Annotated in this window: 58 protein-coding genes and 1 riboswitch (1 of these 59 running past the window's edge); of the genes, 38 read left to right on the forward strand and 20 right to left on the reverse strand. The window is 41.6% G+C overall.

Features of this window, described 5'->3' with window-relative positions; translation table 11 throughout:
• Positions 1 to 63: 63 nt before the first annotated feature.
• On the reverse strand, positions 64 to 696 hold the full coding sequence (locus J7I93_RS09735; RefSeq protein WP_214725676.1) for a hypothetical protein: 633 nt from the start codon (positions 694 to 696) through the stop codon (positions 64 to 66).
• Positions 697 to 901: 205 nt separating this feature from the next.
• Here J7I93_RS09735 and J7I93_RS09740 point away from each other — a divergent pair, with 205 nt between their 5' ends.
• The 3 genes from J7I93_RS09740 to J7I93_RS09750 all read left to right on the forward strand — a co-directional run bounded on the left by J7I93_RS09740 (position 902) and on the right by J7I93_RS09750 (position 4,577).
• On the forward strand, positions 902 to 2,287 hold the full coding sequence (locus J7I93_RS09740; protein WP_214725677.1) for an alanine/glycine:cation symporter family protein: 1,386 nt from the start codon (positions 902 to 904) through the stop codon (positions 2,285 to 2,287).
• A 262-nt stretch (positions 2,288 to 2,549) separates the two neighbouring features.
• Entirely contained in the window at positions 2,550 to 3,647 is a 1,098-nt protein-coding gene (locus tag J7I93_RS09745) for a carbohydrate kinase (RefSeq protein ID WP_214725678.1), read from the forward strand.
• 15 nt (positions 3,648 to 3,662) lie between these two features.
• Positions 3,663 to 4,577, forward strand: a complete 915-nt coding sequence (locus J7I93_RS09750; RefSeq protein WP_214725679.1) for a pseudouridine-5'-phosphate glycosidase — start codon at positions 3,663 to 3,665, stop codon at positions 4,575 to 4,577.
• A gap of 133 nt (positions 4,578 to 4,710) precedes the next feature.
• Here J7I93_RS09750 and J7I93_RS09755 read toward each other — a convergent pair whose 3' ends face one another.
• Positions 4,711 to 5,052, reverse strand: coding sequence for a helix-turn-helix domain-containing protein (locus J7I93_RS09755; RefSeq protein WP_214725680.1), 342 nt, complete (start codon positions 5,050 to 5,052; stop codon positions 4,711 to 4,713).
• Positions 5,053 to 5,351: 299 nt separating this feature from the next.
• Here J7I93_RS09755 and J7I93_RS09760 point away from each other — a divergent pair, with 299 nt between their 5' ends.
• Both J7I93_RS09760 and J7I93_RS09765 read left to right on the forward strand, forming a co-directional pair.
• Complete coding sequence (locus tag J7I93_RS09760) at positions 5,352 to 5,606, forward strand: hypothetical protein (RefSeq protein WP_214725681.1); 255 nt, start codon at positions 5,352 to 5,354, stop codon at positions 5,604 to 5,606.
• Positions 5,607 to 5,807: 201 nt separating this feature from the next.
• A riboswitch (cyclic di-GMP riboswitch) is annotated at positions 5,808 to 5,898 on the forward strand.
• Between the two features lie 30 nt (positions 5,899 to 5,928).
• Positions 5,929 to 6,078: an anti-repressor SinI family protein gene (locus tag J7I93_RS09765; RefSeq protein ID WP_214988177.1), complete on the forward strand. Its 150-nt coding sequence runs from the start codon at positions 5,929 to 5,931 to the stop codon at positions 6,076 to 6,078.
• Positions 6,079 to 6,151: 73 nt separating this feature from the next.
• Here J7I93_RS09765 and J7I93_RS09770 read toward each other — a convergent pair whose 3' ends face one another.
• Positions 6,152 to 6,472 (reverse strand): helix-turn-helix domain-containing protein, encoded by a 321-nt coding sequence (locus J7I93_RS09770; RefSeq protein ID WP_214725682.1) that lies wholly within the window; start codon positions 6,470 to 6,472, stop codon positions 6,152 to 6,154.
• Positions 6,473 to 6,620: 148 nt separating this feature from the next.
• Complete coding sequence (gene mnmH / locus J7I93_RS09775) at positions 6,621 to 7,679, reverse strand: tRNA 2-selenouridine(34) synthase MnmH (protein WP_214725683.1); 1,059 nt, start codon at positions 7,677 to 7,679, stop codon at positions 6,621 to 6,623.
• 238 nt (positions 7,680 to 7,917) lie between these two features.
• Between mnmH and J7I93_RS09780 the strand changes: the two genes are divergently transcribed.
• From J7I93_RS09780 to J7I93_RS09795, 4 genes are all read left to right on the forward strand, one after another.
• A complete protein-coding gene (locus J7I93_RS09780) occupies positions 7,918 to 9,207 on the forward strand; it encodes an FAD-dependent oxidoreductase (RefSeq protein WP_214725684.1) in 1,290 nt (429 codons plus the stop codon).
• Positions 9,208 to 9,224: 17 nt separating this feature from the next.
• Positions 9,225 to 10,214: a class I SAM-dependent methyltransferase gene (locus J7I93_RS09785; RefSeq protein WP_214725685.1), complete on the forward strand. Its 990-nt coding sequence runs from the start codon at positions 9,225 to 9,227 to the stop codon at positions 10,212 to 10,214.
• Between the two features lie 73 nt (positions 10,215 to 10,287).
• On the forward strand, positions 10,288 to 11,013 hold the full coding sequence (gene treR / locus J7I93_RS09790; RefSeq protein WP_214725728.1) for a trehalose operon repressor: 726 nt from the start codon (positions 10,288 to 10,290) through the stop codon (positions 11,011 to 11,013).
• Between the two features lie 100 nt (positions 11,014 to 11,113).
• Positions 11,114 to 11,626 (forward strand): type 1 glutamine amidotransferase domain-containing protein, encoded by a 513-nt coding sequence (locus tag J7I93_RS09795; protein ID WP_214725686.1) that lies wholly within the window; start codon positions 11,114 to 11,116, stop codon positions 11,624 to 11,626.
• A gap of 78 nt (positions 11,627 to 11,704) precedes the next feature.
• On the opposite strand, the gene J7I93_RS09800 is transcribed toward J7I93_RS09795, so the two are convergent.
• On the reverse strand, positions 11,705 to 11,935 hold the full coding sequence (locus tag J7I93_RS09800; RefSeq protein ID WP_035326433.1) for a DUF1128 domain-containing protein: 231 nt from the start codon (positions 11,933 to 11,935) through the stop codon (positions 11,705 to 11,707).
• A 400-nt stretch (positions 11,936 to 12,335) separates the two neighbouring features.
• Between J7I93_RS09800 and J7I93_RS09805 the strand changes: the two genes are divergently transcribed.
• Positions 12,336 to 12,719, forward strand: coding sequence for a YtxH domain-containing protein (locus tag J7I93_RS09805; protein WP_214725687.1), 384 nt, complete (start codon positions 12,336 to 12,338; stop codon positions 12,717 to 12,719).
• A gap of 19 nt (positions 12,720 to 12,738) precedes the next feature.
• Positions 12,739 to 13,563, forward strand: a complete 825-nt coding sequence (locus tag J7I93_RS09810) for a YihY/virulence factor BrkB family protein (protein ID WP_214725688.1) — start codon at positions 12,739 to 12,741, stop codon at positions 13,561 to 13,563.
• 246 nt (positions 13,564 to 13,809) lie between these two features.
• On the opposite strand, the gene J7I93_RS09815 is transcribed toward J7I93_RS09810, so the two are convergent.
• The 3 genes from J7I93_RS09815 to J7I93_RS09825 form a co-directional block, all read right to left on the reverse strand.
• Positions 13,810 to 15,729: a heavy metal translocating P-type ATPase gene (locus J7I93_RS09815; RefSeq protein WP_214725689.1), complete on the reverse strand. Its 1,920-nt coding sequence runs from the start codon at positions 15,727 to 15,729 to the stop codon at positions 13,810 to 13,812.
• Positions 15,730 to 16,025: 296 nt separating this feature from the next.
• A complete protein-coding gene (locus tag J7I93_RS09820; RefSeq protein WP_214725690.1) occupies positions 16,026 to 16,853 on the reverse strand; it encodes a DUF4362 domain-containing protein in 828 nt (275 codons plus the stop codon).
• 162 nt (positions 16,854 to 17,015) lie between these two features.
• Positions 17,016 to 18,194 (reverse strand): MFS transporter, encoded by a 1,179-nt coding sequence (locus J7I93_RS09825; RefSeq protein WP_214725691.1) that lies wholly within the window; start codon positions 18,192 to 18,194, stop codon positions 17,016 to 17,018.
• 190 nt (positions 18,195 to 18,384) lie between these two features.
• Here J7I93_RS09825 and J7I93_RS09830 point away from each other — a divergent pair, with 190 nt between their 5' ends.
• Positions 18,385 to 18,768, forward strand: coding sequence for an OsmC family protein (locus J7I93_RS09830; RefSeq protein ID WP_214725692.1), 384 nt, complete (start codon positions 18,385 to 18,387; stop codon positions 18,766 to 18,768).
• An 81-nt stretch (positions 18,769 to 18,849) separates the two neighbouring features.
• Here J7I93_RS09830 and J7I93_RS09835 read toward each other — a convergent pair whose 3' ends face one another.
• Positions 18,850 to 19,269, reverse strand: coding sequence for a pyridoxamine 5'-phosphate oxidase family protein (locus J7I93_RS09835; protein WP_214725693.1), 420 nt, complete (start codon positions 19,267 to 19,269; stop codon positions 18,850 to 18,852).
• A 163-nt stretch (positions 19,270 to 19,432) separates the two neighbouring features.
• On the opposite strand from J7I93_RS09835, the gene J7I93_RS09840 reads away from it, so the two are divergent.
• The 3 genes from J7I93_RS09840 to J7I93_RS09850 all read left to right on the forward strand — a co-directional run bounded on the left by J7I93_RS09840 (position 19,433) and on the right by J7I93_RS09850 (position 23,184).
• The gene (locus J7I93_RS09840) at positions 19,433 to 20,581 is read left to right on the forward strand and encodes an acyl-CoA dehydrogenase family protein (RefSeq protein ID WP_214725694.1); all 1,149 of its coding nucleotides are present in this window, start codon (positions 19,433 to 19,435) and stop codon (positions 20,579 to 20,581) included.
• A 236-nt stretch (positions 20,582 to 20,817) separates the two neighbouring features.
• Positions 20,818 to 21,879, forward strand: coding sequence for a calcium/proton exchanger (gene cax / locus J7I93_RS09845; protein ID WP_214725695.1), 1,062 nt, complete (start codon positions 20,818 to 20,820; stop codon positions 21,877 to 21,879).
• Between the two features lie 483 nt (positions 21,880 to 22,362).
• Complete coding sequence (locus J7I93_RS09850) at positions 22,363 to 23,184, forward strand: YfkD famly protein (RefSeq protein WP_214725696.1); 822 nt, start codon at positions 22,363 to 22,365, stop codon at positions 23,182 to 23,184.
• A 35-nt stretch (positions 23,185 to 23,219) separates the two neighbouring features.
• Here the strand turns inward: J7I93_RS09850 and yfkAB are convergent, their stop codons facing one another.
• Positions 23,220 to 24,341 (reverse strand): radical SAM/CxCxxxxC motif protein YfkAB, encoded by a 1,122-nt coding sequence (yfkAB, locus tag J7I93_RS09855; protein ID WP_214725729.1) that lies wholly within the window; start codon positions 24,339 to 24,341, stop codon positions 23,220 to 23,222.
• Between the two features lie 163 nt (positions 24,342 to 24,504).
• Here yfkAB and J7I93_RS09860 point away from each other — a divergent pair, with 163 nt between their 5' ends.
• Entirely contained in the window at positions 24,505 to 25,197 is a 693-nt protein-coding gene (locus J7I93_RS09860; protein ID WP_214725697.1) for a hypothetical protein, read from the forward strand.
• Positions 25,198 to 25,361: 164 nt separating this feature from the next.
• Complete coding sequence (gene ggt / locus J7I93_RS09865; RefSeq protein WP_214725698.1) at positions 25,362 to 27,068, forward strand: gamma-glutamyltransferase; 1,707 nt, start codon at positions 25,362 to 25,364, stop codon at positions 27,066 to 27,068.
• 13 nt (positions 27,069 to 27,081) lie between these two features.
• On the opposite strand, the gene J7I93_RS09870 is transcribed toward ggt, so the two are convergent.
• Positions 27,082 to 27,597, reverse strand: coding sequence for a DUF421 domain-containing protein (locus tag J7I93_RS09870; protein WP_214725699.1), 516 nt, complete (start codon positions 27,595 to 27,597; stop codon positions 27,082 to 27,084).
• A gap of 175 nt (positions 27,598 to 27,772) precedes the next feature.
• Here J7I93_RS09870 and J7I93_RS09875 point away from each other — a divergent pair, with 175 nt between their 5' ends.
• The 5 genes from J7I93_RS09875 (at position 27,773) to rlmD (ending at position 33,409) form a co-directional block, all read left to right on the forward strand.
• Positions 27,773 to 27,958, forward strand: coding sequence for an SE1561 family protein (locus J7I93_RS09875; RefSeq protein ID WP_214725700.1), 186 nt, complete (start codon positions 27,773 to 27,775; stop codon positions 27,956 to 27,958).
• A gap of 355 nt (positions 27,959 to 28,313) precedes the next feature.
• Complete coding sequence (locus tag J7I93_RS09880; protein ID WP_251025793.1) at positions 28,314 to 29,867, forward strand: fumarate hydratase; 1,554 nt, start codon at positions 28,314 to 28,316, stop codon at positions 29,865 to 29,867.
• 124 nt (positions 29,868 to 29,991) lie between these two features.
• Positions 29,992 to 30,783: a delta-lactam-biosynthetic de-N-acetylase gene (pdaA, locus tag J7I93_RS09885; protein ID WP_214725701.1), complete on the forward strand. Its 792-nt coding sequence runs from the start codon at positions 29,992 to 29,994 to the stop codon at positions 30,781 to 30,783.
• A 339-nt stretch (positions 30,784 to 31,122) separates the two neighbouring features.
• Positions 31,123 to 32,004 carry a DNA-3-methyladenine glycosylase family protein gene (locus tag J7I93_RS09890; protein ID WP_214725702.1) on the forward strand — a complete coding sequence of 294 codons (882 nt, stop codon included), beginning with the start codon at positions 31,123 to 31,125 and terminating at the stop codon, positions 32,002 to 32,004.
• A 19-nt stretch (positions 32,005 to 32,023) separates the two neighbouring features.
• Entirely contained in the window at positions 32,024 to 33,409 is a 1,386-nt protein-coding gene (rlmD, locus tag J7I93_RS09895) for a 23S rRNA (uracil(1939)-C(5))-methyltransferase RlmD (protein ID WP_214725703.1), read from the forward strand.
• A 78-nt stretch (positions 33,410 to 33,487) separates the two neighbouring features.
• Here rlmD and J7I93_RS09900 read toward each other — a convergent pair whose 3' ends face one another.
• On the reverse strand, positions 33,488 to 34,054 hold the full coding sequence (locus tag J7I93_RS09900) for a TetR/AcrR family transcriptional regulator (RefSeq protein WP_214725704.1): 567 nt from the start codon (positions 34,052 to 34,054) through the stop codon (positions 33,488 to 33,490).
• 165 nt (positions 34,055 to 34,219) lie between these two features.
• On the opposite strand from J7I93_RS09900, the gene J7I93_RS09905 reads away from it, so the two are divergent.
• From J7I93_RS09905 to J7I93_RS09925, 5 genes are all read left to right on the forward strand, one after another.
• The gene (locus tag J7I93_RS09905) at positions 34,220 to 36,277 is read left to right on the forward strand and encodes an efflux RND transporter permease subunit (RefSeq protein ID WP_214725705.1); all 2,058 of its coding nucleotides are present in this window, start codon (positions 34,220 to 34,222) and stop codon (positions 36,275 to 36,277) included.
• 2 nt (positions 36,278 to 36,279) lie between these two features.
• On the forward strand, positions 36,280 to 38,079 hold the full coding sequence (locus tag J7I93_RS09910; protein WP_214988166.1) for a hypothetical protein: 1,800 nt from the start codon (positions 36,280 to 36,282) through the stop codon (positions 38,077 to 38,079).
• A gap of 283 nt (positions 38,080 to 38,362) precedes the next feature.
• Positions 38,363 to 38,518, forward strand: a complete 156-nt coding sequence (locus J7I93_RS09915; RefSeq protein ID WP_110066699.1) for a DUF1540 domain-containing protein — start codon at positions 38,363 to 38,365, stop codon at positions 38,516 to 38,518.
• Positions 38,519 to 38,730: 212 nt separating this feature from the next.
• Positions 38,731 to 40,194: a protein adenylyltransferase SelO gene (locus J7I93_RS09920; RefSeq protein WP_214725707.1), complete on the forward strand. Its 1,464-nt coding sequence runs from the start codon at positions 38,731 to 38,733 to the stop codon at positions 40,192 to 40,194.
• 344 nt (positions 40,195 to 40,538) lie between these two features.
• The gene (locus J7I93_RS09925; protein WP_214725708.1) at positions 40,539 to 40,901 is read left to right on the forward strand and encodes a VOC family protein; all 363 of its coding nucleotides are present in this window, start codon (positions 40,539 to 40,541) and stop codon (positions 40,899 to 40,901) included.
• Between the two features lie 105 nt (positions 40,902 to 41,006).
• On the opposite strand, the gene J7I93_RS09930 is transcribed toward J7I93_RS09925, so the two are convergent.
• A complete protein-coding gene (locus tag J7I93_RS09930) occupies positions 41,007 to 41,528 on the reverse strand; it encodes a LysM peptidoglycan-binding domain-containing protein (RefSeq protein ID WP_214725709.1) in 522 nt (173 codons plus the stop codon).
• Between the two features lie 193 nt (positions 41,529 to 41,721).
• Here J7I93_RS09930 and J7I93_RS09935 point away from each other — a divergent pair, with 193 nt between their 5' ends.
• Positions 41,722 to 42,474, forward strand: coding sequence for an AAA family ATPase (locus J7I93_RS09935; RefSeq protein ID WP_214725710.1), 753 nt, complete (start codon positions 41,722 to 41,724; stop codon positions 42,472 to 42,474).
• A gap of 52 nt (positions 42,475 to 42,526) precedes the next feature.
• Here J7I93_RS09935 and J7I93_RS09940 read toward each other — a convergent pair whose 3' ends face one another.
• The 4 genes from J7I93_RS09940 to J7I93_RS09955 form a co-directional block, all read right to left on the reverse strand.
• Positions 42,527 to 42,943 (reverse strand): VOC family protein, encoded by a 417-nt coding sequence (locus J7I93_RS09940; RefSeq protein WP_214725711.1) that lies wholly within the window; start codon positions 42,941 to 42,943, stop codon positions 42,527 to 42,529.
• A 97-nt stretch (positions 42,944 to 43,040) separates the two neighbouring features.
• Complete coding sequence (locus J7I93_RS09945; RefSeq protein WP_214725712.1) at positions 43,041 to 43,343, reverse strand: DUF5634 family protein; 303 nt, start codon at positions 43,341 to 43,343, stop codon at positions 43,041 to 43,043.
• A 110-nt stretch (positions 43,344 to 43,453) separates the two neighbouring features.
• The gene (locus J7I93_RS09950; RefSeq protein WP_214725713.1) at positions 43,454 to 43,888 is read right to left on the reverse strand and encodes a MarR family winged helix-turn-helix transcriptional regulator; all 435 of its coding nucleotides are present in this window, start codon (positions 43,886 to 43,888) and stop codon (positions 43,454 to 43,456) included.
• Between the two features lie 15 nt (positions 43,889 to 43,903).
• The gene (locus J7I93_RS09955) at positions 43,904 to 44,380 is read right to left on the reverse strand and encodes a glutathione peroxidase (protein WP_214725714.1); all 477 of its coding nucleotides are present in this window, start codon (positions 44,378 to 44,380) and stop codon (positions 43,904 to 43,906) included.
• 469 nt (positions 44,381 to 44,849) lie between these two features.
• Here J7I93_RS09955 and J7I93_RS09960 point away from each other — a divergent pair, with 469 nt between their 5' ends.
• The 6 genes from J7I93_RS09960 to J7I93_RS09985 all read left to right on the forward strand — a co-directional run bounded on the left by J7I93_RS09960 (position 44,850) and on the right by J7I93_RS09985 (position 51,754).
• Positions 44,850 to 45,569, forward strand: coding sequence for a FadR/GntR family transcriptional regulator (locus J7I93_RS09960; protein ID WP_214725715.1), 720 nt, complete (start codon positions 44,850 to 44,852; stop codon positions 45,567 to 45,569).
• Positions 45,570 to 45,746: 177 nt separating this feature from the next.
• A complete protein-coding gene (locus tag J7I93_RS09965; RefSeq protein WP_214725716.1) occupies positions 45,747 to 47,531 on the forward strand; it encodes an L-lactate permease in 1,785 nt (594 codons plus the stop codon).
• A 157-nt stretch (positions 47,532 to 47,688) separates the two neighbouring features.
• Positions 47,689 to 48,405 carry a (Fe-S)-binding protein gene (locus J7I93_RS09970; protein WP_214725717.1) on the forward strand — a complete coding sequence of 239 codons (717 nt, stop codon included), beginning with the start codon at positions 47,689 to 47,691 and terminating at the stop codon, positions 48,403 to 48,405.
• Between the two features lie 17 nt (positions 48,406 to 48,422).
• A complete protein-coding gene (locus tag J7I93_RS09975; RefSeq protein WP_214725718.1) occupies positions 48,423 to 49,850 on the forward strand; it encodes a LutB/LldF family L-lactate oxidation iron-sulfur protein in 1,428 nt (475 codons plus the stop codon).
• Entirely contained in the window at positions 49,850 to 50,566 is a 717-nt protein-coding gene (locus J7I93_RS09980; RefSeq protein ID WP_214725731.1) for a LutC/YkgG family protein, read from the forward strand. Before J7I93_RS09975 ends, J7I93_RS09980 begins: the two co-directional genes overlap by 1 nt.
• A gap of 123 nt (positions 50,567 to 50,689) precedes the next feature.
• The gene (locus J7I93_RS09985; protein ID WP_214725719.1) at positions 50,690 to 51,754 is read left to right on the forward strand and encodes a C45 family autoproteolytic acyltransferase/hydrolase; all 1,065 of its coding nucleotides are present in this window, start codon (positions 50,690 to 50,692) and stop codon (positions 51,752 to 51,754) included.
• Between the two features lie 159 nt (positions 51,755 to 51,913).
• Here J7I93_RS09985 and J7I93_RS09990 read toward each other — a convergent pair whose 3' ends face one another.
• A complete protein-coding gene (locus J7I93_RS09990) occupies positions 51,914 to 52,276 on the reverse strand; it encodes a DoxX family protein (protein ID WP_214725720.1) in 363 nt (120 codons plus the stop codon).
• A gap of 119 nt (positions 52,277 to 52,395) precedes the next feature.
• Between J7I93_RS09990 and hemG the strand changes: the two genes are divergently transcribed.
• A complete protein-coding gene (gene hemG, locus J7I93_RS09995) occupies positions 52,396 to 53,781 on the forward strand; it encodes a protoporphyrinogen oxidase (protein ID WP_214725721.1) in 1,386 nt (461 codons plus the stop codon).
• Between the two features lie 219 nt (positions 53,782 to 54,000).
• Here the strand turns inward: hemG and J7I93_RS10000 are convergent, their stop codons facing one another.
• Complete coding sequence (locus J7I93_RS10000; RefSeq protein ID WP_214725722.1) at positions 54,001 to 54,225, reverse strand: hypothetical protein; 225 nt, start codon at positions 54,223 to 54,225, stop codon at positions 54,001 to 54,003.
• Between the two features lie 131 nt (positions 54,226 to 54,356).
• On the opposite strand from J7I93_RS10000, the gene J7I93_RS10005 reads away from it, so the two are divergent.
• On the forward strand, positions 54,357 to 54,719 hold the full coding sequence (locus J7I93_RS10005; RefSeq protein ID WP_214725723.1) for a DUF488 domain-containing protein: 363 nt from the start codon (positions 54,357 to 54,359) through the stop codon (positions 54,717 to 54,719).
• A 14-nt stretch (positions 54,720 to 54,733) separates the two neighbouring features.
• Here J7I93_RS10005 and J7I93_RS10010 read toward each other — a convergent pair whose 3' ends face one another.
• On the reverse strand, positions 54,734 to 55,948 hold the full coding sequence (locus J7I93_RS10010) for a CynX/NimT family MFS transporter (protein WP_214988163.1): 1,215 nt from the start codon (positions 55,946 to 55,948) through the stop codon (positions 54,734 to 54,736).
• A 261-nt stretch (positions 55,949 to 56,209) separates the two neighbouring features.
• Between J7I93_RS10010 and J7I93_RS10015 the strand changes: the two genes are divergently transcribed.
• On the forward strand, positions 56,210 to 56,491 hold the full coding sequence (locus tag J7I93_RS10015) for a GNAT family N-acetyltransferase (protein WP_214725724.1): 282 nt from the start codon (positions 56,210 to 56,212) through the stop codon (positions 56,489 to 56,491).
• Positions 56,492 to 56,505: 14 nt separating this feature from the next.
• On the forward strand, positions 56,506 to 57,158 hold the 5' portion of the coding sequence (locus J7I93_RS10020; protein WP_214725725.1) for an alpha/beta fold hydrolase. 130 nt of this gene lie beyond the right edge of the window; the window shows 653 of its 783 coding nt (coding positions 1-653); its start codon is at positions 56,506 to 56,508; the stop codon falls past the right edge of the window.

Raw genomic sequence — 57,158 nt, forward strand, 5'->3', positions numbered from 1 at the left:
CACAATAATCAGGACTTGACTCAGGTATCTCAACCCGTTACCTAAAAAGCGGGTTTTTTCAAATTAATGACTGCTATTTCCTTCGTTATCTTCATTTTTCTCCATATTTTTGCTATTTTTGTTCATTTTCATCTGCATTTTCTTCAAATATCTTTCATTTGAAACTTTATCGATTTCATCCCAAGACGTCTGTAAGGCGTTTTTATCCGTATTTTCATCTGCAAACTTCATAGCCTCCTCGTCACCTTCAAAAAAGGCATATCCATACTTCATTGGCGTTTGGATATTGGCTTTCACAGGTACTGATTGTTCTGTTTCAATCCACTCTTTTGTTACGTAATCGCGTACCCATGCAGTTTCAAGTGTTTCACCTGTACTTCTCTGGTAGTTAAGGAGGCAGCCTGAATCGTCGAAATAAAGGGTTTCCCCGTTTGAGTCAATTGCTTGCGCGGTGAAAACGCCCATTTTTTCATCCCTCGTATACACTTCCATATTGCAGAACGCGCAAAGATCGTTATCATGGGGTTCGGCAGGATGATGGTTATGATCATGTACTTCCACAGCTTGTGTTTCATCTGTTTGAGTTGAATCACCATTCTTATCTAGAACAGGCTGATCTTCAGCTGTTTCATTACCGCAAGCAGCTAGCATAATGGCAAAAATAGCCGTAAGCATAAATAGCGTTATTTTCTTCATTTCTGTTTCCTCCTAAAGAATTAGTCAAAAACATTGTAAAAAAAAACTGTGAGCAAAGAATGAAAAGAATGAGTAAAAAGAGTGAGATTTCCTATGATTTTGTTACATTCTCGTAAACTAAATGCTCACTAAATGTTTAACTGGCAATTAAAAGGGAATAGAATAGCAGGGACAGCTGTGTATTTAAAACAAGGGGGAAAATTTTTTGGACAAGTTATTAGAGATCGTTGCAAATATTTCAGGATGGCTGTGGGGCTACCCCATCATCCTATTATTAGCGGGAACGGGTTTATATTTAACCTTTATGTTAGGTTTCTTTCAGTTCCGTTACCCGGTATATATTTTTAAGCAAACCTTCGGAAGCATTTTTAAAAAGCCGAAAGGAAAGGGTACCGTTACACCTCTGCAGGCGTTGACTTCTGCACTTTCATCGACTATAGGAGCAGCGAATATCGTTGGTGTTCCGGCTGCGATTATGTTTGGCGGACCTGGTGCTGTATTCTGGATGTGGGTCATAGCCTTGATTGGTATGGCGATTAAATTCTCTGAAAGTGTACTGGCTGTAAAGTACCGGGAGAAAAATGAAGAAGGCGAATATGTCGGCGGGCCGATGTACTATATGACAAAAGGGCTTAATATGAAGTGGCTTGGAGTCATTTTTGCTTTTGCGCTCATGATAGAGCTGATTCCCAGCATTATGGTTCAGGGGAATGCTGTAGCCGCGGCAGTTGGCGAAACTTTCAGCATCAACGGGTTATATACTGGAATTGCTGTTGCTGTTCTGGTGTCATTAGTCGTTTTTGGCGGTATTAAAAGAATCGGAAAAGTCACAGAGATTGTTGTTCCATTCATGGCTCTTATCTATGTAGGCAGTGCTCTGATCATATTATTTATGAATCTTGGCAAGCTTCCTGAAGTGTTGGAATTAATCTTCACTTATGCGTTTCAGCCAATGTCTGCAATCGGCGGATTTGCCGGGGCTGCAATTGGTGAAATCATTCGCTGGGGATTTGCTCGAGGATTATATTCCAATGAGGCAGGACTTGGAACCGCACCGATTGCCCACGCTGCAGCTACAACGGACCATCCGGTAAGGCAGGGCTTTTGGGCAATTGTGGGAATCGTCGTTGATACACTGATTGTGTGTACAGCTACTGCCTTTGTCGTGTTATCGTCAGGGGTTTGGACAAGGGAAGGAGCAATGGAAGATCCTTCAGCCTTGACTGCAGCAGCTTTCACACAGTATTTCGGTACCTTTGGTGGTGTATTGGTTGCAATTTCATTGATATTCTTTGTCATATCAACCATCATTGTAGTTGTCTTTTATGGCTCGAAAATGGCTGAGTTCCTTTTTGGCTCTTTTGCCGGAAAAGCTATAAAAGTAGTTTACATTGGTGCCATTGTTCTCGGTTCAGTGGGAGCGGCGAAAACCATCTGGCAATTCCTTGATCTGGCTCTCGCTATGATTTTGATACCAAACATCGTAGCTGTCCTGCTTCTAAGCAAAGAAGTCAAGCAGCTAAAAAATGAATTCTTCACATCTGAACAATATTATTTAAAAGATATTAAAAATGATGATCATGTTGCTTGATTAGAAGTCTCCCGTCTTATGGCGGGAGTTTTTTATTGGATTTGAGCATGTGTCGCAGCTAATTGTGAACTAAGCGAAGAAATTCGAAAACTAGCAAATAAATAATTATTCTAGCGAATAGGTCATCTAAACTAGCGAATGAAAAGGAGACTATTAAAATTTTTTGAAAAATAACACTTGTGGAACTAATAGACAAAAGTTTATAATATAAACAAAAGTTTATAATATAAACAAAAGTTTATAAAGACAGGGCTGGTCAATTATGAATGATAAAGAGTTATTGATTTTGCAGCTGATTAAAGAGAATCCGTTTATTGTACAGAATGAGCTGGCTGAAAAGACAGGACTTTCACGATCTGCAGTAGCTGGGTATATTTCTTCGCTTACAAAGCAGGGGAAGATTTTAGGAAGAGCTTATGTCCTTCCTGAGAGAAAAGAAGTGCTCTGCATAGGCGGCGCCAATGTAGACAGGAAAATTCAAACTACAGGACAGCTTCAGTATGAAACCTCAAATCCCGCTGAGAGCTCACAATCAAGCGGCGGAGTTGCCCGCAATATAGCTGAAAACCTTGGAAGGCTCGGCTGTGATGTCGGCTTGATGACGGTAGTTGGGGATGATCCAGAAGGGGGATGGCTGCTGGAGTATACAAAAGCCTTTGCTGATATCACACCATCGCAGTCCTTGCCGGGATTTACAACCGGTACCTATACGGCGGTGCTTGGCCATGATGGGGAAATGGCAGTGGCGCTAGCTGATATGACCATTTATGAAAACGTTACCAAGGATTTTGTTGAGAAGAAGTGGGGCTATCTTGCCTCATCCGAAATGGTTATTTTGGATACCAACTACCCTCCTGAGGTGTTAAAGCAGATCATAGCCAGATGTTATGAAGAGAATATCCCCCTCTGTATCACACCAGTATCAGCTCCAAAAATTAAAAATCTGCCGAAAAACCTGAATGGTGTTACCTGGCTGATTGCCAATAAAGATGAAGCAGAAGCATTAACAGGTATGAAAATCAGCAGTGAAGGCGATTTTTTCAAGGCAGCTGAAAAGATCATGAAAAAAGGTGTGGAAAAGGTCGTGATCAGCAGGGGCGATAAAGGGCTGATTTACTATACAAACGAGGGAGAAGCGGGAGTTCTGCTCGCTCCAAAAGTAAACGTTGCAGAAGTTACGGGTGCTGGCGACTCGCTTGTTTCCGGAGTCATATTTGGCCACTTAAAAGGCTTGGGCACTGAAGATGCCTGCAAAATCGGCATGACCTGCTCCATGCTGGCCCTGCAGTCCCTTGAAACCGTGAATCCAAATTTAAACAACACACGCTTGCAGGAAACCTTTAAAAAATACTTTAACTAAGGAGAATGAGACATCATGTTGGAAAACTTGCTCGAGTACTCAGAAGAAGTTTTAAAAGCGAAGAAAGATAATAAACCGGTTGTTGCATTGGAATCAACAATTATTTCACATGGTATGCCATACCCGCAGAACGTACAGACGGCAAAAGAGGTCGAAGAAATTATTCGTAAAAATGGAGCAGTGCCTGCAACCATTGCTATTTTAAATGGGAAAATCAAAATTGGCTTATCTGATGAGGAGCTGGAGTTTCTGGCCCAAAGCACCGATGTAGAAAAGGCAAGCAGACGTGACCTGCCGTTTTTGGTGGCGAAAAAGAGAAACGGTGCAACAACTGTAGCAGCTACGATGATCTGTGCCCAGCTGGCAGGGATCGAAGTGTTCGTGACAGGCGGAATTGGCGGGGTACACCGCGAGGCAGAAACCACCATGGACATTTCAGCAGATCTTCAGGAACTTGCCCAAACGAATGTTGCTGTTGTCTGTGCAGGGGCAAAATCCATCCTGGATATTGGGTTAACCCTTGAATACTTGGAAACACATGGCGTCCCGGTTGTTGGATTTGAAACAGATGTTTTACCGGCCTTCTATACACGCACTAGTCCTTTTAATGTAAATTACAGAGTGGATACTGCGGAAGAAGCTGCCGAAATGATCCGTACCAAATGGGAACTGGGCCTAAAAGGCGGCCTTGTCATTGCCAATCCAATACCTGAGCAAGATGCAATGGAAGAATCATTTATCACAGGGGTTATCGAAACGGCACTAAAAGAAGCAATGGAAAAAAATATCTCAGGTAAAAGAGTAACACCGTTTTTGCTTGGAAAAGTAAAGGAACTTACGAATGGCACAAGCCTGACAGCTAATATTGCATTGGTTAAGCATAATGCTGAAGTGGGCTCTAAAATTGCCGTCAGCCTGAATAATAAATAAGAAAAAAAGAGAAGCCAGGCTTTATCTGCTAATGATGGGCTTGGCTTTTTCTTTAAGCAACATAAGCCGCCCTTACTGTTTACAAGATAGCATAGAAGGAGGACGCTACAGGTACGTCAATAAATTAAAGCCATCATCCTTTCCCTTCATTCATTTTCTTGAACTTAATAAACTCTAAATAATAGGTAAAGTCTTCCTTTGTAATCCCCTGCCGTATAGCCTCCCTTACTAGATTGACCCATTCCTCATCCAGGGATGTTAGGTCTGCTATCATATCTTTATTTTCTTCCAATAAATCCTCAAGGTTGGCATCAAGCGTTTTAGCTATTCTTGATAGTACCTGCAAAGAGGGATTCTTTTGGATGCCTCTTTCAATGTAGCTTAAATAAGACTTGGATACCTCGGCTTTTTCGGAGAGTTCATTAATAGAATACCCTTTTTTGATCCTCAAATTTTTAATGCGTCTACCTACCATAGGCATAATGCTCCTTATAAGAAAATATATATTCATTATAACGAACATTCCGTTCAATAAAAAGTATAGAATAGTGAGATAAACGAAGGTATTTAGAGTAATAGAACAAAAAGTGTTCTTTTTAGAGAAAAAACAGCCATTTTTAGAATTTTTCAAAATAGATAATATGAACTATACTCAGATTACCTGTTCGTTATAAAGCACTAAGATTCATCTCTGTTTATTTTTTGCTTACAAACTTGAACGGGAGAGGAGAAATCAGAACCTCATTAAATCAATAGGTTTAAAGGTGGTGCTCTATGTATCAAAAGAACTGTGATAAATGCGGTAGCCCAACCTTCAGCAGCAGTGAAATTGGGCATTGGCACTGTCCTTGCTGCGGAAATGATTTAACGGAAAATGATTTTTTGGATGCCATGACGATGGAGCCGATCCATGTCATTTACAGAAAGAATAAAAAGCCATTAAAGTATTCATTTAAGCAAATTAATGAAAATTATAAAAAAAGGGTTGGACTTTCTTACTATACAAGAAAAGAATTCGACTATATGTAACATCGTTTTATTAGAAATGGCAAAGTCTTGAAGAACTCATATCATATTTAGGCCAGAGCACCTAGTATTTAAAAAGAATATGTCGAATTGTAAGTTAATTAAATATTTAAAAAACAGCGGGAAGCTGACATATTATGACAACATAATCAATATCATGATAGTAGAATACATTTATTAGGAAAAAGATAATGAGTAAAAAGGTACAGAAAAAGGCAAACTCATTGAAAGATGAGGACGCAAAGTCACAGGTCTAAGGTATTAGGGGAAATACTAGGATGGCTGGATTGCCTGGAATACGATATGTATTTTGGGGGGAATAGTTGTGGCGGCAATAGGTTTAAAAATGGATGGAATTGATATGGAATGGATGGAGCTGATCTTGGAAGCAAAAAACTTAGGCCTTGAAAAAGAGGAAATCCGTGAATTTCTACATAAAAATGAAGCGAAGGAAGTCTTAACTAAGGCCAGGTAAACGAAATTTTATTGGTAATGGTAAAGGTTTTTTTATAAAAAAGAGCCTGAAAAAAATTCAGGCTCAAAAAATTTTATTTCTGTTCGCTTCTCCACTTATTAAAATCCAAAAACTCGCGGAATTGCTCTTTGGAAACACCGGATTCCATCGCTTCCTTTACGATTTTCATCCATTCCGTGTCGAGCTCGTCCTTGTTGATTTGCTCATGGATTAAATGGTCTACTGGGACATTCAATACACCTGCAATTTTTTCAAGGAATTGTATGGATGGGTTTGTCTGCAGGTTGCGTTCTAAAGAGCTTAGGTAAGACTTGGCCACACCAGCCTGTTCAGCAAGCTCGGATAAGGACATTCTTTTTTCTTGGCGAAGTTTTTTAACACGATCACCGATCATTGTACCTCACACACCTTATTATTGTATGTAATATGATTATAGCAGAATTCACAGAAAGGTTCCATATTAAGAACGATTTGTTCAATATTATTATCATACCACAGCAATAACCAAATTATATAGATATTTTTATAATAAATGCTCCGCGTCACAGGACGGGAGCATTTTGTGTTTCAATGATTTTGATGACTTGTTCGGCTGCTGCTTTAACATCATCAGCGTTAACATGATGGAACTGACCTTCGTAGTCATGCTGCTTAAAGGCATAGCGAGGGTCATAATAGTGTTCCAATAATAGCTTAATGAACAGTGGATAATTTTCCTTTTCAACAGCTTCATCAAGCAGGGCACGTATATCATAGTCCTTGAGTCTTTTTTTGATAAATAAAAGGCTTTCGCTTACTTTAGGTTTGAACCATTCTTCCTTTTGATAGGGCTCAACATAATCTCTGAGAATACGCTGAACACGGGACTCCATACCTGCATACATATCGATGTGGATACCTGTTTTCTTCGTATCCAGCAGTTCATCTGGCTGAACGACCTTGCCGATTCGCTTGCTCTCTGCTTCCATAATGATATATGGAGAACCCTTAACCTCTGAAAGTGCTTGATACAGCAGCGCATCAAAGGTTTTTTGGCTGCTGCCGTCACCCATTCCAAAGGAGCCGAAGATCGAGCCGCGGTGTCCTGCCATTTCTTCAAGGTCTAGGACAGGATAACCCCTCTCACTTAAAACCTTTAGTACATCCGTTTTTCCCACGCCAGTCATGCCATGAAGAACGACTGATTGATCAGGAATTAACCCAGTTGTATTTTCAAGAATATATTGCCTGTAGGCTCTGTATCCCCCAACTAAACGAGGGAAAGACACGCCTGCATAGGCCAAAAAGGTGGCTACAGATTTACTGCGCATGCCGCCGCGCCAGCAGTAGATAACAGGCTGATAGCCTTTATTTTTCAGGTCCCGAATCTTACCGAGCATGGATGGGATTTTGGGTGAAACCATCTCCATCGCTCTCCATTTAGCAGCATCAGAGCCCTCTTTTTTATAAAGAGTACCAATTTCCACACGTTCTTCATTGGTGAAAAGCGGTACATTCACAGCTCCTGGAATGCTGCACTCCTCAAATTCAATTGGAGACCTTACATCAACCGGAACTGCCTTATCCATTTGAATATATTGTTCTACAGTAATTTCTCTCATAGAAATGCCTCCAAATAAAATGCTATATAGATTGTCCATGATGGATCAAAGAATTATTTCGTATGTCTTTATTTTATCGATTAAATAGGAATTTGAAAATAAAGGTGCCTTCCCTAATCATACTCCTTTTTTCGTTAGAACGGTTTATAAAAATCTTCCAAACACTGTAATATCAGCATATCCATTGGTTTTGCTTTTTAAAAAGGAGGATAAATAAAGGGCAAAGGTGGTGGGAAGTATGTCCTTGAATACCGAGGTAGCTGTTGTTGGAGGAGGGATTGGGGGATTGACGCTCGGGCTGAAACTTGCCAGGTCGAAGATCGATGTGATGGTAATTGAAAAGCTTGAAGAGCCATCTTCCATTTATAAAGGAGAGCTCCTGCAGCCGAAGAGCCTGCAAATTTTCGAGAAGCTTGATGTTCTGAAAGATATTCAATGTAATGGTTTTTCTTTTTCCAGGATTGCCTTTGAGGAAGGAAAAAATGAGTTTTTTATGGACTATAGAATACTGCCGGGAGACTATGATTATGCCGTTATGATCGAACATGAAAAGCTGAAGAGAATTCTCCTCAGCCAGGCACTGCAGTATCCGAACTTTCAGTACTTATCCGGTGCTTTCGGAAAAGGCTATTGTGATGGGCGTTTAATAGTAGAGAGGAAGAATAGGAAGGAAAGGCTCTTTGTAAAGGCTGATTTCTATGTCGGTGCAGAAGGCAGGAACTCTATTACCAGAAAAGAAATGAATAGCAAAATTAAAAAAATAGATTATAACCATCATTTTTTGACTGTCACTTTTCCAAGGCCTCAATCGCTGGATGAAGGAAAAATCATTTCAAAAGATGAACGGTTCCTTGGTTTATTTCCGCTGCCCAAAGCTAAGGTCAGGTCTGTCTACCTGATTCCAAAGGGGAGTTATAAGGAGTTTCACGCAAAGGGGATCGACCATTTTCATCAAAACTATCTGGAGCTTTTTCCGGAATTGAAGGGGTACGTAACAAGGCTGAAGGATTGGAGTGATATTCAGCTAATGATTCCGACAGCTTTTTATGCTGATAAATATGTGAATGGCAGGTACGCCATATTGGGTGATGCCGCCCATACGGTCCATCCAATGGCCGGCGAGGGGATGAATATGGCCATCCAGGATGCTGATATCCTTGGGGAATTGTATGAAAGTATGTATTCAACCGGGAGAATTTCACCCGGCAGGCTGAAGTGGTATGAAAAAGTCCGAAAGCCGCGGGCTGAAAAAATGATCAGTCTCAGCCACCTATCCGCTTTGGTTTACTCCTATTCCAACCGATTCATTACTGGAATTCGCCGGAAAGGGTTGAAGCAAATGGAAAGGGACAAGACACTTCAATTTAAACAAATGCTGAATGTCTCCGGGCTTGGGTACTGGTCCGAATCGGCTTTGGACCGCTTTGTACAGGCGGGGATGCTGCCTGCAAGAAATAGAGGCCTTTCCTCGAAGGCAAAAAGGAATTACTTTTACACAGAAAAAGATGACTATCCTTGGAAAAGCTGAAAGAAGGTTGGACAAAGATGATAAAGGAATATGTACGTTTACTTAAGGCAAGGAATTGGATGAAAAAAAACCAGCCGTTTCTGTATAGCTGGCATGCTTATGTAGGCTTCGAGCTTGATCTTTTTTCACAGTTCAGGAAATGGAGCACAGTTAAAGAAGTGGCATCAAGCAGGAATCTGCAGGAAGAGCTGCTTTTAAGATGGGTGGAGGTGGGACTGGCCATCCGCCATTTAAAAAAGAAAGGGAAGGATAAAATTAAAACTGCGTCCAAATTCAGTTTGCCCTCGACACCGGATAATCCCCGGTCTACAGGGATCATTTTGAAAGAAATGATGGAGCTTCATATCCCAACACTGCTTTCATATCCGGAACTGCTTCGTTCTAATAAGAGAAACATTTTTAACCATGAAGAACATGGGCAAACAGTTGCGAGAACCTCCTCACTTCTTGAACAGCTCGCCCTGCCGCGGCTTTTAAAAACAATCCGTAAAAACAAGATAAGGCGGATTATTGACATTGGCTGTGGAGAAGGAGGCTATTTGACCAGGATCAGCCAAAAGTTTCCCGCTGCTGACCTGACAGGAATAGAGATGAATGAAGAAGTGGCTGAATCAGCCCAAAATAATTGCCGAGACTACCAAAATATTCACATCATCGCTTCCGATGTCTATGATTATACACCTGAATATGAGGCAGATTTGATTATGATTAACAATTTGCTTCACTATATCGAGCCTCAGGATCGCAAACAGCTTTTATCCCGTTTGAAAAGCTGGCTCAGCCGAAGTGGTTCAATCACCATCATTACTCCCATACTCCACCCAAAAAAAGGAGAAGCCTTTTCAAGTGTTTTTAATAGCTTCTTCTCCGCTTTTGAAAATCTATATCCGACCCCGACAGAGGAGGATATCGGCCATATGGCGAAAGAATTAAATTTAAAAGTAAAAACCTTCAAGCCTGTTGTAACAGAAGGCGGCTGGTATTTTATACAGCTGTCTAACAAGTAAATACCGGTCTTGAGGATACAGCCCTTAAAAAAATGGTAGAATGGGGATAAAACAGGACTAAACGGTGATGAAAATGAGAAATAAATACTTATTAATATATGAGGAGCTTGCCCAGCATATTCAAGATGGCAAGTATCCTGCCAGATCCATTCTGCCATCAGAAAATGAATTGACTGAGATGTATTCAACTTCAAGGGAAACGATTCGAAAGGCCTTGAATTTGCTTGCTCAAAACGGATTTATCCAAAAAATCCGCGGCAAGGGCTCGATAGTCCTTGATTTGAAAAAACTGCAATTTCCCATTTCAGGCTTGGTAAGCTTTAAAGAGCTGGCTGGGAAAATGGGCCAGCGGGCAGATACGATTGTAGATAGGTTTTCCTTAACTCAGCCAGATTCTGAGACGATGAAGCATCTTCATATTGAAAAAAGTGAAAAAGTATGGAAAGTCTTCCGTGTCAGAAAAATTGAAGATGAAAGAATCATATTGGACAAAGATTTTTTAATCGAGAAATATGTGCCCGGCTTAACGGAGGAAATATGCCAAAGCTCTATTTTTTCCTATATTGAAGGAGAGTTAGGGAAAAAAATCAGTTTTGCGAAAAAGGAATTTACAGTGGAGGAACCAACTGCAGAGGATCGGAAACTCCTGGATATGGAAGGCTTCCATGCGATTGTCGTTGTGAAAAATTATATTTACTTTGATGACGCAACACTCTTCCAATACACGGAATCCAGGCATAGGCCGGACAAATTCAGGTTTGTTGATTTTGCCAGAAGGATGGACAGCCAGGTGTTTTAAAACTTCTCCTGAAATGTGAAATTTGAAATCTAACGTTTTAAGCACGTCCAATAAGGGAAATCTCCATATGTGAAGATTTTTTCAAAGGAGAGGATTACCTATGAGTAAAAAAATTGCGTGCTTAATCACGAATATGTTTGAGGATGTAGAATATACAGATCCTGCGCAATCATTTAAAGAAGCAGGTCATAAAGTGGTAACGATTGAGAAGGAAAAAGGAAAAACGGTAAAAGGAAAGCAGGGAGAAGCTGCTGTCGAAATCGATGAGAGCATTGATAACGTAAGCCCACAGGACTTTGATGCATTATTTCTGCCAGGCGGGTTCTCTCCGGACCAGCTTCGTGCAGATGAACGTTTCGTACAGTTTGCTAAATCGTTTATGGACGAAAAGAAGCCGGTTTTTGCTATCTGCCACGGGCCTCAGCTCTTACTCACAGCGAAAACGCTGGAAGGCCGCGATGCTACAGGTTACAAGTCCATTAAAGTCGATATGGAATACGCTGGCGCAAACTATCAGGACACAGAAGTAGTCGTGTGCCAGAATCAGCTGGTCACAAGCCGCCAGCCGGATGATATTCCAGCCTTTACCCGCGAAGCGCTTAAATTATTATAAATTGAAGGGAAAAAGCCCTCTGCCGGAAGTGACAGAGGGCTTTTTTGTTGGTTCAGCAACATATTTTCTTTATTCACATTATTTATTTTTTCTAAGATTGCCGAGCTCTTCTACCAATGCCTGCATTTCATTTGGGCTGAAGGAATCTTTTTTCATAACAAGATCGTAGATGTCTTTTAACTCTTCATACATTTCTTCATCAAAATGAGATGGCTTAATTGCCCCAAGGTTTAAAACCTTTAACTTTTCTTTTATTGCTTCGATCATGAACTCAACATTTTCAACCGATTTTTCCGATAAATTATTCATGCCGGACATCCTCTCATGGTTATGTATTTGAAGAAGCAGTAACGGTTAGGTCACGGGTCTCCGCTTTTAAATTGTCTAGCTACAGGCGCCATCGGCTCGAGGTCATAAGGCAATCCGTCCAAAAGGTTAAAGAACAACCTTTCAGCCGGCTCGTCTTATGCTTGTCGCCGATAGGCGGGCGCCTTCCGCTTTTCTTTTCATCTTTCCACGTTCTTAAATAAATGTCAACTGAATTAAGGGTTGCATCTGCAATGGAAATTAGTAGAAAATATAGGAGAGACAGATTGCACATAATACAGACGATACTAATTTCACGGACTGAAAGGTTTCGTTATTTTGAAAAATGGGAAAAATTGAATCAAATTTTAATATAATATTTTTGCAAAAGGAGAAATAAAATATGGGGAAATCATTGTTTTGGAAAGGTATTTTATATGGAGCGCTTGCAGGAGGAGCCTTGAGCATGCTGGACAAGACAACACGAGAAACCGTTGTTTCAAACTGCAAAAAAACGTCTGGTGATGTAGGTTATTATTTAAAGCATCCTGGCGAAGCTGTTAACCAGGTTAAGGAAGTATCAACTAAGGTTAAGACGGCAATTGAGCAAGTAAGTGAGGATGTGGCTTTTATTACTGGGACTGTTGAGGAGTTAAAGGAGATGGCTCCAGAAGTAACAGAAATTGTCCAAAATACAAAACAGGCATTTTCCGATATTAAGCCGAAGGGATCAAGCGGAACGCCACAGGAATCTGCAGCAGGCGAGAGGGTTAGGGCTCCGCATTAAACTCAAGTGAGGTGTTGGAATGGGACGAGCTTTTTCGACTCTGATTCCAAACTTATGGAGAAGAATAGAGGAAGATGATGTACTGGGCCTTGCTGCCCAATTGGCATATTTTTTCCTTCTCTCTCTTTTCCCTTTATTAATTTTTTTAGTGACTTTGCTTCCGTATCTGCCGATTACCCAGGAGGATATTCTGAGTGTGATTCGTGATTTCGCCCCTGGTGAAACGATGAAGCTGATTGAAACAAATATTTACGAAATCACACAGAAAAATGGAAAACTGCTTTCTTTTGGGATAATCGCCACCATTTGGTCCGCTTCTAACGGCATAAATGCCGTTGTAAGGGCTTTTAATAAGGCATATGACGTAAAAGAAAGCCGCCCGTTCCTTATTGCAAGAGGAATGGCCATATTGTTGACCTTTGCCATGATTTTTGTGTTTGTACTGGCTTTGCTTCTGCCTGTATTCGGAAAGCAAATCGGACTGTTTTTATTTTCCGAGTTTGGGTTGTCCGGCCAATTTTTGGCAGTATGGAATATGCTGCGCTGGCTTGTCAGTCCTATTATCCTGTTTATTGTGTTTACCGGATTGTATTGGATTGCTCCAAATAAGAAGCTGACCTGTATAAGTGCGGTGCCTGGTGCGCTTTTTGCCACGGTCGGCTGGGTGCTGTCCTCGCTCGCTTTCTCTTACTATGTCAGCAGCTTTGGTAATTTTTCAGCTACTTATGGAAGCATCGGAGCCATTATCGTACTGATGATCTGGTTTTACATATCGGGAATCATCATCATTCTCGGCGGGGAAATCAATGCCATCAATACCAAATTCAAAAAAGAAGATTGCTGAAAAAATTCCTGCAGTTTCCTTCTTAAAATAGCGTCCATAGTTACACAATAATAGAAGGGGGAATTCATCTTTTAAGGAGGGTTTATCATGACAAAGCATACGAAAAAAGACGGCGGCACAAAACAAAAAGGCAAAAATAAACCAAAACAAAAAACATCCGGTTCTGCTAACGGTCAAAACGGATATCATTAAGGTAGCGGAAACCAATAAAAGGAAAAGCCTGGGGGAGTACCCAGGCTTTTCTTATTACCTTAAAAGTCTTAAGCTGTTTAAAATAACCAAAATAGTGGATCCTTCGTGTCCGATAACACCATAAGGCAAATCAAGAATCTGCAGGAAATTGGATGCGATTAGAAACATAATAACCGTAATGGAAAAGACAACATTTTGTTTAATAATCCGATTCATTTTTCTTGATAGGTCAATGGCTTCAGCAATTTTAGGAAGATCATTTTTCATTAGAACAACATCAGCAGTTTCCAATGCAACGTCGGTTCCTTCACCCATGGCAATCCCTACATTTGCAGTCGCCAGGGCAGGGGCATCGTTAATTCCGTCGCCTACCATTGCGACATTGCCATACGTTTCTTTCAGTTTCTTTAGATGCTCGACCTTATTTTCAGGAAGGCATTCTGCAATATGGTCATTTACATGGCTTTCGCTTGCAATGGCGGTAGCAGTTGTTTGGCTGTCTCCAGTCAGCATTATGGTGTAAATACCCTGTTTTTTTAGCTGATCAATGGCCTGCTTTGTTTCTTCACGGACCACATCCTTTAATGTGATAAGGCCAACAACTTCATCATTTTTTTGAATAAAAACGACTGTTTTCCCCTCGCTAGCCATTCGGTCTGCAGCACCATCTGCAAATGCCTTTGCATGCTCTTTTCCGACAAAGGCTGCCTTGCCGATTTTCCATTCATCATGGCCGACGGCGGCCTTGACGCCGAAGCCGGTTACATCTTCAATACTTTCCGGGTGGACAAGCGGTTCCGAAATATTTTCCTTGGCATATTTGACAATTGCATTTGCCAGAGGGTGGTTGGAATGGCTCTCAATCGAAGCTGCCTTCAGCAGCACATCCTCTTTCGTAAGGCCTTGTTTCACAAGGAAGTCTGTTACTTCAGGCTTGCCTTTTGTTAAAGTTCCTGTTTTATCAAAAGCAATCGCTCTTAGGTGGCTTAAGTTTTCGAGATGCACGCCGCCCTTAAAAAGGATTCCGTGCCTGGCACCATTTGAAATCGCAGATAAAGTTGCCGGCATTATGGATGCTACAAGGGCACATGGTGAAGCTACTACGAGCAGGATCATCGCCCTGTAAAAGGTCTCTGTCCAGCTCCATCCCAAAAGGAAATGAGGTACGAACATCATTAGGACAACAACGGCCAAAACGATTTTTACGTATGTGCCTTCAAATTTTTCAATAAAAAGCTGGGATGGAGACTTCTCACTCTGGGCAGATTGCACAAGTTCTATGATTTTTTGAAAAAGCGTTTCATTATTTGGCTTTGTTATTTCAACTGTAATGGAGCCGTTTAAGTTAACTGTGCCCGCAAAAACCGGATCATCTGCAGTCTTGGAAACAGGGAGCGATTCTCCGGTTATCGCAGCCTCGTCCAAGGAAGAATATCCTTTTACAATTGTTCCATCTGACGGAACCCTTTCACCGGGCTTTACCAAAATAAGATCCCCAATTGCCAGCTCTGAAACATGGACGCGTTCCTCGGTTCCTTCAAAAACTCTCAATGCCTCTTCCGGCTGCAATTCCATTAAAGAAGAAATTTCCTTATGGCTTTTATTCATTGTGTATGTTTCCAAAGCGCCACTGACCGCAAAGATGAAGATTAAAATGGCCCCTTCTGTCCAGTAGCCGATAATCGCTGATCCAATCGCTGCGAATATCATCAGCATTTCAACATTCAGCTCTTTATTCTCAATGGTTTCCTCAATGCCTTCTTTTGCCTTGGCAAAACCTCCAATGATAAAGGCCATTAAATAAGTGACAATGGAGGCCGTTGCCAGGTCGCTGCGGTCCAAAAGCCATCCGGCCAGGATTAGTACGCCGCTGAGAAGAGCTGCAATCAGTTCGGCATGCGGTTTGATTTTCACCCATATGTTTTCATCATTTGTATTGCTGCTTTTTAGTAAAGCTTTTGCCTCTGTAGTCATGGTTTCTCCTCCTGGAAAATAGTTGTGTTTATGTGAATTCCAATTTATCTCCTGTTGTCTGGTTGCAATTGATTATTTCCCATTCTTCATATTCTTATTGAGAAGAATAATCACATTCAATACCCCTAAAAAACAACGAAAGCTGCCACCATAAAGGTGACAGCATTAAAACCGGTCATATCAGATAACGCAATTAGCATTATGCAAATATTGTATTCTATTATCTTTATCTTACTATATAACCTATGAATTGAAAAGATAAACAGTCCATTAGAATTGTGACAAAAACTCGATTTTTATTCATTGTGTCCCTTAGAAGAGGGAAGCGCTTTGTAGAGTTCATTTTCCTTAAGGATTTCAAGGATTTGATTTTTCATAGCTGACACTTTTTGGCCGTCCGGGCTTTGGTCGCATTCCGTCCATTCAAAATGGCGTTCCCCGCCATTAATCCAGACAGTTAGTTCATAGCTTTCATAAGGCTTTTGATTACAGGCGTTCGATAAATTTCTTTCATGGAGATAGTTTGCCAAAATCATCGCTTTGTATATTCTGTTTAACTCTTCTTCAGAGAATTGAAAATCGCTGACAGTCACCATTTCCCCATTTTGCAGATCCTTTATAAGCTGCTGATCCTTTGTATTGATTTCGTTCCTTTTGCCAACCCCATACTTTAAATGAAACTCAAAGCGGTCCTGAGCGGAAGTGTCATGCTCGATATAAATGATTTCCTCCTGGGTCCCGCTGCAGCTGAGATTATAGTATGTTTCTGTATTGGTTTCTGTTTTTGTGATATTTTCGCAATTTTTTTCAGTTAGGCTGCCGGATCCGTATTGGTCTCTGGTCGTGTCGTGTAGATAATGAATGATTTCCCCATCATAATCCAAGTCTGTCATAATGGGATCTCCTTCAATTGTATATTGGACAATCCGTACTTTAGCCCTTTTCTGCTTGTTAAATTGTTCAATAAATCGATCAAGTTCTTCTAAATGTTCCATGCTACCATGTGAATGGATCACATCTTTTGGCTTTGGATCATATTTGTCTGCGGGTGGATCAACACTATTGGCCTTTGAGCAGCCAGCAATCAAAATAGCAGAGAAAAGAAGTACACCAATATATTTCATCCCATTCACCTCGGTTAATTAGACGGTATGAGAGGAAAAATGTTACAAAAATAAAGAGCTGACGGTAAAAATTGTGATTTTCCAATAGGGTATTGGGATTAGAATGGAAGCTTACAGTACTATTTTAAAATTAAATAAAGAGGATCCCGAAACGAGATCCCCTTAAAATGACTGGCTTTTTTCATAAACCGGCTGTTTATCTCCGAATACAGTGACTGCCAGGAAGATAAGCAAAAGCATTACGCTAATGATGTTAAAAAAGCTGACTGATTTAAAGAATTGAATAAAAAGACCGCCAATATAAGGGCCAATCAGGCTTCCAACACTAAAAGCAACCCCGCAAAGCAGATTACCCGTCGGCAGCAAATTTTTGGGCATTAAGTCTGTCATATAGGTGATACCGAGTGAGAAAGTGGAGCCAACCACCATTCCGGCGATAAAAAGGCACACGGTAAGCGCCAGTACTGACTCTTCCAGCAAGCTTGCAGCTACAAAACTGAGAAAACCAATAAACAGTACTCCCATCAAAATATTGCGTCTGCCATATTTATCGCTCATCATTCCAAGTGGAAGCTGGAAGGCAATTCCGCCTATTGCAAACGAAGTGAGCAGCAGTGACACATTGGAAACCTCCAGCCCAATTCTTAAGCCATAAATAGGAAAGCTTCCATTCAATGATGCCTCAAGGAATCCGTAACCCAAAGCTGGTAAAAAGGCGACCCAGCCATACTTGCTGGCCTTTGAAAAACGCTTCATCGTTTCCTTAAACGAATTGATTTCAATGGATTGTTCCGGATAATCGTTTTTCAAAGTAAATAAAAACAGCCAGGCAATCAGGCATAGAATAGAAGAGATGATAAACGGCAGTGTTTCATTGATTTTTACAAGTGGTGCCATTAAAGGACCAACAGCAAATCCAACTCCAAAAAATAATCCATACAGTGAAATATTTCGGCCGCGTCTATTCTCCGGTGAAAAGGTCGTAATCCAGGTTTGTGTTCCGAAATGAAGGGCATGGTCGCCGATTCCAATCAGCAGCCGCAAAATGAACCAAAACCAAAAAGACTTCCAAACCGGAAAAAGAATAAGAGAGAGAACGACCAGGAGCCCTCCCAGTATGATTACCGGCTTATACCCGTACTTCCTCAATGGATATTCCATAAAAGGAGAGATTAGGAGTATCCCAATATATAACCCAGTTGCATTCAAGCCATTCAAGCTAGAGGAAATCCCGTCATTTTCAAAAATAATGGCGATTAACGGAAGGAGCATTCCCTGGCTGAAGCCTGAAATCGCAACAATGCTAATGAGTATCCAAAAACGCATGGTTACTTTATTCATATTAAAACCTCTTTTTCTGAACATGACTTAAAGATGTCTCCTAAATGATGGTATCGGGAATAAGGAATCTTGGCAAGAGAAATATAATGGAGAATCAGGCCATACACGAATGAAATTGACATATTAGTTTTGTTTATAGAAAAAATAGTGTAATCTCTATATAAATATAAAGTAAAAAGGGGCGAGTACCATGGATTTTAAAATGAAAGAAGAAGTAGGCTTTTTTGCAGAGCTGCCTTATGGCCGCCTGGATATAGCAGGGGATGATGAATATGGCTACAGACCATTCCAGCTGCTTGTTGCATCTTTGGCAGTATGCAGCGGCGGGGTTCTAAGGAAAATCATGAAAAAAATGCGCATGAGTTTTGAGGATATCCAAATTAAAACGAGTGTGGAAAGGAATCCTGATATTGCTGACCGGGTTGAGAAGGTACATATTCACTTTCTTATTAAAGGAACTGATTTAAACGAAGCAAAGCTTCATAAAGCCATGGAATTAACGAGAAAGAATTGTTCAATGGTTCGCTCTGTGGAAGATAGCATTGAGGTTGTCGAAACATTCGAGATTGTTTAAAGGTTAAACTCCAGCATTTGAAGTTTAACTGCACGTTAACCTGAGATAAAAAACAAGGAAGAGCTCCCTCTTCCTTGTTTTTTATAAAGTGAGCTCTTCCGGACCTTCACCGGCACTTGAAAAATACCGAATATGTTCAGGCTCCAATTTTAATAGTATATAGTTGGGATCGTCCGGGCCTGAGAGCCAATCCTTCAGCTTTTCATCCCAGAATTTTCGGCGGATTTCCGGAGAGGAATCAATGCTTGCTTTGGCCTCGATTTCGAGGTATTCTCCGTTTACATTTTTTACGTCAAGGCCAAGCAGGATGTGGACATTTGGATTCGCTTCAATGTCCTCCACTTTATGAGTATTTTTATTTGTGGCAGTATAAATCGTCAGGTTTTCATGAAAAAATAACATAAACCGGCTGAAGGGCTTGTTGCTCCGGATGGTGGCAAGGGTTCCAACTCCAGACTCATCAAGCATGTCTATCATTTTCCTTTTTAACTGTTCACCCATACATCATTCTCCTTTCATTTCCTCCATCTTAATCTGCACGTTCCTGTCTGTTTTATGACAAATAAGGCGTCCTGCTAGAACCATTTTATAAAAATTTAGTATAATAATCCCGACAAAAATAATAAGAATTGATAGTTAATAACAGAAAGGGGTGCTCAAACATATGAAATTCCAGGAACAGAATTCCATTGAAGAACGAATCCAGTTAATGGAAGAGCTTTCCCGAAAATTTTTATCAAGAGCAGCTAAAAATGATCAAGAGTCCCGGTTCCCTTTTGAAAATATCGTTGAGCTGAAAGAATCCGGATATACGTCTTTAACCGTTCCCAAACGCTATGGCGGCGAGGAAATCTCTCTTTATGATTTTCTGCGGCTGCAGGAAAAAATAGCGGAAGGCGATGGTTCTACGGCTTTATCAATTGGATGGCATTTGGGAATTATAAAAAGTCTTGGCGAGAAAAAAAGCTGGAAAGAATCAACGTTTAAGGCGTTATGTGAAGAAGTGCAGAATGGTGCATTAATGAACAATTGTTCAACGGAACCGCAGACCGGCAGTCCGACAAGGGGAGGGAAGCCTGTTACGACTGCTGTTCGAGATGGTGATAAATGGATTATTAATGGCCGGAAAAGCTTTACGACGATGGCACCTGTACTAGATTACTTTAATGTGAGTGCTACGATTGCAGAAAGTGGCGAAACGGGAAATTTTCTGATTCCGCGGACTGCAAACGGTGTATCACTTGAGGAAACATGGGATAGCATCGCAATGAGAGGGACAGGGAGCCACGACCTTATTTTAAAAGATGTTAGTGTGAAAGAAGAGGCACTTGTCGAGCTTTTTCATCCAGGCAAGAAAGGGGCGGCGGGGTGGCTGCTTCATATTCCTGCGTGTTATTTAGGCATCGCCCAGGCGGCTCAAACTTATGCCATTGATTTTGCAAAAGAATATTCACCAAATAGCATTAAAGGTTCAATCATCGATCTGCCAAACGTCAAGCAAAAAGTCGGTGAGATGGAGTTTGAACTGATGAGAGCCCGTTATTTTCTTTATTCTGTTGCGAAGCAGTGGGATGAAGAAGACGAAGAAGTTCGAAGCAATATGGGGCCTGAATTGGGAGCAGTTAAGCTTGCTGTAACAAACGCGGCGATTACTGTAGTGGATTTGGCGATGCGGGTCGTGGGTGCTCGAAGCCTGTCTGAAAAAAATCCCCTTCAGCGCTATTACCGTGATGTCCGGGCAGGCCTTCATAATCCGCCAATGGATGATATGACTATTCAAACATTGGCTAAACATGCAATTAATGATGATTAAAAAGCTGCTGTCTTATGACGGCAGCTTTTTGCATGGAAAGGTATAGGCAAAAAAGTGAACAGCCCTTTTATGTATAGGTTTGATTTTTTTTGAAAAAGGTTAATAAAGAAGGATAGTTTCTACATATTTAATATGGAGTATTAATTCATCCTATTTTGCTTCTAATCACATAGGCTAAAAAAAATGGATGAGAAGGCAATAATAAAAGAACATTATGAGAAAAAGGAGACAGACATATGACAAATAAAATTTTTATGGTGCTGGCTTTTGCCGGCGTACCGCTTTCGGTAATCGGCACACTGATGCATTGGTCCAATATTCTGCTGTTTATCATCTACTGCATCACCATTATTGCGCTGGCCAGCTATATGGGAAGAGCAACGGAAAGCCTTGCCATTGTAACAGGCCCACGGATCGGTGGCTTGCTTAATGCCACCTTCGGGAACGCAGTCGAGCTTATTATCTCAATTTTTGCGTTAAAAGCAGGGCTTGTTAGCGTTGTTCTTGCATCACTGACAGGATCTGTATTAGGGAATTTGCTTTTGGTTGCAGGCTTATCCTTTTTTGTAGGCGGAGTAAAGTTTAAAACCCAGACATTTAATGTATATGATGCCAGGCATAACTCGGGCTTGCTGATGTTCGGTGTGATTGTTGCCTTTGTCATCCCTGAAGTCTTCGCGATGACGATGGATGAAGCGAAAACCATCACCTTCAGTATCGGCATATCCGTTATTTTAATAGCCCTTTATTTAGCGGCCTTATTCTTTAAGCTTGTAACCCACCGGGGAGTCTATCAGCATAATGAGGAAAAGGGCAGCCATCATGAGGAAGAAGAACCGGAGTGGAGCAAAGGAAAGGCGATTGCCGTCCTTGCGATCGCTACAGTGGCAGTTGCGTATGTATCAGAAAATTTGGTTCATACGTTTGAAGAAGTCGGAGAAGTGTTTGGCTGGACAGAGCTATTCATTGGTGTCGTCATCGTTGCCATTGTTGGTAATGCGGCAGAACACGCATCTGCTATCATTATGGCTTATAAAAATAAAATGGATATTGCGGTAGAAATTGCTGTTGGCTCTACCTTGCAGATTGCCATGTTCGTGGCGCCGGTCCTCGTGCTGCTCTCCTTAATGTTCCCGACAGCCATGCCGCTTGTTTTTACATTGCCTGAATTAATTGCAATGGTTACATCCGTGCTTCTCATGATAGTCATCGGCAACGACGGGGAAACGAACTGGTTTGAAGGAGCCACTTTACTGGCTGCGTATATAATCATGGGAATCGGTTTTTATCTGTTGTAAACTCAAAACTTAGTTTAAAAATCGGCTGAATTTGAAATCAGCAAACATAAATAAACCGACTCTGAATGAATCTCAGAGTCGGTTTTATATTTGGTATTTAAGTACATTTTTCATAAAGGTATATGTTTTTAGAGGATCTGTATTCTGTTCGCTTTCAGGCATTGATCACCAACCTTCATGTTGAGATTTGATCACGTAACCTAACTTGCTGATGACTTAACAAAAAACGGATTCATCCTCCTTTTAAAATAAAAGTGGGTTGACTTCATCTGCCCTCCTTTTGTTGGGAGTAAGTTAATTATACAACTTTATTTGATATTTGTAAATATTCTGATTTTTACAAAATCATTACAAATGAAAATGCGGCTGAAATAATAGCTCTTTTAGTCAGGCTTATTTTTCATGGTATGGATAATATCTCAGTCATACGAAAAAACTATAATCAAACCTAAAAAGATTGTGAGTTGAAAGGAGTAAGACATCATGAAAAAATATGTTAGCATTCTTTTTTTAGGTCTTATATTAATGCTGTCATTCCATCCGGCTGCCGAGGCTCAGAAAGGGGCTGAGACCCCTGCGAAAAAGTCCCATAAATCCATCACTGTTCCAAATTCAGTGTTGAATGTTACAAAAGAAAATACCTACCCGAATCCGGCGCAGGATATGCCAACCCTGCAGCCGAGCGAATTAGCCCAGCAGTTAATCGACTCCTCCAAGGTTAAAATTGAAAATCCGGATCTCATCCGTATGCTGAATGAAACATCGGTCAGCAGTACTCCGTTTGCAATCGGATACCGGGCAATCGTTTATCTCGGACAATGGCCGCTTAATTATGAGTCATCGGAAACTTCTCCGAACTGGGAGTATCAAAAGATTAACACGAACTACTTTGATAATCGCGGAGGAAAAGCCCCCTACCAAATCCATTACGTGCAGGAAGCTCAAAAGGTTGTCCGCGGGGGATTAACAGCAAAGGTTCCCAATGCTGAAGATGTGAAGAAAATGATGCTTCTGAAGGCGATGGAAAAGTCAGGACTGCCACTTGCGTTTGAGACGATTGTTGGGGCCGGTACAAAAAAAGACCATATTTATAACATTCCTCCCAAACGATTAGGCTATCTATACGGCTATGGGCCTGCCATTAATGAAAAAGGCAAAGTAACGTATGGAGAAGTATACTTAATGTTAAAAGGGAACAAAAGAATGATTGTCATTAAGAATGTGACTTCTCAGGGAATAGGTGCTTGGATTCCGATTCAGGACCATGTCACATTTGGATTTGTCGTTTCCGAACGGCCAAGATAAAAAAGCAGCCAGCCGTTTTAGGCTGGCTTTTCTTGTTAAATATTGGATCGAAGTTTCTTAAAGTCGCTTCCTTTATAATAGCTATTTTTCACAAGCACGTTAGGTCCAAGGCATCTGACCCCGGGACAATGGCAATTGAGGGAATCGGCAAGCTCCGTTTTGCCCCATTTTTGATAAATATCCTCTAGCCGGTCTTCCCTAACATTCCCCAGTGGAGGTGTATCACCAAAGTCAGTGACGATTACATCCCCCGAGAAAATATTTACATTTAACCGTGACCGGCCATCCGGGTCATTTCTGACTGTTACATTTTTAGAGGAATACAATCTTTTTAATAGCTGTAAATCCTCTTCATTGCTGCTGCAAGCATAGAAGGGCAGGGTGCCAAAAAGCATCCATGTATCCTCATTCCGCACATCTAAAAGATGGTGGATAGCTGATCTTAAATCTTCGAGAGATAGTGTTTCCAATGAAGAAGCGAAATCCGAGGGATACATCGGATGGACTTCATGGCGCTGGCAATTCATTTCTTCGGTAATTTGTTTATGAATTGTTTCCAGATGGGGCAGTGTCCGTTTGTTCAGCATTGTTTCAGCAGATACCATAACACCAGCTTTAACGAGTTCCCGGCTGTTTTCGAGCATTCTGTTAAAAAGCTTTTGACGCTGCTCGATTTTGGGCTTCCGCTCCATCATGGCAAACCCGCCTTCTATAAAGTCCTCTTCGGTTCCCCAGTTATGTGAAATATGCAGGACATCCAAATACGGAATGATCTCTTCGTAACGATTTAATTCCAATGTTAGGTTAGAATTGATCTGAGTTCTGACACCCCTTTCACGTGCGTAGCGGAGCAAAGGCGCTACATAGTTTTTCACGGATTTTTTTGAAAGCATTGGTTCGCCGCCTGTTATGCTCAAAGATCTTAATCGTGGAATCTCTTCAAGCCTATGCAGCAATAGTTCAATTGGCAAAGCGTTAGGATCCTTAGGCTGCAGTGTATAGCCTACTGCACAATGCTCACATCGCATGTTGCATAAAACAGTAGTCGTAAATTCAATATTTGATAATCGTAATCCCCCATGCTGGTCTATGTCCATGTAAGCTTCCCACGGATCATGTTTAGTTGTTATAGGTAAAAGTTCAGTATTCATAAAAATCTCCTTTTAAACGAAGTACTTTGACATTATTGAAGCTTTATAAGCCCTTGTCAATACATAGATGGAACTAAAAATACATTTAAAAAGTTTATTTTTCTCTCCTGCGGGAATTAATCCAATAACAATCAATATTAAATTATTAAAATTAAGAGGAGGATTCAACATGGAGCAAAAGAATACTTATAATACAACAAACACAACAACTACTATGGATTCAGTTTATGGACAAGATATGAATACAATGAGCTCGGCTTATGGACAAGATACGAATACAATGGGCTCAGCCAATGGACAGAACAGCAAGCTAATGAAAGGGATTGTTCTTGGCGGAATTATTGGCGGAGCGCTGGCAATGCTTGATACTCAAACAAGAACAAAAGTGAAGACGAAAGCTATGGATTTGAAAGATACTTCAGCAAACCTTATTTCTGAGGTGAAAGATAATCCTGGCGATGTAAAAGAAAGTATGATGAACCAGTTTAAAAATGCGTCAAATACATTGAAAGATGCAATTAAAGACGCACAGAACTTATATCAGCGTGTAAATGAAGATGTATTTGGCAATATGGATATGGTGAAAGAAGTTTCAAACGAAGCTATGTCAACAGCCAAGGAAGCAAAAAGTGAACTTGCAGATATCGGCTCAAAAGTAAAGGAAGCCGGCTCTGAGCTAATGGAAAATCCAGTTGAAAACAGCGGAAATTCCAATACAAGCTCTGGCTCAAATACAGGCTCAACATCCGCCTTTCAAACAACAGGCTCATTGAATAGCACAGATTCAGCTTACCCAGTTGAGCGTGATGAAAGTGCTGTAAGCTATAGCCCGGATGTTCAAAAGAACAGCAATAACCTATAATTTAACTAAACTTAATCCTCTGCCATATCTGGCAGAGGATTTTTAATGCTTAAGGGAAAGGATAATATTGTCATGGTTCCTCTTCCTTATGATGGTTGTTTCATATTTTGAAGGAGGGGGTAACTCTTAACTATAGATAAAGGACATTCTTTGGAGGTTAAAGTATGGGTTATAGACGAGGGAAATCATTATCAAATGATATGGAAAAGCAGTCCCATGAAAGAGAAACAGCAGTTGGGACGGCTGGTATGGTCGTAAGTCCGCATCCAGTCGCAACCGATATTGGCGAAAAGATATTAAAAGAAGGCGGCAATGCAGTAGATGCAGCAGTTGCCATCCAATTCGCCTTGAATGTAGTTGAGCCTATGATGACAGGCATTGGCGGAAGCGGATTTTTAATGGTTTATGATAATAAAAAGAAAGATGTAAAAATATATGATGGGCACACCAGGGCACCAAAGGGTGTACACCCGGAAATGTTTTTGGATGATAACAGGGAAGTAATAGACTTTCGAAAGCGGTCTACCCATGGTACAGCTGTTGGCATCCCGGGAATACTTAAAGCCATGGATACAGCCTTGGAAGAACATGGAACTAAATCGCTAGCTGACTTGATTCAGCCGGCGATAGACGCTGCGGAGAGCGGCGTTCAAGTAAATTGGGTACTCGAAGAAGCACTGCAGAATTTCCATTACAGACTGGGCAAAGAAGCGAAAGCTTTTTATTTTCCTGAGGGTAAACCACTTAATGAAGGAGATAGCCTTGTCAAAGAACATCTGGCTAAAACATTCCGGATTTTGCAAAATAAAGGGATCTCCGCTTTTTACGAAGGCGAGATTGCAGAGGCAATTGTTGCAAACCTAAAGGAAGAGGGCGGATTTATGACCCTTGAAGATCTTAAAAATTACCGTCTGACGGTTGACGAGCCAATTTGGGGAGAATACAAAGGCTACAAAATAGCTTCATCTGCTCCTCCGAGCGCGGGAGGCCTGACAGTAATCCAGATCTTAAAAGTCCTTGAGAAGTTTGATTTAAGTCAGTATGATGCTAAGTCATGGGAAAAGTACTATCTGATAACGGAAGCTATGCGATTAGCATTTGCTGACAAAATTGCCTATTCAGGTGATCCGGAATTTTCGGATCTGCCGATTAAAGGGCTGCTTCATGATGATTATATTGGTGAGAGGGCAAAAGCTGTTAGCTTTGAACGGCGAAATGATGCGATTGATTATGGGAATCCGTGGAAATACCAAGAGGGGGAGCCTAAACAAGTCATCCGCCAGCCTGATGATATGGAAAAGAGTGAAACCACCCACTTTACTGTTGTGGACCAATGGGGCAATATAGCGGCATGTACGTCTACGGTAGAGCATCCATTTGGCTCAGGCATTATGGTAAAAGGATACGGATTCTTGCTGAATAATGAGTTAACCGATTTTGATGCCAACCCAGGCGGAATTAATGAGGCGCAGCCTGATAAAAGGCCGGTCAGCTGCAAAAGCCCAACCATTTTGTTTAAGGATGATAAACCGGTCCTAACACTTGGTTCACCTGGAGGGCCGACAATTATCGGCTCGGTTTTCCAAACGATTGTTAATGTGATTGATCATAAGATGAATTTAAAAGAAGCGATTGAGGAACCCAGGATATTTGCGAGCTCAGGTCCGCTAATTGAATGGGAGCCCGGCATTAGCATGGAGGCAAAAGGGGAAATGGAGTCAAAAGGCTTTGAGTTCGGTGACGAACCTAGCCGAATTGGCAATGTACAGGCCATTCAGATCGATCATGGTAAAGGCAGGCTATATGGGGCAGCTGACTCCAGTCGTGAAGGAAAAGCAGCCGGAATAACAGAAAATCAAATTAAAAGCTGATGCCTTTTTGGCATCAGCTTTTCTCTTGGCTTACATTTGAAAGAGTGGACTTGCCGCTTGAACTGCTCTTTTTAATGACGGATATATTCCCATCGGTTTCAAGCACTACGGCCTCCACATCATTTAAAGAAGAGATGCCCTGGGCACGTGCTGCCTGCAATACCTCGACTTCCAAAACACGGTTCTTTCTTAATGAAGAGCTTAAAAAACTCCCCTGATAATAAAGCAAGTCAGGGTTAGATTTTATTAACTCACTGAACCTGGATGACCGGACTGAAAGCCAAGCAACAGTATATTGAAGTCCAATTAGAAGATTGAATGCTGTCATCCCTTCAGCCAGGGATACTTTTTTGTTAAGAAGTATGGTCGCGAGGGTTGAACCCAGCGCAACGGTGATGACCAGGTCGAAAGCGTTCATTTTTGATAAAGTCCGTTTCCCTGAAATTCTGAGAAACAGGACTAGTGATGCATAACTCAGCAAACCGATTAAAAGGACTCTCCAAATGTCCTGCCAGCTTGAAAAGAACATGTAAATTCCTCCTCTTCCTATCATACCTATTCCTTTAAAGGCTATCAGTTAAACAGCACAGTATTTTTTGAATTGAAAATTGAGCGAGGGAAAGGTGGGTATATTAATTATAAACCCATTTGCCGAATGTCTGAATTTCATGTAGGATGTAAACGAGACGAAAGGAGAGAACGTTTTGGGCAGTCCGATTCATGATAAAAATACACAAGTAACCTTTTTAAAACAGCGTTTAAATATGTTCCTGGATGTATTGGAAGCAATTGAGCCAGAAGACACAGAACTCGAAGATATCGATCGTTTAATCGAAATGATTGATGACCTCGAATCCAAATGCCGTGAATTCAATAACCGCGATATGTAAAAGAGCCAATAGGCTCTTTTTTTAATAGGGTTACGGTCCTTCCGACTGTGGCATCGGAACACTTTTCTGGTTAAAACTGCGCAAAGAGCCTAATGATACTTTGTCTCAAATAAAGGACCGTATTGGTACCCCATTTCCGGCTAGCGCAGAGAGAAGCTGCATCAAAGAGATGCATAACTCCTACAGGCCATAATTTTACTGAGTAAACCGAAATTTCCTCTTTAATCCTGTAAACGATTGCAAGGTGGGTCTTTAAATACGTTTCTGTTAGGAGTATAATGGTAGACGATAAATAATTGTAATTTTCATAATAGATAAGAGCTATATAGGGAGCAAAGGGAAGGGGACTAGAGCAATGAAAATCGACAAGTTTCAGGAAAGCATGTATCAGTTGATTGTAGAAACATCCACTAATCTTCCGCGCGATGTCCGCCGTGCAATCAAAGCGGCTAAGGAAAGAGAAAGCGCCGGCACAAGAGCTGCAATGAGCTTAGCAACGATTACAAATAATATTAAAATGGCTGATGATAATGTCTCACCAATATGCCAGGATACAGGTTTGCCAACGTTCAAAATTAAAACGCCTGTTGGCGCCAACCAGTTAGTGATGAAGGAAGCAATTAAAAATGCGATTGCCCAGGCTACAAAGGACGGGAAGCTTCGCCCGAATTCTGTAGACTCCTTGACTGGCGCAAATAGCGGGGACAACCTTGGATTTGGAACACCTGTTATTAAATTTGAGCAATGGGAAAAAGACTACATCGATGCACGCCTGATTCTAAAAGGCGGCGGATGTGAAAATAAAAACATCCAATACAGCCTTCCATGCGAGCTTGAAGGGCTGGGCCGTGCCGGCCGCGACCTTGACGGCATTCGCAAATGCATCATGCACTCTGTTTACCAGGCACAAGGACAAGGCTGCAGTGCAGGCTTTATTGGCGTGGGCATCGGCGGAGACCGTTCTTCAGGCTATGACCTTGCGAAAGAACAGCTTTTCCGTTCTGTAGATGATGTAAATCCAAAGGAAGATCTTCGCAAGTTGGAAGACTACGTGATAGAAAATGCCAATGAACTAGGAATCGGCACAATGGGCTTCGGAGGGGAAACAACACTTCTTGGCTGTAAAGTAGGCGTAATGAACCGTATCCCTGCAAGTTTCTTCGTATCTGTGGCCTACAATTGCTGGGCATTCCGCCGCCTTGGCGTTGCCGTAAGCATGGAAACTGGAGAAATTAATGAGTGGATGTACCAGGAAGGCGAGAAAATCGACTTTGGTTCAACTGAAGCTGAGCTTGAAACAGCTGCAGCAGTGGAAGTGGAAGAACGAACTAATATTGTTACGCTGCAGGCTCCAATTACGGAAGAGCAGATTCGCAGCTTAAAGGTTGGGGATGTGGTAAAGATCGACGGCATGATGTACACGGGCCGAGATGCCATTCATCACCACTTAATGGACCATGATGCTCCAGTTGACCTTAACGGGCAGGTTATTTACCACTGTGGCCCAGTTATGATGAAAGACGATGAAGGCAAGTGGCATGTAAAAGCGGCTGGCCCGACAACAAGTATTCGTGAGGAGCCTTACCAGGGCGATATTATGAAAAAATTTGGCATTCGCGCTGTAATCGGAAAAGGCGGAATGGGTCCGAAAACATTGTCAGCTCTTCAAGAGCATGGCGGTGTTTACTTAAATGCAATTGGCGGAGCCGCTCAATACTATGCGGACTGCATCAAGTCTGTTGAAGGTGTTGACCTGATGGAATTCGGGATACCTGAAGCCATGTGGCATCTAAAGGTTGAAGGCTTTACAGCCGTTGTTACCATGGACTCACACGGAAACAGCCTTCATGAGGATGTTGATAAATCTTCACTTGAAAAATTGGCTCAGTTTAAAGAGCGTGTATTCTAATAAAGTTAGCGAGAGAGACTTCTGTAAGAGGTCTCTCTTTTTCGTGCATTTTTTTGCCAATAGCGCCTGCGAATGTTTTTATGCCTTTCACAAACACTAAGAAAAAAATATTGGAGGAACTCAGATGAAAAAACTAAGCATTGTTCTGAGTGCTTTTTTCCTGTTTTTTTCTGGAACAGCATACGCGAACTATGGAAACTCCCCAATCCACTGGGGATTTAAAAAAGCAAAGGATGAGGTGCCAGCAGAAGCCGGTAAACCGCTGGATTCATTGCTTGAAAGGCATGGGTCATATTACAAAGGCGACACAAACAAAAAGGATATTTACTTAACTTTTGATAATGGATATGAAAACGGATATACAGGCCAGATTCTTGATGTTTTGAAAAAGGAAAACGTCCCTGCAGCCTTTTTTGTAACAGGGCACTATTTAAAAAGTGCACCTGATCTTGTAAAAAGGATGGCAGCCGAAGGCCATATCATTGGCAACCATTCCTGGCATCATCCGGATATGACGAGAGTGAGTGATGAAAAATTTATAAAAGAGCTTGAGATGGTACGCGCTGAAACTGAAAATTTGACGGGGGTTAAGCAGATGGCGTATTTGCGCCCGCCCCGCGGTATATTCAGCGAACGGACTTTAGCTCTTGCAAAAAAAGAGGGCTATACCCACGTATTTTGGTCATTAGCCTTTGTTGATTGGAACACAGATCGGCAAAAAGGCTGGCAATACTCTTATGACAACATTATGCGGCAAATTCATCCCGGCTGTATCCTGCTTTTGCACACCGTATCAAAGGACAATGCCGATGCACTGGAAAAAGCCATTCAGGATTTGAAAAAGCGGGGCTATACGTTTAAGAGCCTGGATGATTTGACCTGGGAGCAGGCAATTGGAGAACGGATGCTTTACTGATTGGGCTTGGCCGATAAAACAGATTGAATGGCCGTAAAATCAGTGGGTTCGGCCGTTAAACGACTGAAATTGGCCGATAAAGATCTATTTTTGGCCGAAAAGAATACTTCAGTATGGGCTTTATACTGAAGTTTGGCCGGTAAATCAGACTATATGGCCGGTAAAATGAGAAATTTGGCCGGTATTTAACCAGAATTGGCCGGTAAATTTGTAATTTCGGCCGGTAAATGCGATAAAACAATATAAAGAGATGGAGATGGACCCAAATTTAGGGTCTATTTCTTTATAGGACGTACATTTTTAGTAAAATCCCAACAAAAAATGCTATAATCGGGGAAAATGATAAAGGACGGATTCTTCTTGGAAAAGATACAAGTAGAAGGACCTTATAATTTTGATCTCGTTTTGGACAGGCTGTCCATTGACCCTCTAAATCAGGTTGATCTTGAGAACAGGTCAGTAAAGGTGCCGATGCTTCTGGAAAATACACCGGTTGTTGCACAAGTTAAAGCCAGCGGAACAACAGAAGCACCGGAATTTATAATAGAAGGAACAGAAGGACCGCTAAAAGAAAAAGCGGCTGAACGCCTATCTGAAATCTTTCAATGGCATCTCCCGCTGGAGAGGATCCATCAGCATTTTCAAAATACCGATTTAAAGCCTATTTTCGATGAGCATTATGGGACACCAGTTGTGCTCGATTTTGATCCGTATGGATGCCTCTTGAAATGCATCATTCACCAGCAGCTTAATCTTTCATTTGCCCATACTTTAACAGAACGATTTGTTAAAACGTTTGGCTTTGAGAAAGATGGAACTTGGTTTTATCCACTCCCTGAAAAAGTGGCGAAACTGACAGTGGAAAATCTTCGCGAACTGCAATTCAGCGGACGGAAAGCAGAGTATGTAATGGGAATTGCAAAGGAAACAGCCTCCGGAGACTTAAACTTCGAAGAGCTAAAAAACCTTTCAGATGAAGAAATTTATGATAAACTAATCAAATTGCGAGGTGTCGGCCCCTGGACTGTTCAAAATTTCCTGATGTTCGGGCTCGGCAGGCAAAACCTTTTTCCAGTCGCAGACATTGGCATTCAGAATGCATTAAAAAAACTGTATAAATTAGAAGAGAAACCAACTCGAGAGGAAATGGAGACTTTTTCAAAGAGCTGGGGTCCTTATTTAAGCTATGCCTCCCTCTATTTATGGAGGAGCATCGAGTAATTTGGAGTGATGAAGCACCATGAAACAAGAACAAACAGCTAAATTAAAATTAAATCAGACATTTCCGCTTACCATTAAAAGACTTGGCATAAACGGCGAGGGTGTTGGCTATTTTAAAAGGCAGGTCGTCTTTGTCCCGGGAGCACTGCCTGGCGAGGAAATTGTGGCGGAGGCAACCAAAGTAAACCCGAAATTTTCTGAGGCAAAAATAAAAAAAATCCGCAAAAAGTCGGAGTACCGTGTCCAGCCGCCATGTCCGGTATATCACGAATGCGGCGGCTGCCAGCTTCAGCATCTTCGCTATGACCAGCAGCTTAAGGAGAAACGGGATATCATTATACAAGCGCTTGAACGGCATACAAAATTGAATCCTGCAAAACTAAATATAAAAGAAACGATCGGAATGGAAGATCCTTGGAACTACCGCAATAAGAGCCAGTTCCAAGTTGGCCAAAAAGATGGGAAGGTGCTAGCTGGTTTATATGGCATGAATTCACATCGCCTTATTAATATCGAACATTGCAAGGTCCAGCACCCGCAAACAACAAAGGCAACTGAAACGGTCAAAAGAATTCTACAGGACTTAAAAATTCCGATTTATAATGAAAGAACCCGAAAAGGGCTAGTCAGAACCATCGTTGCCAGAGTTGGGATCCAGACTGGCGAGCTTCAAATTGTTCTCATAACTACACAGAAAGATTTGCCCAAGAGAGAGATTATTATCGAAAGAATTAAGAGTGAGCTGCCTGAAGTAAAATCAATCATCCAAAATGTGAATGGTGAAAAAACCTCTCTGATTTTTGGGCAAGAAACCATGAATCTTGAAGGAAGCGACTTTATTCAGGAAACACTTGGAGATCTGCAATTTGAACTATCTGCCCGCACATTCTTTCAGCTGAATCCGGAACAGACAGTTAAGCTATATAACGAAGTAAAAAGAGCTGCCGCCCTCACAGGAAAAGAAAAAGTGGCGGATGCCTACTGCGGAGTAGGAACAATTGGCTTATGGGTAGCAGACCAAGCCGCTGAAATCCGGGGTATGGACATCATCCGCGAATCCATTGAAGACGCCAAGAAAAACGCAGCCCGCCACGGCATCAAGCATGCCCAATATGTGGTTGGCAAAGCAGAAGAGTGGCTTCCGAAATGGACCAAAGAAGGATGGAAACCAGACGTGATTATCGTCGACCCGCCTAGAACAGGCCTTGATCTGCAACTGCTTAAGACAATAGTAAAAGTGCAGCCAAAGAAAGTGGTCTATGTATCCTGTAACCCATCTACACTAGCCAAGGATATATCTATACTTGGCTCAAAGTATAAGGTGACCGGAATACAGCCTGTGGACATGTTCCCGCAGACGGCACATGTGGAGAGTGTTACAGAATTAATTTTGAAGCAAGCATAAAAAACGCCTGGCTCTAGTACAAGCAAAAAACGTACTTGGGCCAGGCGTTTTTTAAGGCACCTCTCTAATAATGATACTTCATCGTATATTTAATAACCCCTTGTTTATGAAGTTGTTAATAATTTCAGCCATCTCTTTAGGGGTTTTGTTCATCCCGTTTTCAAGCCAATGCTTAATGACATGAATACTGCCACTCACAACAAACATACTTATGTACTCCAATGTTTCTTGTTCAAGGTGTTTGTCAGTAATCCAATTTTTGAATATAAATTCCTTCGTGATCATCATGCCTTTTTTTTGAAAATGAATATCGCTATTCTCGCTTAACAGTGTTCGGCATATGTCATTGTTTTCCGCAATATATTCTAAAATCTTTTCTGTCATTTGCAAGGCTTCGTCTTCTTTGGAAAAATTGTACTGGCTAAGTGTTGCAGTCATATCCTTGATAAACTCTTCTTCTATGGAATTGAGCAGGTCGTACTGACTTGAATAATGAGAGTAAAATGTTGAGCGGTTTATGTCAGCCTGCACACAGATTTCTTTTATCGTAATACATGGTATTTGTTTTTCCTCTAATAATTTTATCAGTGCTTCTTTTAAAACCATCCGTGTATATTTTTTGCGTCTATCCAATTTGGAACCCAAACTCTGATCCTTCCTTCCTATTTCTGTAATTCAATAGAAAAACAACAAATCATTATAATCTGTTGCGAACATAACGTAATCTGGCGAACTGTTTGTTGAATAGCCAACACTGTGTTTTATATAATGATAAAGTGAAATTGTGGATGACACAAGAGAGGATGAAAAATGATAAATATTGCATCACGGATCATAAAACATAAAAAAGCTGTTTTGATTGCGTTTGTTTTCTTTACTTTACTCTCAACGGTGGCGCAGTTCTTTGTATCGGTCAATTACAATATGGTCGATTATCTGCCAGATGATGCCCAGTCGACAAAGGCGATGGACATCATGGAAAAAGAGTTTACAGGTTCTGTTCCGGATACTAGAGTCATGATACCCAATGTATCCTTACAGGAAGCACTCGAATATAAAGAAAAGCTGTCAGCCATTGACGGTGTTTCAGATGTGATGTGGCTGGATGATGTAGTAGATTTGAAGACCCCTTTGGAAGTGGCGGACAAAGAGATGGTAGAGAATTACTATAAGGACAAAAATGCGCTGTTTTCCATCAGTGTCCGTTCAGGGGATGAGGTTAAAATAACCGATGCCATTTATGAACTAATTGGGGAAAATGGTGCGATTGCGGGAGAAGCCATCAATACGGCAAGCTCCCAAAAAATGGCCGGGAAGGAATCGTTAAATGCCGGTCTATTATTAGTGCCGATCATTATTTTTATTCTGGTCATCTCTACTACTTCGTGGATAGAACCGCTGTTTTTCCTTACAGCCATCGGTGTTTCGGTACTGATTAACTTAGGAACAAACATCTTTATAGGAGAGGTTTCCTTCGTCACCCAGTCTGTTGCTCCGATTTTGCAGCTGGCGGTTTCTCTTGATTATGCAGTGTTCCTGCTTCATAGCTTCTCTGATTATCGGAAGACGGCCAATAATCCGGAAGAAGCCATGCAGCTTGCAATGAAAAAGTCATTCCCGGCAATCACGGCAAGTGCAGCCACAACGTTTTTCGGATTTATCGCCCTTACATTCATGGATTTTGAAATTGGCTCTGATCTTGGTGTGAACCTGGTAAAGGGAATTATCCTGAGTTTTATCAGTGTTATGGTATTTTTGCCTGCTCTAACTCTTTATTTTTATAAATGGATGGATAAAACAAAACATAAAAGCTTTGTTCCGAGCTTCACTGGCATTGGCAAAAGGGTTGTAAAACTAAAAGCTCCAAGCTTGCTTCTTGTGTTTGCCATTCTTATTCCTGCCTTTTTGGCACAGAGCAACACCTCATTTGTGTATGGGATTGGTGAACAGCCGGAAGAGACGCGTGCCGGCAGTGATTTGAAAATGATCGAAGAGGAATTTGGTGAAACCACGCCAATTGTTCTTTTAGTCCATAAAGGCGATGTGGCAAAAGAGTCAGACCTCGTTCAGGATTTAGAAGAAGCCGATTATGTAACAAGTGTCATTTCGTATGTAAATAGGGTTGGTTCTGAAATCCCGCCAGAGTATTTAGATGAATCGATTACGAATGAATTTTACTCTGAAAACTACAGCCGTATTATAATCAATACGAATCAGGGAACGGAAGGGGATATTCCTTTTTCGATTGTAGAAATCATAGAAAAAACGGCTTCGAAATATTATGGAGATCAGGCACTCAGCCTTGGGGAAAGCGTTACTTTGTATGATATTAAAAATACCGTAACAAAGGACAATATCGTGGTGAACGTTTTAACGGTTGTTACGATTGCGATTGTACTGCTGGTCAGCTTTAAATCCCTTTCCATTCCGCTGGTCTTGCTCATTACCATTCAATCAGCTGTTTGGATTAATTTATCGATTCCATATTTTACGAATACCTCACTGGTGTTTGTAGGCTATTTAATTATTAGTACTGTACAGCTTGCAGCAACGGTAGACTATGCCATCTTGCTGACAGAGGCGTATAATCATCATCGCAAAGAAATGCCTGCTGTAAAAGCAATAGTGAAAACATTGGATGAAAAAACATTCTCGATTTCAATATCGGCAGCCATTTTATCCAGTGTAGGATTTATTTTATGGCTCACATCTTCAAATCCGGTTGTTTCATCCATTGGACTATTGCTGGGTCGAGGGGCTCTGCTTGCCTTTGTAATGGTAGTGCTGGTCTTGCCGGCGATGCTTTTGGTATTCGATAAACTGATTAAAAAAACGACCTATAAAGCAAATTTTTATGAGGAGAAATGATGATGAGAAAAAAACAAATACTTCATGCTTCACTTGCTTTTATGATCTTCTTGCCTTCATTTCTTAGCTTTTCTGCTGAGGCAGAAGCTGAAACAGCAGCAGGTAAAGTCACATCAAAGGACGAAGTGGTGTATGCGACATTGAAATCCAATGGTGCCCCAGGTGACATCTATGTCGTGAATACGCTTGAGGTGGCAAGGGCTGGAGAGATCCTTGATTATGGGGAATATAGCAGCGTCAAAAATTTGACTGATTTAACGGAATTGGATCAAGAGGGGCAAACCGTTCGTGTCAATGCTCCAGAAGGCAAATTTTATTATCAGGGAAACATGAAGGACGACTCTGAATTACCATGGGATATAAAGATTTCTTATTTGTTGGATGGACAGAAAGTTACTCCATCCGATCTTGCAGGAAAAAGAGGGCATGTTGAAATAAATATTGATACGGCTGCTAATGGGAACGTTGATACAGTATTTTATGAAAACTATTTATTGCAAGTTTCTATCATGCTTTCCAATAAGTATGAAAATATTGAAGCTCCGGGCGGAATGATTGCAAACGCCGGAAAAAATAAGCAGATTACTTTTACCGTTATGCCTGGCCAAGAGGAAAAGCTAAGCGTAGAGGCAGATGTTGAGGATTTTGAATTTCAAGGAATTGAGATCGCTGCTGTCCCATCAACTCTGCCAATTGATACCTCGGAAATGGGAAATATGACAGATGACATGTCGGTATTGTCAAAAGCTATTGGAGAGTTAAATAACGGTGTTGCTGACTTGAAGAAGGGTATTTCCCAATTAGATACCGGTGCAGCAGCCCTGCGTGATGGTTCTGAGAAATATAAAAATGGAATGAGTCAGTTGGATGGCTCGTCCTCTGAAATCGTAAATGCATCCCGTTCCATTGGAAATGCACTTGGGACAATCAGTGGCTCCCTTTCCGGAGATTCAGCAAAAATGGATCTAACGAGCTTGAGCGAACTGCCAAATGGCCTTACACAATTAGCGAATGGCCTTTCGGAAACAGCAAATGGCCTATCAGCCCTGCAAGAGAATTACTCGCTTGCTTATCGTGCCTTAGATGGTGCTATTAAGGAAATTCCTGCTCATCAGCTTACAGAGGAAGAGATTGCTGGATTGTATAAGAGCGGTGCGGATGCCAATGTACTTGATCAATTGGTTGAGTCATATTCCGCTTCACAAAAAGTGAAAGGGACATATTCATCTGTAAAAGAAGCCTTTGAAGCTGTCAAACCATCATTAAACCAAGTTAGCGGGTCTGTGGGAGAAATGAGTGGAACATTGACGTCGATGGCAAATGAACTTGCTGGTTCGATGAAGGAGATGGATGTGAGTGCCCTGGGAGAGTTGCAGAAAGGCCTTGCAGCTTTGGCCTCCAATTACGGTAAGTTCCACTCCGGATTAGTAAGCTATACAGAAGGGGTAAGCCAGTTATCTGCTTCCTATCATAAGCTGCACTCGGGTATAGCAGAATTATCAGGTGGAACAAGTGAATTAGAAAAAGGAGTGGGCCAGCTCCACAATGGAACTGATGAATTATATAAGGAAACCAAAGACTTGCCAGCTCAAATGCAAGAGGAAATCAATGAGATGATTGAGGAATATGATAAATCTGACTTTAAGCCAGTATCCTTTGTTTCTTCTAAAAATGAAAAAGTATCTTCCGTGCAATTTGTAATAAAAACAGAAAGCATTAAAAAAGAAGAACAAGAAGCAAAGAAAGAAAAGCCTGAAAAAGAAAAAGGATTTTGGGAACTATTCTTAGACTTGTTTAAGTAACTTATTATATTCTTTTTACGAGACAAAACAAAGGAGTCCTGGCTTGGACTTATATTATGCAGGGCGATGGATATGTGGTTACCACGAATCCATCGCCCTTTTTGTTATTCTTTCTAAAATTAAAAAATAAGCGAGAACTCTAATATATATCTACACTTGTCCAATCCCTTTTTAAACTATTGCATAGAATGAGAGTGAGAACATAACTAGGTGGATTTAAAAGTTGGTTAATCCTTCTTCAAAAAGGGTATAGAATACCAAACCATTAAGGAGGTGGCCATCAATGGAAGTCGAGGTATTATGTAACGTGGAAAACTGCAAATACTGGGCAGAAGGAGATAAATGTGTAGCCGACTCAATTTATGTCATCGGCCAAAATGGCAGAGAGGCTGAAGATGTTGAGGAAACAGCATGCAAAACGTTTGAGCACAGTGAATAGTAAAAAGAATAGGTGCCTGGCCGCTAGTACTTTAGGATGTTAACGTACTAGGGGGCAGGCACCTTTTTTATTGGAGACATCCAAAAGTAAAAGGTATAATGAAGTGGAAGAAGATGACATTATAATAAGCTGAGAATGTTAAGGTGTAAATTAAAAACTAAAGGATACTAAAGAATAACCGGATAAAAAGTCAAATAAGAAAAGGGGATACGATGACAAATAAGAAAGAAACAGGGTGGAACTTTGATAATAGTTATGCCCGTTTGCCGAAATCATTCTTTTCCAGGATTAATCCCAATCCTGTAAGCTCACCGCAAATGGCGATACTCAATGGTTCACTGGCAGCATCATTGGGGTTGGATACGGAAGCGCAGCAAAGCGAGGATGGCTTAGCGGTACTTGCTGGCAACCAGGTTCCTGAAGGAGCTTCGCCTCTGGCGCAAGCTTACGCTGGGCACCAATTTGGGCATTTTAATATGTTAGGTGATGGCCGTGCAATGCTGATTGGCGAGCAAATCACTCCGAAGGGTGAGCGGGTTGATATTCAGCTTAAGGGTTCAGGCAGAACTCCCTACTCCCGCGGAGGCGATGGCCGCGCAGCACTCGGGCCAATGCTGCGGGAATACATTATTAGTGAAGCCATGCATGCGCTTGGCATTCCGACGACCCGCAGTCTGGCAGTGGTGACAACCGGCGAGTCAATCATTCGCGAAACCGAGCTGCCTGGTGCTATTCTAACCCGAATAGCAGGAAGCCACCTGCGTGTTGGCACCTTTCAATATGTTGCAAATTGGAGGCCGGTTGAAGAGCTCCGTGCACTGGCTGACTATACAATAAAGCGTCATTATCCAGAAATTGAGGGAGATGAGAACCGATACCTTTCCCTGCTCCAGGAAGTAATCAAGCGCCAGGCTGCGCTGATAACCCAATGGCAATTAGTTGGTTTCATACACGGAGTTATGAATACTGATAACATGACTATTAGTGGTGAAACCATCGATTATGGACCATGCGCCTTTATGGATGCCTACGATCTCGCAACCGTATTCAGCTCAATTGATAGGGAAGGCCGTTATGCTTATGGGAACCAGCCCTATATTGGCGGATGGAATCTGGCGAGGTTTGCAGAAACTCTTTTGCCTCTCCTTCATGAAGATCAGGATGAGGCTGTGAAAATAGCTCAGGATGCTATTTCCGATTTCAATAAGATTTATCAAAGTCATTGGCTCAATGGGATGAGAGCAAAGCTGGGGATCGTAAACGAAGAAAAAGAAGATGAAACCCTAATTACAGACCTCCTCAAGATCATGCAGAAGTCTGGAGCGGATTATACCAACACCTTCCGATCATTAACTTTGAATCACTTGGAGGAAGCGGGGCTAAATGGAGACCCTGAATTTATTCAGTGGCATGAGAAGTGGCAATCGAGACTAAGCAGGCAGGAATCGAAAGACATTGCAATTCAGTTAATGCGGAAAAGCAATCCTGCTGTTATCCCCCGAAACCACAAGGTTGAAGAGGCATTGGAAGCTGCAGTAAATCAAGGAGACTTCAAGGTAATGAAAAAACTTCTTGATGTACTTTCAAGCCCTTTTGCGTATTCCCCTGAACAGGATGAATACTGCAAAATGCCCGAACCATCAGCACGTCCTTACCGAACTTATTGCGGTACATGATAATAGTTCTTCAATATAACAACCAAGGGGTTTGTCTTCAGCGCTTGACGATTAAAGCACTGGGGCAGACCTCTTTTTTATAAAGTACTACTCCTCCCGCTGGACTTTGAATAAGCATCCTCGAATCATCACCGCACAAAGGAAATGCGTATGCCTTTACGAAGATCCCGCACCCTACGCTCCAATCAACCAACTTTATTTATCAATGTTTTTTAATCACAAAAATTTATTAACAAAATCTTTTAGGAAAGAGCAAATTTTTTAGACAATTCCTTCTATCTAGAAGGATATGGAAACTCGTTGCGAGAAATACTCTAGGACTGATTCAAAAGGGAGGAATTTCCATGTTAAATAGGCTTTGCGTACTAACAGTAAAAGTAAATAATCTGCAGACTGCTTTAAAGTTTTATACAGAGGCATTGGATTTCAAAGTCTCTAAATATTATGGAGAAAAAATTGTTAGTCTTGTACATAGTGAGGTGCCAGTTGTTCTGGAAGAGACCGCTGAGGAAAACAAGGGCGCCAATGTATTGCCTGGTATACTATCAGAGGATATTGAACGTGATTTTAGCAGAATGAAGGAAGCTGGTGTGAACGTGCTTTTTGATGAGCCCCAGTCTTGTCCTCCAGGGCGTTACTTTGTTATTGAAGATCCATCGGGAAATCAAATTGAGATTGTGGAATTCTTGAATATTCAGGAGAAATAAATATGAAAATGAACTTAAAGGGCATCTGGTACAGCAGTCAAATGATATTGTGAGGTTTGTGGCTTAGAATGAGCCCTCAGTTTTTCTGAACTGAGGGCTAAATTTTTAAGGTATGTTTATAACCTGGCCGGAATAGATCAGGTTAGGATTCGTTATCTGTGGATTTACCCGCAGGATGCTTTCAACTGTAATGCCGAACCATGCTGCAATTAGGAACAAAGAACTGCCAGGACGGACAATATATTGAGTTATCCCAGCAGGCCTTGGATCACATTGAAAACCCAGGGAGATCCAAGTATCCATATCTACCATGCCAGTAACCTCAAGCTCTTTTATAGCTTGCTGCCAGCCGATTAGGGCTGCCTGAGTCTTTGGGCCATAAATGCCATCGATTGGCCCAGGATAAAAATTAACCATTTGAAGCAGGAACTGAATTCTTCGTACATTTGGCCCCGTATCACCCTGACGTAAAATCGTACATGGCAGAGGGATTAAGATCACCTGTCCTGGGTAGATGAAGTTAGGATCTGTTATTTGTGGATTACGGTTCAGAATGGAATCGATGCTTAAACCGAGTCTCCGTGCAATGCTAAAAAGGGAATCACCAGGCTGTACTGTATAATTCATGAGGGAGACCTCCGAAATAAAAGTATTTTAAGTCAATATATGCAAGGTTTTTTGGGCAGGTGAGGAAGAGGATGCGTTATTTCATATTGCTAAGGAAATCAATCGATTGACGACAATAAGTTAAAGAGTTATATTATTTGATTTACACCGATGTTTAACACATCTAAAATATAAAAAAACTAGAGGTATTTATATGGATATACTGAGCTCGCAATATGTTAGAAGTGTTAGCCTTAAAAGAGATCATGTACCTTCTTTTAACCACTACCCTTTTAGTCTTCCTAGTTTAAAGACGCTCGATGAGCTTTCCTTTCACCCGAAGGTTACCTTTCTGATTGGCGAGAATGGGATGGGCAAGTCTACTTTACTGGAAGCGGTAGCGGTAGCTTTGGGATTTAATGCTGAAGGAGGCTCTTTCAATTTTAACTTCTCAACGTTTGATTCCCATTCAGAGCTTGGGAGTTACCTTAGAGTAATAAAGGGTTTTGATAAACCAAGGGATGGATTTTTCCTCAGGGCAGAGAGTTTTTATAATGTTGCATCCAATATTGAAGAAATGGATCGTGAAGGGGGTGGGCCACGGGTGATTGATTCTTTTGGAGGGCGTTCGCTGCACGAGCAATCACATGGTGAAGCATTCTTTTCTACGTTCCTTTATCGCTTTCGAGGCAATGGCATTTACATTCTGGATGAACCGGAGGCTGCTCTTTCTCCGTTGCGGCAAATGTCCATGCTGACAAGAATCCATGATTTGGTAAATGAACACTCACAGTTTATCATTGCCACCCACTCGCCGATCATCATGTCGTATCCTAATGCCACAATTTATGAATTCAGTGATGAAGGCATTATAGAAAAAAAGCTGGAAGACACAAATCATTACAGAATTATGAAGCAGTTTTTTGATGATAAGAAAAGAATGATTCATCATTTGTTAAATGAATAAAAAAATGGAGACTTTCAGTTGAGCCTCCACTTTAACATTCCATATGTATATTTTATTCACTATCATAGTTGAACAGCCAGGTTATCCCAAACTTATCTGTTAATTGGCCATAGCATTTGCTCCAGAACGTTTCCTGCAGCTCCATGTCTACAGTACCGCCTGCTTTCAGTTTGTTAAAGTACTTTTTAAGATCATCCTGATCTTTAATCAAAATAGCAAGGTTGATGTTGTTTCCAACTGTAAAAGGCATACCGGGGAATGTATCAGAAAACATCACGTTGCTGCCGCAAATGTTAAGGCGTGTATGCATAACCAAATTCTTAGCTTCCTCAGGCAATGGATATTCAGGGTTAGGAGGGGAGTCCCCAAAAGTCATAATCTCAGGCTTTTCTGTTTCGAAAACCTCCGCGTAAAACTCAACAGCTTCCCGGGTATTCCCATTAAAATTAAGGTAGGCATTAACGGCCATTCTTTTCACTCCTTTTTATAAATCTAACCTCATTATAGACAAAAAATTCAAAATTTAATATAGTCCAAAAGGAATCATACACCTTTATTACTAAAATTTAAATCTCCCGGAAAGCTTGATCTAAGTCGTTAAATCCCCTTCGGTCGTCTTTTTGGGGCTCATCGGTTTCAAGCGTCCACTCCTTTTTTACAGGGGCTAAGCCGCCATGATCATTCTTAGTATATGGACTATGTATATGATAAGTCTTTCCTGCTTTTTTCACTGTGTAGCCTATATAGTATTGGTTATCCTGGCCTTCTTCCTCAAAAATCCCAATGTCGTCAATCCCATATTTGGATATGTAGGATTGAAACGGCTCTTGTAATGCATTGATGATCTGCTCTCTTGGTATAAAATTCATCGTTTATGCTCCTTTCCAAATTAACCTATCTTTAATATGGCTTTTTTCAGGGTTATTAAACGTGGAGGTATAAAAAGAGCACCTCCTTTTAGTGAGGTACTCTTGTTTCCCTAAATCCGCCCCTTTACCTTCTGTCGCAGTGTCCCAAGCTGTATCATCAGCTGTTCATAATCTTCCAGCTCAATTTGGCACGTTTGGATGATTTCGCTGACTTTTTGGATAATGGTATGTTTTTCCTGGCGGGCTTTATCCTGCAAATAAATATTTATTTTTCGTTCATCTGCTTTGGACCTTTCTTTCCGGAGCCAGCCATTTGATGCCATCCTTGCAATCATTGGCGTTAGGGTTCCAGTTCCCAGATTTAGTCTTTCTCCAAGCTCCTTTGCGGTTACTCCATCTTTTTCCCAAAGTGCTAAAAGGACAAGATATTGGGGATAAGTCAATCCGAAGGGCTGAAGAGCGCTTGTATACAGTTTGGTAAATTCACCCGCTGTTTCATAAACTGCAAAGCAAAGTTGTTTGTCCAATGTGAAATAGTCTTCCATGTTCTCACCTTATTGTTAAAGTAATTTCTTTAAATCATCCTCGATTTTTCCTGGCTCTGTTGTTGGGGCATAACGATCAACAATGTTGCCATTGCGGTCCACAAGAAATTTTGTAAAATTCCATTTGATGTTTTTCGATAACAGCCCTTTTTTCTGTTCTTTTAGAAAAACAAACAAGGGATCAGCATTGTCTCCATTTACATCAACCTTTGCAAAAATCGGAAATGATACTCCGTAGTTTACTTGGCAGAATTCTGTGGTCTCTTCAATATTTTCAAATTCCTGGTTATTGAACTGATCACAAGGAAAGCCCAGGATCTCCAAACCGCTGTCCTTGTACTTTTCATAAAGCTCCTGCAGCCCCTTGAATTGAGGAGTCAATCCGCATTTGCTTGCTGTATTAACAATAATTAATGGCTGGCCAGCGTAATCTTTCAAAGGTTTGATATCTCCGTTTGGCTTTTTTACTTGAAAATCATAAACAGTTGTCATGGAATTCCTCCTGAATATTTAATTTAAATCGTGTGCGATTTAATCTTAGACGATTTAAAAAGATCATGCAACAGATAAGCTTTTTTCTGAAACTAATAGTGATGCTGGATCGTATAGAAGAGGTGCCTATATGGCTATATGAAAAGCACAGATTCAAGCTCTTGAACCGGGAAAGGTTTGTAATGACAATGGCTTGAAGAAACATACATGAATACTGCTATTTACAGGGGAAAGCGAAGTTTCCGGAGAGTACAGTGTACGGCAACAGTTTTACAAATGGAGGGATTCATCTTGATTTAGTCAGGATTCGGAATGAGTTGAATTTTGGAATAACCTTGAGAAGACCAAGTCAAATCCTGTTCCTTTTGCTTATATATAACTCTCTTTAAGGAACCGCTTACAAATTAGCGTTGTCGCTTCACCAATATTACTATAGAATCATAGGTAGATACATAATGAGGTGACACAGTTGAATTATAAAAGAATAAAACCGCGTAAAATATATGAAGAAGTGGCTGAGGCCATTATGGATATGATCAAATCCGGTGTGCTGAAGCCGGGTGACAAGCTTGATTCCGTGCAGCAGCTTGCGGAAAATTTCCAGGTTGGCCGCTCAGCGGTGCGGGAGGCGTTGAGTGTACTCCGGGCTATGGGGCTGGTGGAAATGCATCAGGGAGAAGGGACTTATGTCCGCGAATTTAACTCCAATATGCTCAAGCTTCCTGTGCAAATAGCTGTTTTAATGAAAAAGGATGATGTAAAAAATCTTCTGGAGGTCCGCCGGATTTTGGAGGTCGGGGCCGTTGAAGCTGCAGCATTAAGGTGGACTGAAGAGCAGCTTTATGAAATTAAAGAGGCGCTGGAACAAATGAAAAATGCCAATGATGAAGAATTAGGGGAAGAAGCAGATTTCCGTTTCCATATGGCCATTGCCAAAGCATCACAAAACGATTTGCTGATCAGCCTTATGAATAATGTATCGGAAATGATGGTTACAACGATGCGAGAAACACGAAGGCTATGGCTTTATTCCAAAAAATCCACCTTGGGACGTTTAACACATGAGCACTCAAGCATCTACGAGGCAATCGAACAAAGGGACGGAGCTGCAGCCCAAAAGTTATTGCTCGAGCATCTTCAAAGTGTCGAAGAAGTTTTGATGAAATATTTTCAGGAAATAGAAGTTTGAAATAAAGCCCAATCGGAGCCAACGATTGGGCTTTATTTTTAAATTTTTAAAAAATAGTATTGTTATATGAAAGCGTTTTATTTATACTGTTTATTATACTAAAGTCATCAGATGACCTGTTAATGTGATTACTTCAAAGGGAGAAGAAATTTTTCATCATGAAAGGGGAAGAGGTATTTGAGTATTGGTACATTGGCTTTAATCGCAACATTGCCCATTGTTTCAGTCTTTCTATTTTTAGTTATTTTAAGATGGCCGGCTAAGAGGGCTATGCCAGTATCGTTGGCTTTAACGATTATTATGGCCATGTTCATTTGGGAAGTTCCGGGAAATCAGGTTGCTGCAGCCGGGGTAAAAGGGGTTGTGACAGCGCTGGAAGTGGGCGTTATCGTATTTGGTGCAATTCTTCTTTTAAACACATTAAAAGAAAGCGGTGCCATTTTTACAATCCGTAAAGGGTTTATGAGCATTTCGCCGGACCGCCGTGTTCAGACCATCATCGTCTGCTGGCTGTTTGGATCCTTCCTTGAAGGAGCAGCGGGCTGGGGGGCACCTGCCACAATAGTTGGACCTCTTTTGGTCGCTATTGGTTTTCCTGCTATGGGAGCCGTTATGGTTGCGCTTATCCTGCAATCAACGCCAGTTTCATACGGTGCTGTGGGTACGCCGATTCTAATAGGTGTTAATTCCGGATTAAAGGATTCACCATTAGTTCAAAGCTATATTGCTGAACAAGGTACGACGTTTGATGCTTACATAAATGGAATTGGCGGACAAGTTGCCCTTATTCATGGAGTTATAGGCATATTTATTCCTCTATTCATGGTGACAATGCTGACTTACTTCTTCGGAAGAAATAAATCGATTGCAGAAGGATTGGCAATTTGGAAGTTTGCTATTTTTGCAGGATTGGCCTTTACAGTTCCGTATGCTTTAGTAGCAAATCTCCTTGGACCGGAGTTTCCATCCCTGATTGGCGGTTTAATAGGCTTAGCCATTGTCGTGCCTGCTGCTAAAAAAGGACTGTTTATCCCAGAAAAAGCATGGGATTTTGAAGAAAAAAGCAATTGGGATCCGTCATGGACTGGTTCCCTTCAGGTAGACGAATCGGAAAAACCAAAGAAGCAAGTATCGTTCATGGCTGCGTGGCTGCCATACCTATTAGTAGCTGTTTTATTAGTCCTAACACGATTGAAATATTTACCGTTCTCGGCATGGCTTCAAGCCTTGGTCATCAGGTTTGAAAGTTTATTTGGAACAGCGATTACAGTTGAATCGAAACCATTGAATCTTCCAGGTTTCATATTTATTGTTGTTTCACTGCTATCAATCTTTATATTTAAGATGAATATGAAAGAGTATGGACGTGCAGTAAAGGACTCTTTTAAAACGATTGTTAGTGCAATGGCTGCCCTGATTTTCGCAGTTCCAATGGTGCAGGTGTTTATCAACTCTGGTATCAATGCTGCTGATTATACAAGCATGCCTCTTGCGCTGGCAGAGGGAATATCAACTATATTTGGAAGCTATTGGCCGCTTGCGGCACCAACAATTGGAGCAATTGGGGCGTTCGCAGCAGGAAGCAATACAGTTAGTAACATGATGTTTTCTTTATTCCAATTTGGTGTAGCAGATAATATCCTTGCAGCGCCAGCAACGATTGTTGCTTTGCAGGCTGTCGGCGGTGCAGCCGGAAATATGATTTGTGTGCATAATGTTGTCGCAGCTTCTTCTTCTGCCGGATTAATAGGCAAGGAAGGGAGTTTGATAAGAAAAACGCTGATTCCAATGACCTTCTATGTTATTTTTGCAGGCGGAATTGGCTATGTGGCCATTAACGGAATTGGCTTGAATATTGGAACCATCATACTTGCTGTTGTGGCTGGTTTCATTGTAACCCTTATTGCCAAAGGACAGAAGCAAAATAGAATAGAAGTTAAGCAGTTGAGGAAAACAGCATAATGAAATTTGGCAAGCTCCCATTGAGGGAGCTTGTTTTATTTCGATAAAGTCATCAGATGACCTGTTGACTAGGCCGAAGTAAAGGCTTACACTGTAAATAGTGAGTTAAATGAATGGAAAAGCTTGAATTTACCTGAAGAAAGAAAAGGTGAGACCTATGAAAGTATCATTATTTGTAACCTGTTTAATAGATATTTTTCAGACAGATGTTGGAATGGATACAGTGGAATTGCTGGAAAGACTGGGCTGTGAAGTCGATTTTCCGGAGAAACAGACTTGCTGCGGACAGCCGGCTTATAACAGCGGCTATGTTGATAAAGCCAAAGAATCGATGAAGCATATGATTAATGTTTTCGAACATTCCGAGTATGTTGTAACCCCTTCAGGATCATGCGGAACGATGTTTAGAGAGTATCCGCACGTTTTTAAAGGAGACCCGGTATGGGAACCGCGTGCACAAAAATTGGCTGATAAGACATATGAACTGACACAATTTATCGTGGATGTTTTAGGAGTAGAGGATGTAGGGGCAAAGCTGAATGGGAAAGCAAGTTATCATACATCATGCCATATGACGAGATTATTGGGCGTAAAGGAAGCGCCAATGAAACTATTAAACAATGTGGATGGCCTGGAAATGAAACCGCTCCCACATAACTATAATTGCTGCGGTTTTGGCGGAACTTTCTCAGTGAAAATGTCCGAAATCTCCGAGCAAATGGTAGATGAAAAGGTTCAGAGTGTTGAAGATTCCGGTGCAGAAATTTTAGTAGGAGCCGACTGCGGCTGTTTAATGAATATCGGCGGACGAATTGACCGAAAAGGAATACCGATCAAGGTAATGCATATAGCCTCTGTATTAAACAGCAGATAGAAAAGGGGGAAGCATAAATGGGTATGAAAATAGGGGAAAAACCCTTTAAAGAACGTGTTTCGGATGGAATAAGCGATAAGTTCATGCGTGGAGCTGTTTCATCTGCCCAGGGACGTTTTCGCAGCGGACGGTTAAATGCTGCTGAAGAACTGGGGAACTGGGAAGATTGGCGCAAGCTTGGCGAAGAAATTCGGACACATACCATTGAAAATCTGGATTATTATCTGGAGCTTTTAAGCGAGAATGTGACAAAGCGCGGTGGACACGTATTCTTTGCCGAAACGGCAGAAGAAGCAAATGAGTATATTACAAATGTCGTGAAAAAGAACAACGGAAAGAAAGTTGTTAAATCCAAATCGATGGTCACTGAAGAAATTAATATGAATGAAGCGCTTGAAAATGCCGGCTGTGAAGTGATTGAAAGCGACCTTGGAGAATGGATTCTGCAAGTGGACGACCATGATCCTCCGTCCCACATTGTTACACCTGCACTTCATAAAAATAAAGAGCAGATTCGTGACGTTTTCAGAGATAAGCTGGGCTATGATAAAACCGAAAAGCCGGAAGAGCTTGCATTGTTTGCAAGGGAGAAGCTGCGTGAGGAGTTTTTGCAGGCCGATATCGGAATTACAGGCTGCAACTTCGCCATCGCTGAATCAGGAACGATTTCCCTCGTCACGAATGAAGGGAACGCGCGAATGGTCACAACTATCCCGAAAACACAAATCACCGTAATGGGCATGGAAAGGATTGTGCCAACATGGGAGGAGATGGAGGTCCTTGTGAGCCTGCTGACCCGTGCTGCAGTTGGACAGAAGCTGACAAGCTACATTACTGCCTTAACAGGGCCAAAACAAGAGGGAGAAGTGGATGGGCCTGAGGAATTCCATCTCGTTATTGTAGATAACGGACGGTCTAAAATTCTGGGAACTGCATTCCAGTCTATCCTGCACTGCATCCGTTGTGCAGCCTGCATTAATGTGTGCCCGGTATATCGCCATGTAGGCGGCCATTCATACGGATCAATTTATCCAGGACCAGTGGGAGCAGTATTGACTCCGCTATTGGGAGGATATGACGAATATAAAGAACTGCCATATGCCTCTACTTTATGTGCAGCCTGTACGGAAGCCTGCCCGGTGAAAATCCCACTGCACGAGCATTTGCTTCGCCACCGCCAGGAGATTGTTGAAAAAGAGGGAAAAGCTCCTGTGTTTGAAAACTTATCGATGCTGGCTTTCAGCATGGGAACGGCTTCCCCTTCCATGTATAATATCGGTTCAAAGCTTGCTCCGAAAGCACTGGGAGCGTTTGCCAAAGATGATAAGATTTCTGATGGGCCAGGTCCGCTGAAAAACTGGACTGAGATCCGCGAGTTCCCGGCACCTAAGAAAGATCGATTTAGAGATTTGTATAAAAAGAGAAAGAAAGAGAGGGGAGAATGATGGCAGCTGGACAAGTTTTTAACCGCAATTCTTTCCTGGATAATCTTGCGAAAAATTTGGGGAGGGAGCGGAGCCATCAGGTTGAGAAGCCTGCATGGAATCATAATCCCCAATGGGAAGTCCTAAAAGGAGCATCCCAGGATGAGCTTGTTGAGGTACTGAAAAAACAATGCTTGCTTATCCATACAGATGTGCATGAAACGGTCTCTTCAGAGCTTTCTTCACTCATTACTCACTTGATTAAGGAGTATGGCGGAAAATCTGTGGTTACTTGGGATGATCCTCGATTTGAAGAATTTGGTTTAACCGGACTTTCGAAAGATTTATATGAGGAAAATATTGCTGTGCGTGTATGGGATCGAGAGGGAGGCGAAGAAAATCTTTCCTTCTCGGCGACTGCTGACATCGGGATTACCTTCAGTGATGCCACACTGGCAGAGTCAGGGACCGTTGTCTTATTCAGTGATAAAGGAAAGGGCCGTGCGGTTAGCCTTCTGCCTGTCATCTATTTAGCAATCATTCCTAAAAGCACGATCGTTCCCAGAATGACCCAGGTTGCAAAAGAAATCCATAATAAAGTGGAAAACGGGGAACTAGTTCCATCTTGTGTGAATTTCATATCAGGTCCAAGCAACAGTGCCGATATTGAAATGAATTTAATTGTTGGCGTACACGGACCAGTAAGGGCTACTTATATAATTGTAGATGATAAATAAAATGGCTTTGGCTGATTCGCAGATAGCGGCGGATCAGTCTTTTTTATTGCAATCCGTCTACTGGATTTTCAGTTACTCTTCATATATCCTTAACAAAAGAAAATAAAAGAAGAGGGATTTGTTTTGAAGAAGATTTACAGTGATATTATACAGTTTCGGGGTACCCACTTTGATTTTGGGTATATGCAAGGGGAGAAATTAAGGGACTCACTTTCTGTAAAAAACCGCGAGGATCAATGGAAGGTGAGAAAGCCGCGATTCTCCATTAATGAAGGTGAAGCGAGAAATGCAATTACCAGGTTTGCGCCTGGCATTTGGGATGAGCTGCTTGGATTGCAGGAAGCACTTGGATGGCCCATAGAAAGAGTACTAAAAGAGTTTGGAGGCTATCGATTGGATTATGTCCGTTCAGGCTGTTCAATTATAACTGGTGAAGACTACCTGATCCGAAATTATGATTATCATCCAAAAACATATGAGGGGCGTTATACCTTTTATCAGCCAACCGATCAGGGCTATGCGATCAAAGGACCCAGCCAGCGGGTGACGGGCCGGATGGATGGCATGAATGAAAAAGGGCTCGTGATTGGCTATAACTTTATGAACCGGAAAAACCCGGGGGATGGCTTTATATGCTGTATGATTGGCAGGCTTATACTGGAGTCGTGTGCCAATGTCAGTGAAGCGGTCGATATGCTAAAGGAAATTCCCCATCGCCACTCTTTTACTTATGTGGCATACGATCGAAGCGGTGAGACTTATGCAGTGGAAGCCTCCCCTCGGGGAGTGGAAATCCGCCAGACAACTGCCTGCACGAACCATTTTGAAATGATGAAGCATGAGAACCGGAACCATCTGGTGGATAGCATGCGCAGGCTGGATGTAATGAAAAACCGGCAGGAGCAGCCATTAAGTGCCCATGAGGCTTTCCGTCTTTTAAATGATACGGACAAAGGCGTTTTTTCCGATCTATATGGCAGCTGGGCGGGAACGATCCATACATCTGCTTACTTGCCTAAAGAGATGAAGGCCTGGTTTTCGTTAGGGGGAGACCGGGAACCGATTGTATTTGATTTTTCCAAGTGGCTTAGCGGGCAGGATGTCGAGTTCGATCGGATAAATGGAGAAGTTAATACGGACATTTCTTTTTTGCATATGGAGGAGCATGCGAATTGGTTTCGGAAATGAAAAAGCGGAGAGGCTGAGCTCTCCGTTTTTCTATATTTCGTGCCAAATCTAACCTTTTTATTCTATTTGGAAGGGCTTCCCTCATGAAATTTATAGGGTGGTTTCGGATATTCGGTCACCTCCCGTCCTATCAGCATTCCTTAATAAAATCTGTCCTGCTTACCCAGATTGCCTATACAAAATAAAAAGCAGTACAAGCATGATGACATCCAGCCTGACGTCGAAGGCAAAAGGCATAAAACCTGAATTAAGAGCTGGCATTTTTGTCAGAATAATGGCAGCAATCATAATACCAATCAGTGGAATGGCTGCGTTTTTAGCACTTTTATTAAAAAGAATTAATACACCGCATACGATTTCAAGAAAAGCGACAACATGCATGAGAAGTTCGGGATAGGGAAGCCCCAGATTTACAAAAGTATTGCCTATTTCCGCGCTGATTAGCTTCATAAAACCGGATACGATAAAAACGTATGATACTGAATATCGAAGCAGGTTCATCGTAAGTTCTGAATGCTTCATTATTCACTCCCCCCTTTATAAACTATATTCATCATTTGGACATACCATCACATTCTTTCATCCAGATATTATGTGGTACACTTTATATATGAATTGGATGTAAATAGAGGTGTGTACAGATGAAAACAGTATTGATTATTGGCGGTGGGGTTACAGGGCTGGCCGCTATGTATGAATTAAATAAATGGAAAGAAGAAAATCAGTCCGATATAAGGCTAGTACTGGCAGAATCATCGGCACAGCTGGGCGGCAAAATTCGGACTGTCCGGGAAGGCGGCTTTGTGATGGAGGCGGGCGCAGATTCGATTGTTGCCCGCAAAGCCAATGGGATGAATTTTATTCAGGAGCTTGGCCTGGAAGAAGAACTCGTTTATAACGCGGCGGGGCGGTCGTTTATATATAGCGATGGGAAGCTAAAGCTGATTCCGGCAGATTCTGTATTCGGGATTCCAGCCAGCGTTGAATCTCTGGCAAAAACGACCCTTGTGTCTGCAGAAGGTAAAGTTGCAGCGCTAAAGGATCTTTATACGAAAAATGAAGGCTTTACGAAGAATGATTCCATCGGCGAATTTTTGGAGCACTTTTTCGGTAAAGAATTGGTTGAAAAACAAATTGGACCTGTGCTTTCTGGTGTTTATTCAGGTGATCTAAACGACTTGACGATTGCTTCAACTCTTCCGCAAGTGTTCGATTATAAAGAAAAGTACGGGAGTATCATTAAAGGCTTTGAAGAAAACCGAAGTGTATTCCAGAGCGGCGGCGGAAAAAAGTTTCTATCATTTAAAGGCGGCCTTGATGCACTGATACATGCTTATGAAGAAAAACTGAATGGTGAAGAAATTTTGAAAAATACCCAGGCAGCCAACATTGACAAAGCAGATGGCAGATACAGGGTGACTTTTACCAATGGGGAAAGTCTGGAAGCAGATCATATCGTGCTCAGTATCCCGCATAATGCAGCTGAAAAGCTGTTCGATGACAAGGGGATCGAAAAGGAGTTTGGCGGTCTTAAAAATAGTTCGCTTATTTCCATATATGTTGCTTTTAATATACCGGACAGCGAGCTTCCAGCGGACGGTACAGGTTTTATCGCTGAAAATACTGATGAATTAACATGCAATGCCTGCACCTGGACAAGCCGCAAGTGGAAGCATACTTCAGAAAGCGGCAATTTGCTTTTAAGATTATTTTATAAAAGCAGCCATCCGGCATTTGCATCTCTAAAGGAATTGAATAAAGAGGAGCTTCTGCAGGTGGCTTTAGCTGATATAGAAAAAAGCCTAGGCATTACGGCTGAACCTGTTGCAAGCGAGGTGACCAATTGGACTGAAAAAATGCCCAACTACCAAATCACCCATCCGAAGACGGTGGCGGCACTTGAATGCAAGCTGTCCAAAGATTACCCGGGGGTATGGCTTGCCGGCTGCTCCTATTACGGTGTCGGCATACCGGACTGCATCGAAAATGGGGCAAGCACTGCCAGGAAAATTATCGAGAAAATATAATAATAAAATCCCCTCCTGAAAAGAAGGGGATTTTATTATGCGCTTTTGTTCTTAAGCAAACTCACACTCAATTTTTATTATTATTATCCACCGTTTTATCAAAACTTGTGTTTTATTAAGGATTGGAAGGAAGATACATTGATAGATTCAGCAGGGTATTATATTTAATGTTCCTTTGGAGGCAGAAAAAGAGGGCCCGAAGAGAAAGCCCTAAAAAAGTTATATAATATTCGTTTTATCATGAGTGTTTTCAATCTTAATATGCTCAAGTTCAAGTTTCATTTTTTCCGTTTCAAGCAGAAAGTTTTCCTGTTTAAGTTTCTCCAGGGTGATTTCATCTTTAATCATGTTATGTTTAATTTTGGCCAGTCTTTGTGTATGAAAAGTCAGGATGCCGATAATGGGAATGGAGAAAATCATAATGACTGCAATTGTACCTGTCAAATTCCTTACACCTCACGTTCCATGTAATTAGAAAAATTTGTAATGTGTTTATAGTAAAATAATAGCAAATCACAATAGATATTGAAACGAAAAATACTGAAAAGGAACTTTTCTGGAAGGGGTGCTTGCTTATGGCAGCAATTTTTATAAAGAGAATTTACGATCCGCTTGAAGAAGATGATGGCTACCGAGTATTAGTCGACCGGCTTTGGCCGCGGGGAATAAAGAAAGAGGCTGCACGCCTAACAGCTTGGGAAAAGGATATTGCACCAAGCAGCGAGTTAAGAAAAGCGTTTAATCACAAACCGGAACTTTTTAATGAATTTCGGGAAAAGTATCTTATTGAGCTGCGTACGCAGGAAGATAAGGTCCGCAAGATCGAAGAGTTAGCCAGAATGTCCAAAGTGAATAAGGTCACCTTACTATATGCCGCGAAAGACCCGATCCATAATCATGCCCGTGTTTTGTATGAGGAACTTACTAAAAAAAATTGAAAGAAATCCCCTTATCATGCAATGGTAGAAGGGGATTTCTTTCTGTCAATAAAGGCTGTTTCCAATACATATTGATTTCTTCCTGCACCAACTCCGGCCAATGTGAAAACAATAGTAACAATAACCAGCAGGATTAACGGAAGTGTCCAAGCATGAAAAAAGTCGTAAATAAAACCGATCAAAAACGGGCCAAGAGCAGCTAGCAAATAACCTACCGATTGAGCCATGCCTGATAATTCAGCAGCCTGTTTCGCATTGGCCGCACGCAAACCGATCAATGTTAATGAATGGCTGATGGCCGCACCCAAAGCAATGCCGATTAGTATAATGCTCCCTATAATTATAAAAGAATTTATATTAAGAAGAAGCCCTGTTATACCAGCAGTGCAAAAAACGCCAATTCCAACAGCTATTGCTTTTTGGTTTGGAAGCCGGTCTGCGAGAACAGGGATAATAAAATTAGCGGGCAGACCGGAAAATTGCATCAGTGTGACCATCCAGCCTGCTGTTTCGATATTAAATCCCCGATCATTAAGAATCTCAGGCAGCCAGGTGATAAAGGAGAAATAAACGAGTGATTGCAAGCCCATAAAAAGGGTCACCTGCCAGGCAACACAGGACTGCCAGAGAGAAGAGCTGGAGGAGACAGCCCTTTGTCTGTCGGTGTTCTCCTTTCTTGCTTTAAGCTGCGGCAGCCAGATCAGAATGGCGATTACCACTAAAATAATCCAAACACTGAGTGACCAGGACCAGCCGATCTCCCATGTTTCTGCCAGAGGCACACTTAGTCCAGGGGCCAGGCCTGCCCACAGTCCCATAGAAAATGTGTAAACACCTGTCAGTAAACCCACTTTTCCGAAGCGTTCCTTTACTATTCCAGGGAGAAGGACATTACATATCGCGATTCCCATACCTACTAAAGCCGTACCCAAAAATAAAGAAATCGTAGAGCGGATGATTATTCCCGCCCCCAGTACAGCGAGTCCGCCCAGAATACTTTTTTCATTGCCAAATCTTTGGGCGATTCTTGGAGCAAAAGGAGAAAGGAAAGCAAAAGCCAGCAAAGGAAGGGTCGTAAGCAGGCCAGCCAGACCGTTTGAGATTCCCATATCATATCTGATTGAACTAATCAGCGGTCCAACTGCAGTTATGCCAGGTCTAAGATTAAAAGCAACAAAGATAATGCCCACTATTAAGACTGTATTTTTATTTATTTTTACAGGAAACACTTTTACACCCCGCTATATCTCAATGGTACCCTAAAGGGAAATGAATGTATTACGCTATTCGAACTATTATAATGAATATTCTGATAAAAGTATAGAGGAAAAGAAAATTTGAGTGATCGTGTTTAAGGGCTTCAGAAAAGAGGGAAATTTTAGAGTACCATCATTACCCGGGTAAGATAATTTTTCCAACCAATATGTTAATATACAAGCATAAGGACATATTAGAATCAGATCTTTGGAAACCAATAGGGAGGGTATTAAATGAGTGCAGAAATTCAAAAAGAAGAGAACCGCTTTTTTGTAAATGATGAAGAAGGGAATATGGCCGCTGAAATTTCCTTTGTACCAAGCGGTGAATCTCAGGTAACGATTGACCATACGTATGTGAGTGATTCGCTACGCGGTCAGGGAATTGCAGGAAAGCTGGTAGAAAGTGTTGTACAGGAGGCGCGTGGGAAGGGTTTTAAGATTGTACCGGTATGCTCTTACGCGAAAGCTGTCTTTGATCGAAAAAGTGAATACCAGGATGTACTAGCAAAATAAGGCGGGTGTTTAGAATGGATGCTAAACGAGCAGAAGTTAATGGAACAGTAATATCTTACTATGATGCAGGCCAGGGTGAACCAGTTGTCCTGATTCACGGATTCTGCGGCAGTAAGGATTATTGGCAGAATGTGATACCAGCTTTGGCTGACAGTTACCGAGTAATTGCGGTTGACCTCCCCGGACACGGAGGTTCTGGTTTGCCTGACGGAGATATTTCAGTTGAAACGATGGCAGAAATGATTAAAGGTACTTTTGAGGAGCTGGGATTGGAGAAAGTGTCTCTCATTGGCCACTCGCTTGGCGGCTATGTAACACTTGCTTTTGCTGAAGCTTATGAGGACAGGCTGAAACAGTTCTCACTTCTCCATTCCACAGCGAATCCGGATTCCGAAGAAGGGAAGAAGGGCAGGGAAGTGGCCGCCGGGAAAATCGATGCAGATGGAATTAAATCCTTTGTTGATGGACTCGTTCCCAATCTTTTTGCGCCAGGAGAAAAGCACCTTGAAGATCAACAACAGGCAAAAGAGATTGGTTATGGCACTAATCCGGAAGGTGCCAAAGCGTCTTTGAAAGCGATGAAACAGAGGCCCGACCGTAATCATGTTCTAAAAAATTCGAAACTGCCGGTGTTAATGATCGCTGGTGAAAAAGACCAGGTTGTTCC

Origin of the sequence: Bacillus sp. ISL-47 (assembly GCF_018613175.1) — a bacterium.
Classification (GTDB): Bacteria; Bacillota; Bacilli; order Bacillales; family Cytobacillaceae; genus Cytobacillus.

Excerpts from the sequence above, each read along its gene's own strand:
- J7I93_RS09735 (WP_214725676.1), bottom strand. The coding sequence starts at position 696 with ATGAAGAAAATAACGCTATTTATGCTTACGGCTATTTTTGCCATTATG.
- J7I93_RS09745 (WP_214725678.1), top strand. The coding sequence starts at position 2,550 with ATGAATGATAAAGAGTTATTGATTTTGCAGCTGATTAAAGAGAATCCG.
- J7I93_RS09750 (WP_214725679.1), top strand. The coding sequence starts at position 3,663 with ATGTTGGAAAACTTGCTCGAGTACTCAGAAGAAGTTTTAAAAGCGAAG.
- J7I93_RS09755 (WP_214725680.1), bottom strand. The coding sequence starts at position 5,052 with ATGGTAGGTAGACGCATTAAAAATTTGAGGATCAAAAAAGGGTATTCT.
- J7I93_RS09760 (WP_214725681.1), top strand. The coding sequence starts at position 5,352 with ATGTATCAAAAGAACTGTGATAAATGCGGTAGCCCAACCTTCAGCAGC.
- J7I93_RS09770 (WP_214725682.1), bottom strand. The coding sequence starts at position 6,472 with ATGATCGGTGATCGTGTTAAAAAACTTCGCCAAGAAAAAAGAATGTCC.
- mnmH (WP_214725683.1), bottom strand. The coding sequence starts at position 7,679 with ATGAGAGAAATTACTGTAGAACAATATATTCAAATGGATAAGGCAGTT.
- J7I93_RS09780 (WP_214725684.1), top strand. The coding sequence starts at position 7,918 with ATGTCCTTGAATACCGAGGTAGCTGTTGTTGGAGGAGGGATTGGGGGA.
- J7I93_RS09785 (WP_214725685.1), top strand. The coding sequence starts at position 9,225 with ATGATAAAGGAATATGTACGTTTACTTAAGGCAAGGAATTGGATGAAA.
- treR (WP_214725728.1), top strand. The coding sequence starts at position 10,288 with ATGAGAAATAAATACTTATTAATATATGAGGAGCTTGCCCAGCATATT.
- J7I93_RS09795 (WP_214725686.1), top strand. The coding sequence starts at position 11,114 with ATGAGTAAAAAAATTGCGTGCTTAATCACGAATATGTTTGAGGATGTA.
- J7I93_RS09800 (WP_035326433.1), bottom strand. The coding sequence starts at position 11,935 with ATGAATAATTTATCGGAAAAATCGGTTGAAAATGTTGAGTTCATGATC.
- J7I93_RS09805 (WP_214725687.1), top strand. The coding sequence starts at position 12,336 with ATGGGGAAATCATTGTTTTGGAAAGGTATTTTATATGGAGCGCTTGCA.
- J7I93_RS09810 (WP_214725688.1), top strand. The coding sequence starts at position 12,739 with ATGGGACGAGCTTTTTCGACTCTGATTCCAAACTTATGGAGAAGAATA.
- J7I93_RS09815 (WP_214725689.1), bottom strand. The coding sequence starts at position 15,729 with ATGACTACAGAGGCAAAAGCTTTACTAAAAAGCAGCAATACAAATGAT.
- J7I93_RS09820 (WP_214725690.1), bottom strand. The coding sequence starts at position 16,853 with ATGAAATATATTGGTGTACTTCTTTTCTCTGCTATTTTGATTGCTGGC.
- J7I93_RS09825 (WP_214725691.1), bottom strand. The coding sequence starts at position 18,194 with ATGAATAAAGTAACCATGCGTTTTTGGATACTCATTAGCATTGTTGCG.
- J7I93_RS09830 (WP_214725692.1), top strand. The coding sequence starts at position 18,385 with ATGGATTTTAAAATGAAAGAAGAAGTAGGCTTTTTTGCAGAGCTGCCT.
- J7I93_RS09835 (WP_214725693.1), bottom strand. The coding sequence starts at position 19,269 with ATGGGTGAACAGTTAAAAAGGAAAATGATAGACATGCTTGATGAGTCT.
- J7I93_RS09840 (WP_214725694.1), top strand. The coding sequence starts at position 19,433 with ATGAAATTCCAGGAACAGAATTCCATTGAAGAACGAATCCAGTTAATG.
- cax (WP_214725695.1), top strand. The coding sequence starts at position 20,818 with ATGACAAATAAAATTTTTATGGTGCTGGCTTTTGCCGGCGTACCGCTT.
- J7I93_RS09850 (WP_214725696.1), top strand. The coding sequence starts at position 22,363 with ATGAAAAAATATGTTAGCATTCTTTTTTTAGGTCTTATATTAATGCTG.
- J7I93_RS09860 (WP_214725697.1), top strand. The coding sequence starts at position 24,505 with ATGGAGCAAAAGAATACTTATAATACAACAAACACAACAACTACTATG.
- ggt (WP_214725698.1), top strand. The coding sequence starts at position 25,362 with ATGGGTTATAGACGAGGGAAATCATTATCAAATGATATGGAAAAGCAG.
- J7I93_RS09870 (WP_214725699.1), bottom strand. The coding sequence starts at position 27,597 with ATGTTCTTTTCAAGCTGGCAGGACATTTGGAGAGTCCTTTTAATCGGT.
- J7I93_RS09880 (WP_251025793.1), top strand. The coding sequence starts at position 28,314 with ATGAAAATCGACAAGTTTCAGGAAAGCATGTATCAGTTGATTGTAGAA.
- pdaA (WP_214725701.1), top strand. The coding sequence starts at position 29,992 with ATGAAAAAACTAAGCATTGTTCTGAGTGCTTTTTTCCTGTTTTTTTCT.
- J7I93_RS09890 (WP_214725702.1), top strand. The coding sequence starts at position 31,123 with ATGATAAAGGACGGATTCTTCTTGGAAAAGATACAAGTAGAAGGACCT.
- rlmD (WP_214725703.1), top strand. The coding sequence starts at position 32,024 with ATGAAACAAGAACAAACAGCTAAATTAAAATTAAATCAGACATTTCCG.
- J7I93_RS09905 (WP_214725705.1), top strand. The coding sequence starts at position 34,220 with ATGATAAATATTGCATCACGGATCATAAAACATAAAAAAGCTGTTTTG.
- J7I93_RS09910 (WP_214988166.1), top strand. The coding sequence starts at position 36,280 with ATGAGAAAAAAACAAATACTTCATGCTTCACTTGCTTTTATGATCTTC.
- J7I93_RS09915 (WP_110066699.1), top strand. The coding sequence starts at position 38,363 with ATGGAAGTCGAGGTATTATGTAACGTGGAAAACTGCAAATACTGGGCA.
- J7I93_RS09920 (WP_214725707.1), top strand. The coding sequence starts at position 38,731 with ATGACAAATAAGAAAGAAACAGGGTGGAACTTTGATAATAGTTATGCC.
- J7I93_RS09925 (WP_214725708.1), top strand. The coding sequence starts at position 40,539 with ATGTTAAATAGGCTTTGCGTACTAACAGTAAAAGTAAATAATCTGCAG.
- J7I93_RS09930 (WP_214725709.1), bottom strand. The coding sequence starts at position 41,528 with ATGAATTATACAGTACAGCCTGGTGATTCCCTTTTTAGCATTGCACGG.
- J7I93_RS09935 (WP_214725710.1), top strand. The coding sequence starts at position 41,722 with ATGGATATACTGAGCTCGCAATATGTTAGAAGTGTTAGCCTTAAAAGA.
- J7I93_RS09940 (WP_214725711.1), bottom strand. The coding sequence starts at position 42,943 with ATGGCCGTTAATGCCTACCTTAATTTTAATGGGAATACCCGGGAAGCT.
- J7I93_RS09945 (WP_214725712.1), bottom strand. The coding sequence starts at position 43,343 with ATGAATTTTATACCAAGAGAGCAGATCATCAATGCATTACAAGAGCCG.
- J7I93_RS09950 (WP_214725713.1), bottom strand. The coding sequence starts at position 43,888 with ATGGAAGACTATTTCACATTGGACAAACAACTTTGCTTTGCAGTTTAT.
- J7I93_RS09955 (WP_214725714.1), bottom strand. The coding sequence starts at position 44,380 with ATGACAACTGTTTATGATTTTCAAGTAAAAAAGCCAAACGGAGATATC.
- J7I93_RS09970 (WP_214725717.1), top strand. The coding sequence starts at position 47,689 with ATGAAAGTATCATTATTTGTAACCTGTTTAATAGATATTTTTCAGACA.
- J7I93_RS09975 (WP_214725718.1), top strand. The coding sequence starts at position 48,423 with ATGGGTATGAAAATAGGGGAAAAACCCTTTAAAGAACGTGTTTCGGAT.
- J7I93_RS09980 (WP_214725731.1), top strand. The coding sequence starts at position 49,850 with ATGGCAGCTGGACAAGTTTTTAACCGCAATTCTTTCCTGGATAATCTT.
- J7I93_RS09990 (WP_214725720.1), bottom strand. The coding sequence starts at position 52,276 with ATGAAGCATTCAGAACTTACGATGAACCTGCTTCGATATTCAGTATCA.
- hemG (WP_214725721.1), top strand. The coding sequence starts at position 52,396 with ATGAAAACAGTATTGATTATTGGCGGTGGGGTTACAGGGCTGGCCGCT.
- J7I93_RS10005 (WP_214725723.1), top strand. The coding sequence starts at position 54,357 with ATGGCAGCAATTTTTATAAAGAGAATTTACGATCCGCTTGAAGAAGAT.
- J7I93_RS10015 (WP_214725724.1), top strand. The coding sequence starts at position 56,210 with ATGAGTGCAGAAATTCAAAAAGAAGAGAACCGCTTTTTTGTAAATGAT.